The organism is Amycolatopsis taiwanensis DSM 45107 (assembly GCF_000519205.1).
Taxonomy (GTDB): domain Bacteria; phylum Actinomycetota; class Actinomycetes; order Mycobacteriales; family Pseudonocardiaceae; genus Amycolatopsis_E; species Amycolatopsis_E taiwanensis.
This window is the reverse complement of sequence record NZ_JAFB01000044.1, coordinates 1-57087: the sequence shown is the minus strand read 5'-3', so window position 1 is coordinate 57087 and position 57087 is coordinate 1. Positions and strand designations below refer to the sequence as shown.

The following is a 57087-nucleotide window of genomic DNA, read 5'->3' as shown; positions in this document are numbered from 1 at the left end:
GATCAAGGCGTGCTGGAACTGGACCAGGACATCGATGCCTACCTCGTGTCATGGCATCTGCCGGACTCCGGCGGCTGGCGGGCGGTGGTCACGCTACGACAGTTGTTGGCGCACACGGCCGGCCTTTCCTACAACTGGTTCCGCGGATTCGGCCAGGGCAAGGCGGTACCAACCATTACCGAAGTGCTGCGTGGAGAACCACCTGCCACGAGCCCGCCGGTTCGGGCGACCATGCTGCCAGGTAGCGGGTTTCGCTATTCGGGTAGCCATTACGCCGTACTCCAGCAGTTAATGGAGGACGTGACCGGGACAGGGTTCGCCGAGCTGATGCAGTCGCTTCTACTGGAACCACTCGGCATGGCCGACAGTAGCTACGACCAGGACTTCCCGCGCCACCACGGCCAGGTCGCTCACGGTCACCACATGGACGGCGCACCGCTTGACGGTGGCTGGCGTGTACAACCCGAGTTGGCCGGTGCCGGCCTGTGGACCACACCTTCAGACCTGTGCCGGGTGGGCGTCGAGGTCACGCACGCCGTGGCCGGTCGTTCCGCGTTGCTGTCGCCCGGTCTGGCGGCGGAGATGATCGCACCTCAGGTGCCCGGCGGCTACGGACTGGGCACCGACGTGCAAGACCACAACGGCCGCCTGCAGTTCGGCCACACCGGTGGCAACGCCGGATACGGTTGTTGGCTGTTCAGTTGGCCCGCGACCGGCACGAGCATGGCGGTGATGGTCAACAACGAACTGGCGGAGGAGGTCCTGCGGGCCGTGCTGGTCGCCGCTGAGCACCACTACGGTCGAGCCGGCGCGGTAGGGCACCCCACGCCGGCCGAACTGGTTGGCACTTATCGCGTACGGGACGGCTACACGGTCAGAATCACCAATGATGGTGACAACCTCGCCCTCCACGCTCCAGGACAGCCCCCGCTTGGGTTGACTCCCCTGTCCGACGGACGTTTCCGCGCCGCCGCCCTCGACTGCGAACTCACCTTTGAGGACGGGGACGGCGACATCGTCCTGCGGTTGCGCCAGCAGGACACGACGTTGACCGCGACCCGTCAGGTCAATTGAGGTTTGCCGTTTTGGGGGTACTGGGGCCATTCCGCGTTAGGACGGTAGGGATGGAAGGTCAACAGTGTCGCGCGGCGTGCCGGGCCACTCTGGCGCGGTTGCCGCACGATTACTGTAGTTTGCACCATTGCTGTTTGCCGTGCGTCTGGAGGCGGCGGCCATGGCGTCGGTGAGGACCCGCGCGGCCACGCTGGGCGCCATGAGTTGCGCGGCGTCGGTGCGACGAAGGTCAACGCCAACTCCCCGTCCGCCCCGCTAGGGTCGCGACATGAGTGTCACCCTGCTGCACTTGAGCGACCCCCACCTGACCGAGGACCCTGCCTCGGCCCTGCGGCTGCGGCAAGTGCTCGACCTGCCACCGTCGCGCCGGCCGGACGCGATCGTGGTCACCGGGGACGTCGCGGATCACGGTCAACCGCGGGAGTACCAGGCGTTCACCGCGGCAATGACCGCTGGGATTCCCTGGATCGCCGTTCCCGGCAACCACGACAACCCAGAAATTCTGCGGAGGGAGCTTCGGCAGGATCGGTGCCCGGTCATCGAGGTGGGCCCGCTGCGCGTGATCGGGCTGGACGTCACCGTGCCGGGCGAAGACCACGGCTTCCTCGACGAGGACACCGCGCGACTGGTCGCGGCGCGAGCACGAGGCGCGCATCAGGTAGCGCTGGCACTGCACCAACCGCCGGTCAGGACCGGGCACGCCGTCGCCGACGCCATGCTGCTCACCAACCCCGAGGCCCTGATCGACCTTGTTCGGCGGATACCGCCAGTGGTGGCCATCCTCTGTGGACACGTGCACACAGCCCTGGCGTCGTCGCTGGCCGGTACACCCGTGCTGGGCGCACCCGGGATCGCGTCCACGTTGACCCTCGACCCCGACCGCCGCCCGATAACCATGCCTGACTGCCCGCCCGGGCTGGCCCTGCACCACATCGACGACGACGGATCCATAACCACGACCTTCCATCACCGCGCCTGACACGCCCTATTGCCGCCCTGGCCTCGTCCGGCGAGAGAATCGGTCTGCAAGCGCGCCGCCGAAATCGGAGAGAGTGTCGCCAATCCACCAGCCGGTGTAATCCCGATTTCGAAAAAGCAGGCCAGTGCGCTGTTCCGGCTCAGGCGGGACTGTCGTGGCTGCGGCTTCCAGCGAATTTCCCCTTGCCTCGGCGGCCGTTTTCTGGCCGCCGCGACCCTACAATGCAAACTTCGCCAAACCGAAATGACGTCCCGCCCGATGCCTTGCCGACCTCGAGCGGGATTAGATGGTCAGAAGGCGTACGGGCCGAAGCGGCCCCAGGCGATGACGGCGGCCAGCGCGAGCAGCACCGCGTTGACGGCGACGGCTGGCGGCTCTTTGCGGCGGACGTGGGTGACGGCGGCACCGAGCATGGTGATCGCCAGCCCGAGGGCAGCCAGCGGCGTGAGGATCGGGGCGATGCCGGTGGCGGCGGGCAGGAACAGGCCGAGGGCACCGAGAATTTCGACCAGGCCGATCAGCCGGACCTGGGTGGGACTGAAATCATCCACCCAGGGCAGCATGGGGCGCAGTTTCTCCCTGGGCAGGGCGGCATGCATGACCCCGGCCAGGCCGAAGACGGCGGCCAGAACGGCCTGCAGTACCCATAAGAACACGCTCACGTCAGTTGCTCTCCTTCGTTCAGGTTCTTGGTCTAGTAGCGGCCGAGGGTGCCGCGGCGTCGGGCGAGGTGTTCGAGCCGGTTGAACAGGATCACCCCGGCGATGGTGATGAGCAGCGGCTGGGCCAGCAGCCAGCCGAGCCCCCAGCCGGTCGGGAGTGCGGCCAGGGAATGGCCGCCGAGCAGGATGTCGCGCATCGCCTCGATGCCGGGCGCGATGGGAACCAGGACCCGGCTGAGGAAAGCGACCGGGTCGGGCAGGGCGGCCAGCGGGACCAGAGTGCCGCCGACGATGGCGTAGACGGCTACGGACAACTGGGTGATGATCTCGATGCGTTTGAACACCAGGGTCAGCCCACACAGGATGAGAGCCAGGCCGCAGGTGCCAAGCGCGATGGCGGCCAGCGGCACGATCACCTGTGCGTCGAAGGGCAGTTGCCCGCCCTGGACGGCGATGGCGACCGCGCCGGTGGCCAGGACGGCCAGCGCGGTGGGTACGGCCGCGATCACGGCGGCGACCTGCCGGCCGAGGATGCTCGCGGCCGAGGGCAGCGGAGTCAGGTAGGTCTGTTCCAGCACGCCGGACTGGATGTCGCCCAGGTAGCTCCAGAACACCCGGTTGACCTGCTCATGGATGAAGGTCAGCGCCACCATGCCGAGCAGCACCGGCAGCAGCAGGTCCGCGCGCAGCTGCCCGCGTCCCATGAACAGCACGATGAGCAGGTAGAACAGCGGAAACGTGATCATCTCCAGCAGGACCTCTCGCCATCCGGCGAGCAGGTTGAGCAGGCCCTTGCGGACTTCGGCGGCAAATCCGCGGATGAAGGTCATGACGACTCCAGGGCTCGGCGGTGGTTGCGGACGAACAGCAGGCCGGCGACCGCGGTGAGGGCGAGGGTGTGCGCGAGCAGCCAGGGCAGGGTGCCGCCGCTCCAGAGCTGGCTCAGGGTTCGGCCCTCGAACAGCGTCTTGGCGAGCGCCTCGATGCCAAGCGTGGTGGGCAGGACTCTGGCCGCCGCGGCCAGCCAATCCGGATACAGGTTCAGCGGCAGGAACGAGCCGTTGAGCAGCAGCACCAGCGAGGTGAACAGCGACTGCAGGGCGCCGATCATCGGAGAGACCAGGGCGAGGCTGGCCAGCAGGAAAGTGAAGGCCAGCGCGTTGATCCCCAGGAGCGCGGCGGGGAGAAGCGCTGCCCAGCGGAAGGGGATGGTGATCCCGGCCACCAGCATCGGGACGAGAGCAGCGACGGCGGCCACGGCCAGCCCGAAGATCGAGGCGGTGATCAACCGGCCGAGCATCGGCAGCCACGACGGCACCGTGCTCAGCTGAGACTGGGCGAAAGTCCCCGCCCGCTTCTCCTCGATGAGATCGGCGACCATCACCAAGCCGGCGTACTGCAGGAACCAGTAGCCGCCGATCGCGACCAGGGTCTGCGGCAGCAGGTCCTGGCGCAGTTCGCCCTGGCCAAGGACGAACTGCAGGCCGAGGTACATCATGGTGCTGATCAGCAGCGTGATGACGTGGCCGATCGGGTGGGACAGCTGAACGCGCAGCCCCTTGCCGACCTCCGCGCGAAGGACGTTAAGCAGCATGGGGCGCCTCGTTCACCAGGGCAAGGAACACATCCTCCAGGTCGGGCTGTACCTGGGTCAGCGACTCCAGGACGGCCCCCTGCGCGCGTAGGCGCTCGATCACGTCGTACACCTCGCGCGGGCCGTCGCTCACCCGCACGCTGATCGTGGTGACGCCGTCGCGTGTGACGGCGTCGTCGAATCCGGGTGGCGCCGTTCCTTCGACGCGGATCTCGTACCGGTCCCGTTCGCGGAAGTCGGCCAGCAGTTCTTGCGTGGGCAGGTCGGCGACGAGCCGCCCTTTGCGCATGACGGCCACTCGGTCGCATAGTTCCTGGGCCACGTCGAGTTGGTGTGTGGTGATCAGGATGGTGGTGCCCAGTTCGCGGGCCTGCTCGGTGATCCAGTTCTTGACGGTCCGGGTGGCCTCGACGTCGAGGCCGAGGGTCGGCTCGTCGAGCAGCACGATCGGCGGGCCGGCGATGAGAGCGACGGCGATCGCGACCTTCTGCTGCATGCCGCGCGAGAAGCCGCCCACCTTGTCGTCGCGGCGGTCCCACAGCTCCAGATCGGTCAGCAGAACCTTGGCGCGCTCCGAGACCTGGGCCTTGCGCATGCCCTTGAGCCGGCCGAAGTACATCAGGTTCTGCCAGGCCGACAGGCTCCAATAGACATTGCGGGAACCCTCCAGCACGGCCCCGAACTGCGTCATCGCGGCTGAGCGCTGCCGGACCACGTCGAAGCCGCCCAGCCGGACCTGACCGGAGGTGGGGGTCAGCAGCCCGGCCAGCATCTTGATGGTGGTGGTCTTGCCGGCCCCGTTGGGGCCCAGGAAGCCGAAGACCGATCCGGCGGGGACGGTCAGCGACACCTCGTCGACCGCCCGGACCTGCGCCGAGCCGTACACCTTGGTCAACGCGTCAATTTCGATCATGTCATTTCCTTGACTGGGGAGAGGGGTCCCGGCCCCGGGTTCCGGGGCCGGGACAAGCGGTCAGATCTCGGCCAGGACCTCGATGTCCTCCGCCGTGACGTCGCGGGCCACCTCGAACGCCGCGACCGCCGCGGGAGTGCCGGGCGCGGACTGGCGTGCCGCCTGGAGGCTGGCGGCCGAATCCCAGCGCCAGACACCGACCCACGTCTCGTCGTTCAACCGGCCGAGGCGTGCCTCGGTGAGGCCGGGCAGGGTGGCTCTGATCGCGGTGACCAGGGCGGCGTGCCGGGCCTGAACCTGCTCGGCGTCGGCGGGATCGGCCTGGAAGCGAGTGACGCTGATTACCGACATCGACTAGACCTCATTTCTAGAGTTGACTTCTAGTTAACGACTCTAGAGATATACTCTGGCCATGAGCGATGTCAAGAGGACGAGCAAACGAGCGCAGAAGGCCAAGGAGACGCGTCAGCGCATCCTCGCGGCGGCACTGGAGCAGTTCGTCCGGGACGGCTACGGTGCGACAAACCTGCAGGATGTCGCCGACAAGGCCGGCGTAGCGGTGCAGACGATCTACTTCGTCTTCGGCAACAAACGCACCCTGCTCAAGGAACTGGTCGACGTCACGATCGCGGGTGATGACGAGCCGGTGGCCACGATGGAGCGGCCGTGGTACACCGCCGCGTTGGCCGCCGACACCGCCCAGGACATGCTGCGCGCCTACGTCGCCGGCACGACTTCGGTCCTGGAACGCGTCGCACCGATCGGCCGGGTCTTGGAGGCGGCGGCCGCGAGCGACCCCGAGGTCGCTGCGCTGTGGCCGCATGACGTCGATCCCCGATACGTCGTCCAGCAGGGCGCGGCCAAGGCACTTGCCGCCAAGCCCGGGGCGCGGGCCGAGGTGTCCGTGGAAGAGGCCAGCGACCTGCTCTACGGCCTGCTCAGCCCCGATTTGTACCTGTTGTTCGTCCGCGAGCGCGGGTGGACGCGCGAGCGCTGGGAGCAATGGGTCGGCGACACCCTCTGTGCCCAGCTCTGCTCCATGCGAGGTGACTCATGACGGACGGCATCATCCTGAGCCCCGTCGCCCGCGTCCTGGGCGGGCGGCCGGAGATGTACGAGGACAACTGGTACGACACCAAGGCCGTCATCCGGCTGGCGGACCGCTTCGAACCGTCGGCCCTGCAAGGTTTATCGGAGTTCTCCCACCTGGAGATCGTCTTCCAGTTCGACCGGATCGGCGACGAGGACGTGCAAAGCCGGCCGCGTCCTCCACGCAAGAATCCCGATGGCCCGCTCGTGGGCGTCTTCGCGCACCGCGGGCCGTACCGGCCCAACCGGCTCGGTGTCTCGGTGTGCCGGCTGCTGGCCGTCGATGGACGCGACCTGCAGGTGGCCGACCTGGACGCGTTGGACGGCACCCCCGTGCTGGACATCAAGCCGTACTTGGTCGAATTCGCGCCCACCGATCCGGTCCGGCAACCGGAATGGGCGACCCGTCTCATGCGCGAGTACTACCGTGAATCCGATCAGGTGGCCGACTGAGGCCCGGGCAGAGGCTGCGGGCGTGTGCTTGGGAATGCACACCAGGCAGATGCCGCCATCGAGCACTGGGCCATGTCCACTGTGGAATGTTCGGCGGCGATTGCGTCCCGCGCGAACGGTCTCAGCGTCTCTTCGCGGCGTCGGTAGCGCGTCGTCCCGGTCGCCTGACAGTTGTCGCTACTACTGGAACGTAGTAGGTTGGCGGTGTGAGTGCGGTGCTCATGTGCGACAGGGATGGAGTCTGTTATGGCGGCCAACGCGAACCTCGAGCGGCTGCGGCGTTATTGGGATCGGCACTCCGGCGGATATGACCGCCAGATGGGGTTCATAGATCGGAAATTCTTCGGTGACACCAGGAAGTGGTTGTGCGGGCAAGCCGAAGGCGACGTCCTCGAAGTTGCCATCGGTACCGGGCTGAACCTCGGCTTGTACTCCGATGACGTACGACTCACCGGGGTGGACCTGAGTCCAGGCATGCTGGACCATGCACGCCGTCGCGCGGAAGAGACGGGTCGCGAGGTGGCGCTGAGCATTGGCGATGCCCAGCGGCTCGAGTTCCCGGATGCCTCGTTCGACACGGTGGTCTGCACGTTCTCCCTGTGTGCGATTCCAGACGACCGGGTGGCCGTCGGGGAGATGAAGCGGGTTCTGCGACCGGGCGGGCGGTTGCTCTTGGCCGACCACGTGGTGAGCACGTCGTGGGCGGCTCGGGTTGTGCAGCGGCTGCTGGAAGTCGTCACGATCCGGGTGGGTGGGGAGAACTTCCGTCGTCGTCCCATCAAGCACGTGCAGGCCGTCGGGTTCAGCATCGAGCAGCACGATCGTTTCAAGCTGGGGATCGTCGAGAGGCTCGTCGCCCGCAAACCAGCGGCCTGATCGGCACGATCCGGCTCACATCGCGGGACAGTTGGTCAGCATGAGCAGCCATGTGCCGGCCACGGCAGCGGTGAACGCCAGTGCTCCCGCAGCGGTCAACGCCGATCGCAGCCGCGGTACCGGGGTGGGACGAGGCGGCCGCCCCGACTCGAGTTGCGTGATGCGCGCGTCGAGGAGGTCGGCGCCCGCGAACGGCGCTGCGGCCCCATGAGCCGGCGTTGGCTGAGTGATCACGCGGAGCAGGGCTCCTGCCAGGGCCTGGCGTCCGCAGCGCGTAGCGGCATGACGGTCGGCTGCCAGTTCGTGTTCGCGTGCGGCGCGCGATCGCAGGTCCCGGGCCACCGGTAGGAACCACAGATGGGCGGCGAGGACGCTGCCCAGCAGTACAAGCAGTGGGTCTCTGCGGCGTGCATGGGAATGTTCGTGGGCGAGAACCGCGCGAAGCTCCGCGCGGCTCAGCGTTTCGACCAGGCCGACGCTGAGCACAACCGTCGGCCGCAGAAGCCCGGTGGTCACGACCACCTGCTCTTGCGTGTTCACAAGCCGGATTCGGTAGCGCGGGCCGAACTCGTGCCACAGCTCGGCGAGAGGGGCGGGCAGAGGCGCCTCCCTGGCGGCGACCCAGGCGTGGAAACGTCGGGTCTGCCGGAGGCCGGACACGGCCGTGCGGATCGCGTTGACGATGGCCGACGCCCCGATCACGACCAACCCGATCGATGCCAGGACGCCCGGGTGCCCGGCGACGCCGGAAGCCCACGCATCCGGATCGAAGGTGAGCAGCATGGCCACACACCAGCCGAGCCCGAGCGCCGGATACGTCGCGACCGCCGCCACTACCAGAGCCACCAGCGGGCGGTTCATCGCCCATCCACCAAGCGACGCAGCCTCGCCTGCAGTTGTTCGTCGTCGCTGACGTGGTCCACGAACGAGACCAGCGCCGCGTCGCCGTAGTCCGCCAGCAGTCGCCGGACCGCGATCTCGGCGGGACTGCCTGCCGCGGGCCGGTACGCATACCCGCGACCGGCCCGTTCCCGCAGCGCGACATCGCGTTCGGCCAGCCGCGACAGCACCGTCATCACGGTGGTGTAGGCGAGCGGCGAATCCCGTTGCCGGTTCAGCTCGGTCAGCACCTCGCGCACCGACATGGCCGAACTCGCCTGCCAGAGCACGTTCATGACCTCGGACTCCAGCGGGCCGAGGACAGCTCCACGCTCCGATCGCCCCATGCCCGAACACTACTACGGCATTGTCGTAGCCGGCCATGCCTGGTCCGTTGAGACCAAGCAGCGGCGCCCTACGCCGCAAGTCTCGGTTCAACTGAGCCCGATCTGGCAGCGACGCAATGCGTAAGTGCCGAAGTCGTCGCCGAGCCGCTCTGCACCGCCACGGGCTTCCGCACCCGGATCCCACGCAACGACCGGGCACTCGCCATCCTCGTTCCGCTCCGAACTGTCCAGTACCACCCGCTCGTGCGTCATCGAGTCCCGCTCGTGGCTGGTCACGGCGCGGTCGTGGAGGGTGCCGAAGTCGACCGTGTGGCCTCGCGGGAGGGCAGGCCACCCAGCAGAGCCACCGCGAGCAGGAACTGCGCGACGACATAGGTGGGCATGACGATCCACGATTGGTGCGGGAACAGCTGCACGTTCGCCAGACTCAGGGCTATGAAACCGTCCGAGATCACGAACAGCGCGCCGCCGATTGCGCCGGGCCGGGGCAGGCCGGAGGCGACGACCGCCATGGTGACCAGCAGCAGGCTGTAGGCGATCACCGGGACCAACAGGTCGCCGAGCCCCGACCAGGTCAGCACCAGCAGCACGACCCAGACGACCGCGTAGCCGGCGACCGTGGCACGCCGGACGCCCCGGTGCGCGCCGCGCTGACGCATCGCGGCCAGGTAGCACAGGTGCCCGATGGCGAAGCAGCCCATGCCGACGATGAACCAGATCCCCTCCCCCATCAGGGCGGTATCGCCGGCGCCGCCGAACAGGATGCCCGCCAGGGGCAGACGCAGGGCCGGACGTTCCACGGCAGCGCGGCCGACCAGCCAGGTGAACACCGCCAGGACCGGCATCAGCATGGGCTTGGTGATCCACCCCGCGACCTGGACGCCACCGTCGGACAACGCGATGTGCGCCAGGCAAAGCAACGCGTAGGCAGCGGCCACGCAACGGGCCACCGGAGGCAGCGTCTTGATCGTCATGGACAGCGATCGTACCGACGGGTAACCGCCGGGCGAAGCGATCGCGGGGGCCTGCCCCGGGCGCCATCGTGCGGATCGCCGAGTGTCGCGCGTCAGTGGTTGAGGTCGGGTTCGGCAGCGGCTTGCCGCCAGGGGGCTCCTGATCCGGTGGTTTCTTCGAAGATGAGCCAAGTGCGGCTGGCGCGGACGCCCTCGACTGCTTGGATGCTTTCGAGAACGACATCACGCAACGTGGCGTTGTCGGGGGTGCGGACCAGAAGCAGCACGTCGAAGTCGCCGCCGACGAGCGCGATGTGCTCGATGTAGGGGATCTTCCGCAGAGCAGCGTTGAGCGCGCGCCAAGCGGTCTGCTCGACGGTGAGCGTCACGTAGGCACTGGTGCCGAGTCCGGCGCGCTGGGGGGCGACCTGAGCGCTGAAGCCGGTGATGACGCCGTCCCGGGTGAGCCGATCCAGTCGTGCGTAGGCGTTGGCGCGGGAAATGTTGAGCCGGTCGGCCAGTGCGCGGATGGAGATCCGGGCGTCGTCGGTGAGCAGGGCCAGCATCGCGTGATCGACCCGGTCGAGAGCGGTTGCCGTTTGTCCAGTCGCGGAGTCCGGGTACGAGGCGGCTTTGGACATAGTGCCGATCAGATCCCCTCAGTTTGGCCATTTGTCGCACATTTTCGTCGATTCTTGCACACAGGATCGTCACCAGTCAGCATTTTCACACCAACTGGATGTGGAAAGGCGATTCCTGATGGCTGCTCAGCGAGGTGCGCCCGCCGAACTGCTCCCCTCCCCCGAGCCGATCCGGTTCGTCGCCGAGGACGGCAGCGCGGGTTCGCCGCCGGCGGGTTACGCCGAACCCGCAGCGGATCGGCTGCGAGACGCCTACCGACGGATGGTGCTGGGCCGGCGGTTCGACACCCAGGCGACCGCGCTGACCAAGCAGGGCCGGCTGGCGGTATACCCGTCGGCGGTGGGGCAAGAGGCGTGCCAGATCGGTGCGGTCCTTGCGCTGCGCGAAGACGACTGGCTGTTCCCGACCTACCGGGACTCGATGGCGCTGGTGGCGCGGGGCCTGGATCCGGTGGAGTTGATGGCGTTGCTACGCGGCACGTGGCACTGCGGATACGACCCGCAGGCCACCCGCACCGCGCCGCAGTGCACGCCGCTGGCCACGCAGACACTGCACGCGGCGGGGCTCGCGGACGCGTTCCGGCGGCGCCGTGAGGACCGGGTGGTGCTGGCACTCGTCGGGGACGGTGGCACCAGTGAGGGCGATTTCCACGAGGCACTCAATTTCGCCGCCGTGTTCCGCGCGCCGGCGGTGTTCTTCGTGCAGAACAACAGGTTCGCGATCTCGGTGCCGCTGGAGAAGCAGACCGCAGCGCCCGCGCTGGCGTACAAGGGCGTCGGCTATGGCATCCCCTCGGAGCAGGTCGACGGCAACGATCTCGTCGCCGTGCTGTCGGTGCTCGACCACGCGGTGGCGCACGCGCGCGGCGGCGCCGGTCCGTTTTTGGTCGAGGCCCATACCTATCGGATGGACGCGCATACCAACGCCGACGACGCGACCCGCTACCGCGACGCGGCCGAAGTGGAGCAGTGGAGCAAGGCCGACCCACTGTCCCGTTTGGAGCGTTACCTGCGCGACCGTGGGGTGCTGACCGACGCCGACGTAGCCGCCGACGTAGCCGCCGCGGAGGAGTTCTCGGCTGGGTTCCGCTCTCGCATGAACGACGAGCCCGTCGTGGACCCGCTCGAACTCTTCGAACACGTCTACGCGGAACCGTCCCGACACCTGACCGCACAGCGAGAGCAACTGCGGGCCGAACTCGCCGAGCAGGAGGCCTGACGTGGAGCCGATCACGATGGCGCAGGCGCTCAACGCGGCCCTGCGCGACGCACTCAAAGAGGACGACAACGTCCTGGTGTTCGGCGAGGACGTCGGCACACTCGGCGGGGTGTTCCGGGTGACCGACGGACTCACCCGGGACTTCGGCGAGGAGCGGTGCTTCGACACGCCGCTGGCGGAGTCCGGCATCGTCGGGCACGCGATCGGGCTGGCCATGGGCGGGTTCCGGCCGGTGGTGGAGATGCAGTTCGACGCGTTCGCCTACCCGGCGTTCGAGCAGATCACCTCGCACGTGGCGAAGCTGCGCAACCGCACCCGCGGCCGGATCGAACTGCCGATCGTGCTCCGGATCCCGTACGCCGGCGGTGTCGGCGGGGTGGAGCACCACTGCGACTCCAGCGAGGTCTACTACACCCACACCGCCGGCCTGAAGGTCGTAACCCCCGGCACCGCACAGGATGCCTACGATCTGCTGCGGGACGCCATCGAGTCCCCGGACCCGGTCGTGTTCCTCGAACCGAAATGCCGGTACTGGGCCAAGGAACCGGTGTCGTTCAGCCGGCGCGAGACCCCGTTCGACCGTGCGGCGATCCGGCGAACGGGTAGCGACGTCACGCTCATCGCGTACGGGCCGATGGTGGCCACGGCGCTGGAGAGCGCCGAGGCCGCGGCCGGCGAGGGCCGGGACGTCGAGGTGATCGACCTGCGCACGCTGGCCCCGGTCGACGACGAAACGATCGCCGAGTCCGTACGCCGCACCGGCCGGGCCGTGGTGGTGCACGAAGCCGCCGGGTTCTGCGGCTATGGCGCGGAGATCGCCGCCCGGGTGAGCGAGCAGTGCTTCCACTACCTGCAGGCGCCCGTGCTGCGCGTGACCGGACTCGACATCCCTTACCCGGCACCCAAACTCGAGGCGCACCAACTGCCCACAGTGGACCGGATACTCGACGCGATCGACCGGCTGCAGTGGGACGACCAGGCCGTCGTCGCGGGGAGTGTGCACAATGCCTGACTTTCTGCTGCCCGACCTCGGCGAGGGACTCACCGAGGCGGAGATCGTGCGCTGGCTGGTCGAGGTGGGCGACGGGATTGAAGTCGACCAGCCCGTCGTCGAAGTCGAGACCGCCAAAGCCGCGGTCGAGGTGCCGGCTCCCTTCGCCGGGACCGTGATCACCCGGCATGGCGAACCCGGCCAGACCCTTGCCGTGGGCACACCGCTGATCACGGTCCAACCACCCGGTGGTTTCACCGAACCCGGCGTGGTCACGGCCGGGAAAGGCAGCGGCAATGTGCTGATCGGCTACGGCACCCCCGGCATGCCTGCGCGACGGCGACGGCGAGGAACCACGGCTGTGGCCGACCGCCCGGCGCCACCCCGTAACGCCCGTCCCGCCGTGATCTCCCCGCTGGTGCGCAAGATCGCCCGGGACAACGGCGTGAACCTGGCCGGGATCACCGGCACCGGCCCGGGCGGCATCATCCGGCGGGCGGACGTCGAGGCGGTGCTGATCGCACGAACGGAGACCGTCACCGGCGATCGTGATCGGCGGATCCCGTTGCGGGGCCTGCGGAAGGCGGTCGCGGACAAGCTCAGCACCTCACGCCGGGAGATCCCCGAAGCCACCGTCTGGGTGGACGCCGACGCCACCGAACTGCTCGCCGCTCGCGCGGCCCTCAACGCGAAATGCCCCGAACGGCCGGTGAGCCTGCTGTCTCTGCTGGCCCGGTTCACCATCGCCGGGCTCCGCCGTTACCCGGAGCTCAACTCGCGCGTCGAGGGCGACGCGATCGTGGTCCTCGGCGCGGTGCACCTGGGCTTCGCGGCGCAGACCAGCCGTGGACTCGTCGTACCCGTCGTGTCCGACGCCGACCGGCTGAGCACCCGCGAACTCGCCGAGGCCATCGGCGCACGTACCGCCGCCGCCCGCGAGGGCACGCTGGCGCCCAGCCGGCTCACCGGCGGCACGTTCACCGTGAACAACTACGGCGTGTTCGGCGTGGACGGCTCGGCCGCGATCATCAATCACCCCGAAGCCGCGATCCTCGGCATCGGCCGGATCACCGAACGCCCCTGGGTCACCGGCGGCCAGGTCGTGGCCCGCAAGATCTGCCAACTAACGCTCGCCTTCGACCACCGCGTTTGCGACGGCGGCACAGCCGGCGGATTTCTGCGGTTCATCGCCGACTGCGTCGAATCGCCTCTGATCGCGTTGGGTGACCTGTGACGGCTTCCCTTGGGGCATCTCCGGAATTGCCGTACATCGCGACCTGGTAGAGAGCCGCAAGCGCGTCGTCGATGGGATGAGGCTTCGGTTTGCCCGATGAGTCGAGACTGTTCCACCGCTGCAGGTTCACCGCGATGGACAGCTGCCGCTTGCCGTCGGCCCGGGTCATGGCCAGCGCTCCGGCGCCCCACGCCGAGCCGCCATGGCCCCAGAAGGTGCCGTGGCCGGGTGCCTGCATCGGGTGCAGGCCGAGGCCATAGTCGATGATCTTGCCCTCTTGGGAGATGACCGGGACGGTGCGTTGCATCTGCGCCAGCGATGACCGGCTGACGATCTCGCCGGCCAGCAGCATGCCGAAGAAGCGGTTGAGGTCCGCGACGGTCGATATCAGCGAGGCGGCCGGCCCCACCCATGACATGTCAAAAACGCTGTAGTCGCGCGGCGGGTCGATCATGCCGAACCACGCCTCGTACATCTGCGAGTGTGGCCCGTCGACGTACGGTTCGGTGGGGAGTTCGGTGTCTCGGAGTCCAGCGCGCTCAATGACGTTCTGGGTGATGTACTTGTCCGCCTTCGTGCCGGTCACCTGTTCCAGCAGTTCACCGAGGAGCAGGTAGTTGGTGTTGGAGTACACCCCCGGAGTGCCGCCCGGGGTGCCGACAGCAGGTGCGGTGACCCCCATCTCGATCAGTTCGCCTGCGTCGAATCGCGTGAACCGGTTGTCGTCCAGGCTCTGGGGCCCGGTGTTCGCCAGGGCGGGGAAAGCCTTGAGGGAAGGGTAGGCATAAGGAAGGTATTCAGCGAGCCCGCTGGTGTGGTTGATCAACATTCGGACCGTGATCGCGTCACCGCGTTCTCCAGGAATCAGCCGCGGCAGGTAGCGGCTGATCGGTGTGTCGAGACCGATCTCACCGCTCTCGACCTGCTGCAGCACCGCGGCGGCGGTGAAGGTCTTGGTGATGCTGCCGACGCGGTGCCGCATGTCGGCGGTGACGGGACGACCGGTGGCGACATCGGCGACCCCGGCGGCACCGCGCCAGACCTGGTCACCGTCGCGCACCTCGGCGAACAAGCCCGGTATCCCGGCGCGGTGGACATTTTCCATGGCGGCATTCAGCTCGGCGGGATCCAGTGGGTTCTCCACGACGGGTGTCCTTTCGTTTTCCATCCGGCCCCAGCGGCCGCTTCGCAGCGGTGTCCTCATTATGCACGCAGTGCGTGCAACAGCAAGTGCATAGGACACCGACTCTGGCCGAGAGGGACGAGACGACAGGCGCTCGGGACCGATTCCTCCAGTCTCTACGGCACTTCCGCAGCAAGAGACCGTGGCGCTTCTACGCTGGCCGGGTGCGGCTTCGGCGAGGACACCGCGTCGCTTCCATCGAGCGCATCATCGTGTGAGGCGAACCGGGGTTACCGCGCATAGTGACCGCACATGCCTGATACGCTGATCGCAATGGTTACCTACGTGAACAGATCGGGGGTTCCGTCCGCAAAAGGTGAGTGCTGATGCGCTCCTGGACCGTGGACGAGGATTCCCGCCTTCTTTTCTGGTCGCGCGTGCGCGAGTTCGCCGTGCCGCCGTCGATGATCGAGTTTGCGACTGCCCGCCGTGCCGTGGGCGACTGGGCTGGGGCATGTGCTGCCGCGCGGGTCGACGTAGATCTGAACCTGCGGGCCGTGGTCCGAACCCATGGCCGGCGGTTCGCGGCACAGGTCCGCGCCGATCTACGTCATCTGGCTCCGGACCTGCTCCGCTGGCATTTTCCGAGGATTGGTCCAGACGGCCTGTTACGGCCCGGCCTGACCGTCTCTCTCGCTCAGTACCTTCCGGCGGGGGCTGACAGCGGCGGCGCGATACACCTCGTGGCGCGTACGCCGCCGGCCTGGGCGGATGCCGGTCAGCGGATCAGCCTCGCACTGTGGGACCCGTCCTGCCCCCGAGCCGGAGCGGGCATACATCCGCACCCCCGTCCCGACCGGCGGTTCCGCCTCGACCTGCACCGCCACTTGTGGGACGCCCGAAGGACCGGTGAGCTGTCGGAACGGTCCGGGGCCGCGCGGTGGCACGCGGGCAGCGATCTCGCAGTGGAGCAGATTCCTGCTGAGGTAATGACGGAGGGAAGCGGCTGTGCCGTGGACCGATGGGTGGCTGAGGCGGCCCTGCTGCTGCGCGCGGAGGGGCGTGCGGACGGCGCCGTCACCGTGCGGCTCAGTACCCGGCACTGGTTGGTACTGGACCCGGGCACGCAGGGCGAGGCGGCCGGGCCGTCGACACCAAGGATCACGGCGCTCCCCACGACGGGCCGCGCCCCGGTGTGGCCGGTCCTACCGGACGCGGCGACCTGGGTACTACCTGACCTCGAATTGCTCCGCAGAGGGTTGATCGACGCCGATCGGCTGCACCCGCTTGTCGCATCGGCACTCGTACCGGACCATCGGCCGGCCGGTGCGTCGCGGAATCCGGACGGCTCAGGGAATTCGCACCTCGTCGATTGCCGTGGCGCCAAGCACCGGATCGGCGTGGTGAACGGGGTGCTCGTCCCGCTGGACCACGATTCCGACGAGATTCGCCGCGAGGAACTGCTGGTCGCGTTGGGCGGTACCGCATTGCCATGCCTGCGGGCGATCGACGAGGCACACCGGTTCCCGGAATGTCTCGCGGACGTTCGCGCCCGTCTGGACCACGGCGACGCCGCCGGTGCGCTGGCTGCCGTCGAAGGCCTGCTTGGACCGGATGTACTCCTTCGCGGCGGCGCATTGCGCGACGAGATGGAGACGGCGGTGCGTCGCCGGCTCACTCATGGGCTCTATCGGGCCGGACTCGTCGGGCTCGGACCGCCTCCGTCCACTTGGGACACTCGCCACCGCCGTGATATCCGGTCCCACCCGCGCCACGCGACCTCTCGCTGACCCTGGAGAACCTCGCTTCCTCCTTCATCCCAGACCCCGCGGCCGGTGCACGGCCCCGACTCGACCAAAAGGTGATCGAATGCTGGTATCTGTTCCGTCCGCTGCCACGGATATTCCTTCCGAGGGGGCTCATCCCCGGCCGCTCGACGTCGCGGCCGATCTGCTTGCCCTGCTGCGGGACACGGCCACCGAGCCGCGTCCCGACACTCAGTTGGAAGCCCTGAGCCTGGCCGTGTGCGCCGACTTGCCGGTGCTGCTGTGGGGAGAGCCGGGGATCGGCAAGACCGCGGCCCTGAACGACCTCGCCAACGCTCTCGAACTGCCGCTGACCACGGTGATCGCCAGCGTGCACGAGCCATCCGACTTCTCCGGCCTGCCGGTGGTCGGTGATGACCCCGCGGTGCAGGGTGTTCCGATGGCGCCACCGGACTGGGCCGTGCGTCTGGTCCAGACCGGTCGAGGACTTCTGTTCCTGGACGAGCTGTCCACCGCACCACCAGCCGTCCAGGCCGCGCTGTTGCGCCTCGTGCTCGAGCGCCGGGTCGGCGCCCTGCGGCTTCCGCCTGAGGTCCGGATCGTGGCCGCCGCCAATCCACGGTCCTCCGCGGCCGACGGCTGGGAGTTGAGCCCGCCGCTGGCCAACCGGTTCGTCCATCTACAGTGGACTTACGACCACGAGGTCGTGGTGCGCGGGCTGGGCGGGACGTGGCCGCGGGCAGCGCTGCCACGACTGGACTCGGGGCGGCTGCACGACGCTGTGACGTTCGCCCGCCGGGCAGTGTGCGAACTCCTCGCCGCCCGGCCCGGACTTGCGCATCAACTGCCGAAGAACGAAGCACGCCGGGGCGGTCCGTGGCCCTCACCGCGCAGTTGGGAGATGGCACTGCGTCTGATCGCTTTCGCCACCGCGGCGGGCACCTCTCGGGAGGTGCTGTCCATGTTGGTGCGGGGCACCGTGGGAGATGGTCCGGGGCTGGAGTTGCTGGCGAGCCTGGACCGAATGGATCTGCCGGACCCCGAGGTGCTGCTGGCGGACCCGGCGGCGGCCGTTCTGCCTGAGCGCGGCGACCTGCGCCAGACGGTGCTCGACGGCGTGGTGGAGGCGGTGCGCCGGCGACCGGAGCAATCCCGCTGGGACGCGGCGTGGACCCTGCTGGTCCTGGCCTTGGAAACCGGCGCCCCGGATCTGGTGGTCGTACCGGCGGCCACGCTCGCCGCGCTGCGCCGCGACGACTGGCAGGTACCGGCGGCGATCGAGCGGCTGGCTGGGGCGGTGTCGCTGTCGCGGCGGGCAGACCGGGCCGGAGCACAAACTGCGGCCGGCGCAGGTACCAGCCGATGACGCCGGGGAGCCTGGACGAGGAAAAGCTTTTCGCCGCCCGGTTGCACGCGGCCCGGAGCCGGCCATATCTGGCGACGGCACTATTCGCATTGCATACCGTGGAATCGCGGCAAGTGCCGACCATGGCCGTGGACCGGCACTGGCGCTGCTACGTCTCGCCGGCGTTCGTGGATCGAACCCCGTTGGAGGAACTGGCCGGGGTGTGGGTGCACGAGGTCTCGCACCTGCTGCGCGATCATCACGGGCGCAGCGACCGGTTCGCGGTGCAGCACGGATTGACCGGGCCGGGCGAGCGATTGCGGATGAACATCGCCGCGGACTGCGAGATCAACGATGACGTGTTCGGAGCTGGCTTGGCACAGCCCGAGGGCGCCGTCCGACCAGCGCTGCTCAGGTTGCCCGAGGGACAACTGATGGAGGACTACCTGCGCCGGTTCCGGCTCGGGCCGTACACCGACGGGCTGGCGTGGCTGGACTGCGGCAGCGGTGCCGACGGGCTGGAACGGGAATGGGATCTGGGAGCCGACGGCGCGCACGGGCTCAGCGCGCAGGAACGAGACGCCGTCCGGTTCCGGGTGGCACAGGGCATCACCGCCCGCCCGGGCAGTGTCCCGAAGGGCTGGCAACGGTGGGCGCAGGAGGCGTTCCATCCGCCGCAGCCGTGGCGGGAACTGCTGGGAGCGGCGCTCCGTTCGGCGATCTCCGGCTCCGGTGCGGGTGAGGACTACACCTATGGCCGGCCCTCGCGCAGGTCCGCCAGCCTGCCCGGAGTCGTCATGCCGAGCCTGCGGCGCCGGCCGCCTCGTGTCTTCGTGATCGTGGACACCTCCGGGTCGGTAAGCGACGCCGAGTTGGGCAGCGCGATCGTCGAAATCACCGCGATCGTCCGGGCCCTGGGTGGCCGACGTGATCTTGTCACGGTGCTGTCCTGCGACGCCGCCGCCCACATCACATTTCCGTTATGCCGTGCCGAGGGAATTCCACTGGTGGGCGGCGGCGGCACGGATCTGCGCACCGGGTTCGCCAAGGCCCTGCGCACCAGCCCCCAACCAGACGTCATCGTGGCCCTGACCGACGGACAGACCCCCTGGCCCGACGCACGGCCACCATGCCGGACGGTGGTGGGACTGTTTCCTCGACAAGGCCCGGCCCGGCCGTGGCGCGAGAATGATCCCGACTACGTGCCGGACACACCACCCGCGTGGGCGCGAGTGGTCACCGTGGGCTGATCTCTTACCACCGCGTTCCCCCGAGTCCTGCGCCAGTACCGGTAGACAGAAAACTGGACAATTCTTGACTATCCATGGTTCCTCACCGTTCACTCGTGATCACGACGATGAGGAGATCCCATGTCCTACCTCCGCAAGATGGCGCTGGTAGCCGGTCTGGCGCTCTTATTCGGTAGCCCCGCCCCGATCGCGGCTTCGGCGGATCCTCCGCCGGGCAACTGGGTCGGCACGTGGGGAGCGTCCGCGACCGGCACAGTGCCCAATCTGGCCACCGGTTACGCGGACCGGACGGTTCGCAACGTGGTGCACACCAGCGTCGGCGGCGCCGCTGTGCGGGTCGGGTTGACCAACGTCCTCGGGACCGCGCCGGCGTTGCTGGGCGCGGTGACCGTCGCGGTGGCCGCCGGGCCGAGCACGCCGGACGCGGTGCCCGGCACGGTGCGGCCGCTGACATTCGGCGGCGCCTCATCGCTCACGATCCCGCCGGGCGGCGAGGTCCAGAGTGACCCGGTTTCTCTTGCTGTGCCCGAGGGTGGCAACCTGCTGGTGAGCGTCTACACGCCACAGGCGGGCGGACCCGTGACCTACCACCAGGTGGCCAACCAGACTTCGTACGTCAGCGCCGCGGGCGACCACGCGACCGAGGAGGCCGGCGGCGCGTACCTCGAGAAGATCACGTTCTGGCCGTACGTGAGCCGTGTGGACGTCCTGAGTCGGGCGTCCGGCACCGTGGTCACGCTCGGCGACTCGATCACCGACGGCAACAACTCGACGCGCGACGCCAACCACCGGTGGCCGGACTATCTGGCAGACCGGCTGATCGCGCAGCCGGGGCCGACGCGGCTCGGCGTGGTGAACGCGGGCATCAGCTCGAACCGGTTGCTGAACAACACATGGAACCCGAACGCACTGTCCAGGTTGGACCGTGACGTGCTCACGGTGACCGGTGCGAAGTCGGTGATCGTGTTGCTCGGCATCAACGACATCGGCGGCGCGCCGCAACACCACGGGCCTTCGGAGATCGTCGCCGCGCTGCGACAGATCTCCGCGCAGGTGCGGGCGAAGGGCCTGCGGATCCTCGGTGGCACGCTCACACCGTTCGGGGGTTCCAGCAACTACACCGAGGAACTCGAGGGCGTGCGGGCCGCGGTCAACGACTTCGTCCGCACCAGCGACGCGTTCGACGGCGTGGTCGACTTCGACGCCGCCGTAAGAGATCCCGCCGACCCGAAGCGGCTCCGCCCGGAGTTCGACTCCGGCGACCACCTGCACCCGAAGGACGCCGGCTACCAGGCGATGGCGGCGGCCGTACGGCTCGACCAGCTGGACGGCACCTCTTCCCACGACCACTGGGTCGGCACCTGGCAGACCGCGATGGCCCAGCCCGCGCCCGGCACCGAGCAGGGTCTGGCCAACAACTCGATCCGCAACGTGGTGCACACGAGCGTGGGCGGCAACGCGGCGCGCGTTCGTCTATCCAATGTGTACGGTACGGCGCCGACGCTGATGGGCCGGGTCACGCTGGCGGTGGCCGCGAAGCCGGACGCCCCCGACGCGGTCGCGGGCACGATGCGCGAGGTGACGTTCGGCGGCTCGCCAACGATCACGATCCCGGTCGGCGCCGAGGTCCTCAGCGACCCGGTGTCCCTGGACGTGCCGGCGGACGGCGACCTGCTGGTCACGGTGTTCACGCCGCAGCCGTCCGGCATGGTGACGTCTCATCCCCGCTCGTACCAAACGTCGTTCCTGACGCCGACCGGCGACCACGCCGCGGAGGAGCCGGGCACGGCGTTCACCCAGACGACGGGCGCCTGGTACTACGTGACGGGCGTCGAGGTGACGAACCCGTTTGTCCGCGGCGCGGTGATCGCCTTCGGCGACTCGATCACCGACGGCGACCACTCGACGGTGAGCGCTGACCTGCGGTGGCCGGACGTGTTGGCGGATCGCCTTGCGGCACAACCGGGTCCGACCAGGTTGAGCGTGCTCAACAGCGGGATCAGCGGCAACCGGATCCTCGACAGCTCGGCGCTGACGGGCATCGGCGGCGCGAACGTCTTCGCCCGCCTTGACCGGGACATGCTGACCTCGACCGGCGCCACGACGGTGATCTTCCTGGAGGGCATCAACGACATCGGCAACCTGGCGCACCCGGACCCGGTGGCGATCACGGACGCGATGCGCCAGATCGTGGCACGCGCCCACGCACAGGGCCTACGCGTCGTCGGCGGGACGATCACCCCGTGGGAGGGGTGGCGCGCGTACAACACCGAACGAGAAAACGTGCGCCAAATCGTCAACACCACCATCCGTGGCGGCGCCATCTTCGACGCGGTGATCGACTTCGACAAGGCCGTCCGCGACCCGGCCAACCCCCGCCGGCTGAACCCGATTTACGACTCGGGCGACCACCTACACCCCTCCGACGCCGGCTACCACGCAATGGCCGACGCCATCGACCTGAGTCTGCTGAAGTAACGCGCGGCCTGAAGACCCCTTCGAGACGGCCTCGAAGGGGTCTTTCGTTCGGCGGCGGCCGGTGACCTCTCGTGACGGGTGGAGGACCGACTGTGGCAAGCTGTCCGAACGCTAGGCGCTCCGGAGGGAGTTGTGGTGAGGCCACTGGGGGAATCCGACCCGACAGAGGTCGGGCAGTACCGGGTGCTGGCGGAGTTGGGCCGGGGCGGCATGGGCCGGGTGCTGCTGGGCAACGGGCCGGACGGCCGGCTGGTCGCGGTCAAGCTGGTCCGCGAGATCTTCGCCGAGGACGACGGGTTCCGCGAGCGGTTCCGGCGCGAGGTGACCCACTCCCGCAGAGTGTCGGGTGCCTATACCGCGCCGGTGATCGACGCTGACCCCGACGCACCCACACCGTGGCTGGCCTCGGCGTTCGTGATCGGTCCGTCGTTGCAGCAGGCCGTCGAGACGGGTGGGGTGCTGCCCGAGGAGCCGGCGCTGCGCCTGGCCGCCGGGCTGGCCGCCGCGCTGGCCGAGGTACACCGAGCCGGGCTGGTGCACCGCGATCTCAAGCCGGCCAACGTGTTGCTGGCCGAGGACGGTCCGCGGGTGATCGACTTCGGCATCGCACGGGCCACCGACACCGACACGGGCGAAAGCCAGCTGACGCACACCGGCTGGCTCGTCGGTTCCCCGCCGTACATGTCGCCGGAACACGTCGATGGGCGGGAACTCACCCCGGCCAGCGACGTGTTCTCGCTCGGCTCGGTGCTCGTTATGGGCTGCACCGGCACGAGCCCGTTCGCCGGATCCTCGCCGCCCCAGACCCTCTACCGCGTGGTGCACGCCGACCCGGACCTCTCCGCGCTGCCGGCCAGGGTGCGCCGGATCGCGGCCGCGTGCCTTGCCAAGGACCCGGGCGAGCGGCCGGACCTGGACCGGCTGCGCGAGATGATCGGCGATATCGCTGCCTCCGCCCGGCCATGGCCCGCGCGGGTGCACAAGCTGATCGCGGACCAGCGCGCCGAGATCGCCCGCGTGCTCGACCCGACCGGCGCCCAGACCGTCGACTCCTCGGCCGGCGCGCCGACCATGGCCGCCACCCGGCCGCAGCCGGTCCCACCGTCCTCTTCCGATGACCAGCCACCGGCCGAGCCCGCCACCAAGGCCGCCGTGCCGGCCCTGCGACGCTACCGAACTTTCGCGATCATCGGCACGCTGTCGATGCTCGTCGCGGTTGTTGCCGTGATCTGGGCGGTGGTGCAATCGTCCCGGTCGCCCAGCCACACCAGCGCCGCCGACGACACCACCACGCCAACGACGAGCAGCGGCCAACAGACCACGCCAACGACGAGCAGCGGCCAACAGACCACGCGTCCGATCGGCCCGGAGTCCTGGAACAACAGCAGTACGGACCAGACACCATTCACCCAAGACGCCCTGCTGCCCCAGCGTTTCACCAACGACAAGGGCATCGAGTTCGCCCGGGTGGCCGGCGGCGTCCAGCCCTGCGACGAGGCCGCTTCCGGCGACGGCCCCCAAGCCGGTAGCGACGTGGTCACGGAACTCACCAGCCGCGGCTGCGCACAGGTGATGGCCGGGGTCTACCTGGAACAACCCGGCCCCTATGCCACCCCCGACAATCCCGTCCTGGTGGCGGTATCGGTCTTCGCATTCGCAGACAAGGCAACGGCCGACAACGTGTACACCTATTTAACCGGCACCACCAACGCGCGCTGGAATCTCAGTACCTGGTGCACCCAGACCGGGCCCGGCCGCAATCCCTGCCTCCCCGGCATCAGCCATGGCCTTCGCTACCAGCACACTCGCGTCTCCGGCCGCTACGTGATCGCCGCCGTGTCCAACCGCACCGACCTCTCCAACGACAGCACAATCGGACCCTGGCTTTCCTCAGCCGCCGCGAAGGCCGCGAACTCCAGCGGCCCGCAGAACCACGACGGCAACTGATCCCCCGACCGGGACGACAGGAAGGGCAGGCCCCACTCCAGGCCGGCCCACCCGCCTGGTCACCACCCGGCCGCAGCGGACCCCGGCCGAGGAACGGCCACGGTGCGCGCCGACCAACCCCCATGGACGCACCGTCTCGGCATGGCGAGTGAGTCCATGACGGACTTCGTCGATCACGGCCGGGGAAAATACTCGCCAATCACAACGAGGTTCATTATCAGTCGGGTTTTTCCGTTTCCCAAGGCAAAGCTCGAAGCCATGAGAGAGAAGTCGACGCCCTGATGACCAGGGCACATGTGGCGTGATGTTCCCGGGCTCGGTCGTTGGCGGATAGTTGAGGCGGTGTTTTCCCGGCCGGGTGGTCGCTCAAGCGATTAGGGTCGGCGCTGTGGATGTTCTGGACAGGTTTCGATTGGATTTTCCGGTCGCGCTGGCGGGTATGCCCGGCATCGCGGGCGGGCGCTTGGCCGGTGCGGTCGCGGGCGCGGGCGGACTCGGGACGATCGGTTTGCTGCCGCCGGGCGAGTTGCAGGCGGCGATCGGTCGGGTGCGGGACGAGGCTCCGGGGCGGTGTGTGGCGGTCAATCTGTTGATGCAGTTCGCGCGGCGCCGTCATGTCCAGGCCTGCGTCGACGCGGGTGTCGATGTGGTGGTGCTCGCCTTCGGCGGGGATGCCGCGCTGGTGCGGGAGCTTCGCGACGCGGGCGTGTTCGTGCTGGTAATGGTCGGAACCGAGCACCAGGCTCGTGCAGCGGTGGCCTGGGGTGCGGACGGTCTCATCGCTCAGGGCCGCGAAGCCGGTGGGCATTTGGTGGGAACTGTGGCGGCCCTGGAGTTCCTGCCGCAGGCACTGGCGGTGGCGCAGGAGCGTCCGGTTTTTCTGGCCGGTGGCGTGGCCACGGCCGGTGACACTGCTGCCGCGCTGGCTGCGGGCGCGGCGGGAGTGGTTGCCGGGACTCGTTTCGTTCTCACCGAGGAATCCGGTGCTCACCGCGAATACCAGCGTCGTATCCTCGCCGCGGGCGCAACGGTGGAGACGACATTGTTCGGGTTGGGCTGGCCCTTGCGGCATCGGGTGGTGCCCAACACCGCCACCGATCGCTGGTGCCGCGCGGACGGCACCGCGCGGCGGATTCCGGCACTGGTCAACTCGCTCAGTGCCCCGCTGGCCCGGTGGGCGCCGGAGAACAGCGAACGCTCGGTGATACGGATGCAGCGGCCCGCGATTCCCCTGTTCAGTCCGGCAGCGCCACTGGAGGGAATGCCCGAGCAGTGGGTCGACCGGGCCGCACTGTATGCCGGTGAATCGGTCCTGCGGATCAACGGGGTGGTCCCGGCGAAACAAGCAGTCGCCGAGCTGGCCGGTTGATCACAGGGACCCTGCGCTCACGCCGGAATGTCGGCGACGGGGCGGTCGGCGGAGTGTGGACGAGGTCGGCCCGTTTTCCAGCCAGCGGCGCAGGGCAACGTAAGGTTCGTGATTCTCCTGTCCGATGGACACGGGAGAGGTCGTCGTTCGTGAGTTCGACGTCACCGTCGCCGATCCGCAACGGGCTTCATTCCTTCTCCCAGGTCGCCTTCCCTCTGCCCCAGAGGACAACTTCCCCTTTCAACGGGCTCCTGGGGAAATCGCCCCGCAACGTCCGGATGAGGAACTCGACCATCCCACAGTCGTGCCGGCTGAATATGCTGTCGCCGCGGTCGAACAAGACCACCGGCCAGCCGGCCGGGTCCTCCGCGGTGGCGTCCCAGCAGAACACGTCGGCCTCGCAGGAGACCCCCCAGGTGATCAGGTAGGGAGAAGTCCCTTCCAGTTCGGGGGACTTGCGCGTGGTTTCCCACGTGCCCTCCGCGGTGCCCGTTTCATGGACCATGCCGTTCCAGCCGGCGTCCTCGAACGGCACCTTCGGCTGCGGCGCGAGAACCACCAAGAAGTCCTCGATGATCCCGGCACCGTACACCTCGATGAACCGCTGGTAGTCGGGCGGGAACGACCGATCCCACGACCGGGCGATCTGCTCCCAAACAACCGGCGCCCCGCCCTCCCGTGGCGGCGGTATCAGCCCCATCAGGACGTCCACATCGGCTGCCGAACTCATCCTTGCTCCTTCGTCCCGGTCATGGTGTGCGCACCCTCGAAGTCGTCCGACCGTTCTCCGTCGGTGTACCCAGATTGTCTACGACCGGGGACGAGAAGAAGGGCTGGTCACCGCTCAACCAGGAGATGCACTTTTACGACCTGCGTCACATTGAGGCATGGTTGATCGAGGATCATGTGCCGCATCGGTTGCCTGGCGGCCGGCTGGTACTGGGGCACCCCGGATGGACGGCAGGGGAACATGTCACCGTTGCAGGCAGAGCACAGGAATAAGGAAGGTAAACAGCATGGGCGATGAGCTTCGCCAGATTTTCGACTTCATCGCCTTTTCCGCCCGACTCCGGGAGATCGAGCGGCACAACAACGCCACGCAGCAGCGGAAGGAGAGCGTGGCCGAGCACTCGTGGCACCTGGCGCTGGTCTGCTGGGTTCTGCACCGCGAGTTCGAGCGCGAGTGCGGACACGCGCTGGACCTGGAGAAGATGCTCAAGATGTGCCTCATGCACGACCTTGTGGAGATCGAGGCGGGCGACCCCTCGGCCTGGCGCACCCAGGACAGCGCCCGGCGCCGGGAGGAGAAGGCCCGCATCGAGGAGGAGGTCGCCCGGCGCCGGTACGGGGCGCTCCCAGGCGAACTGGGCGCCGAGTTCCTGGAGGTGTGGCGCGAGCACGAGGAGGGCGTCACGCCCGAGGCCCGGCTCGTGCGGGGTGTGGACCGGCTGAATCCCGCGCTGATGCGCTGTCTCACCGGGCAGGGGTGGGAGGACGTCGGCGCGGACGCCGGGGCGCTGGACCGGCTGCAGCTGCCCCGGCTCGAGGTGAGCGAGAGCCTCACCGCCCTGTACCAGGAGGTCAGGGCCGCCGCGATCGCCCAGGGCCTGCTCGCACCCGCCTCCTGAGGGCGGGGGCCGTGCGGCGGCCTGGCATGCCGTGCCACGCCGGCCGCGATCACCGTGTGGCGCACCGCGCACGGCCATCGCCACGGCGTTTTGTCGGTGACAACACTTAGGATTCCCGGCGTGATCAGCCGTAGGGCGCTCAACCGCGCCACCCTGGCCCGCCAGTTGTTGTTGCGCAGGCACAAGATGCCGGCACTGGAGGCGGTCGAGCACCTGGTCGGGTTGCAGGCCCAGGCGCCGTTCCCGCCGTACTTCGGGTTGTGGTGCCGCTTGTCGGGCTTCCAGCCCCAGGAGCTGGCCGAGTTGCTGACCGAGCGGCAGGTGGTGCGGATCGTGCTCATGCGCGGCACCGTGCACCTGGTCAGCGCCGCCGACTGCCTGTGGTTGCGGCCGCTGGCGCAGCCGATGCTCACCCGTACCTTCCAGAACGCCTACGCCACCCGCATCGCGGGCATCGACCAGGACGCGGTGGTCAAGACGGGACGGGAGCTGCTGCGCGAGGGGCCGATGACGGCGGCCGCGCTCCGTACGGCGCTGGCCGATGCCTTTCCCGGCACGGCAGCCGACCTGTCGCAGATCATGCGCAGCCTGGTCGCGCTGGTACAGGTACCGCCGCGGGCGGTGTGGGGCAAGGCGGGCCAGACCACCTACGCCACGGCCGAGGACTGGCTGGAGCGGGACCTGCACGCCTCGCCGTCCCCTGAGGAGCTCGTCCTGCGTTACCTGCGGGCTTTTGGCCCGGCCACGGTGGCCGACGTACAAGCCTGGTCGGGCCTGACCGGGCTGCGTGAGGTGGTGGACCGGCTGCGACCCCAGCTGGTGATGCTGAGCGATACGGTGTTCGACCTGCCGGACGCGCCCCGCCCGGACGAGGACACCCCCGCACCCGTCCGGCTCCTGGCGCCGTTCGACAACCTGCTGCTCAGCCACGCCGACCGCACCCGCATCATCACCGACGAGCACCGCAAACGCGTCATCACGATCAACGGCCAGGTACACGGCACCGTCCTGGTAGACGGTTTCGTGCACGGCATCTGGAAACGGGACAAGACGGTGGTGACCATCGAACCGTTCGCGCCGTTCACCGACACCCAGGCCGAACAGGTGCACGCGGAGGCGGCGGAACTGCTGGAGTTCGCCGAGCCGGGCAAGGCGCACCAGATCAGAGGGGTGTAGTGACATGCGCGAGTCATCACAGTGTGTCGATGGCCCGGTCCAGTCGGATGCCCAGCAGGGCGACCACCAGTAGCAGGCCTCCGGCCACGAGCTGGGTTACGCGGACGCCACTGGCGAGACCAAGATGCGTCAATACCGGGCTGAACACCGAGACCCCCAGGGCACTGCCGATCTGCCGGCTGGTGTTGAGCAGTCCGGAAGCGGCACCGACCCGGTCGGTCGGTGCCGCGGCGAGCATCAACGTGATCATTGATGGCACCACCAGGCCGCAGCCCGTGCCGACTATCAGCAGGAGCAGCACAAGTACCGGACGGGCCGGGGAGCCGGTTATTGCGAGGGCGAACAGCCCGAGGGCGGAGCAAATTCCGCCAATGGCAAGCAGTCGTCTGCCGCCGACGACCCCGATCACTCTGCCGACCACGAGGTTGCTCAAGAACAGTGTGATAGTCATCGGCAGGAGTGCCAAACCGACTTGGAGCGGCTCGTATCCGCCGTTCTTCGTGAAGTACAGGGACAGCACGAAAACTTCACCGTAATAGGCGAAGTTCAGCAGCAGTCCCACCATCGAGACAGCGCCCACACTTCTCGTTCGGAACAGTGCGACGAGTTGCAGTGGTCTCTTTGTGTGTCGACGGACGGCGAGTACCACCGCGAGAACGGCTACCGCAGCGCAACCCAACAGGACCGCGCCGGCTATGGTGCCGGCTGGCAGCAGCACCACCGCGGTGAATGTCGCCAGGAGCGCGGCGGCCACCAGAGCTTCCCCGATCAGGTCGGTGCCGACGGCGCCGGCCGGGTGTACCTCGCCGACACGCGTGGCGGCCATCAACAGCAGCACCACTGCGAACACCACATCGACCAGGAAAACCGCCCGCCAGCCGAGCCCCGTAATGAGCGCTCCGCCGACGATGGGGCCGACCGCTACCGCGACCGCTCCGGTCGCTGCCCATGCGGACAGGGCGCGTGTCCGCGTTACCGCGTCGCGGCAAACGTCTTTGATCAACGCCATCGACGATGGAACCAGCGCGGCGGCGCCCACACCGATCACGGCTTGTGCCGCGACGAGCGCGCTCATCGACGGGACGACGAAACATGCGGCAGCACCGAGCAGGAACATGCCGCATCCACATAGGAAGATTCGTTTCGCGCCGAAGCGGTCGCCCAGTGTCCCCACGGCAAGCAGCGCGCCACCGAAGCTCAACGCGTACGCGTTGACCACCCAGCTCACGTCCACGGTCGAGCCGGCGAATTCTTGTGCGATGCGCACCAGGGCGACGTTAGGCGCGCTCGACTGGTTCAACACGAGGAAAAAGGCGAGGTTGGCGGCCGCGAGGGTCCAACGACCCCCGACGGCCATCGACGGTGTGCTTTCCTTCACCAACTGGGACATCCAGTCACAACGAACGGCCGGTGGCCGGATCGATGGATCCGAGTGCGGTATCGCCGGGCCCGGTGAGCAGGTCGACGGCCGTGGTCGTCCGGTCGACGATCTCCCCCGCGACTGCCTCGTTCACCACGCCCTCCTGGTATGCCAGTTGCAGTACGAGTCCGCCTGACCAATGTTCCTGCCCGTAGAGGACACACGGCGTCTTGGTGTAGCCGTGGTCGAGGACCGTGTAGCCGAACTCGACCCCCTTCACCTCCACTCGGCGCGCGGGATACGTGAGCAAATTCAGCACGACGTCGAACTCCGTGTCGGAATCGCACATCCATGCCGTCGGGCAGTCAGCCACGGCGTATGCGTTCGCGACGACTTCTTTGAGCCGCAACAGGAAGGTCTGCACCGTATCGTCAGGCTTCACGGCTATCCGGAGCGCCAGGAAGTTGAGCAGGAAAGCCAGGACATTACTCTGCTCGGGTGCGTCACGGTTGGCGATGGGGGCGAGCACGGTGATCTCGTCGCGGTTCCGGGCCGTGCACAACGCCAGGGTGTACGCCCCGAGCAGCACCATGAACGGGGTGAGTCCGTACGCGCCGCACGTCATACGCACGGCGTCCATCCGCTCGGCGCTGATCAGATGTTCGAGGACGGAAGAACGGAAGGTCGGCTGATCGTCCGGCGTGCCTCGGTCGAACAGAGTCGGGGCGGTTTGCCCTGCCGTGGTTTGCCGCCAGCGGGCCCACGCCTCGCTCCGGTCCTTGTCCTGAAGCGATGCCTCCTGCCACGCCAGATAATCGTCGTACCGGTGCGCCCTGTCCTCGTCGCGGCCGCCGGCCGTTGCCTCGCCGTAGAGTTCGGCAAGGCGGTCTACGAGCAGAGTGACGCCCCACCCATCCAGAACGATCTCGTGCATCGTCAGCAGGAGCCGGTGTTCGCCATCTCCGAACCGGAAAAGCTGGACCCGCAGCGGCGGTGCCCCTGCCAGGTCGAAGGGCTCGGTAGCCGCGGCGAGAGCGGCATTCCGGTATAGCTGGTCGCGCTCCTGCTCGTTCAGCGCTGACAGGTCGATCGGGCTGGGCAGCGGGACGTCCCAGGCCGGGAACTCGTGCACCAGGAACGTACCCTCGGTGAACCACCGCGCGGTCAGCACGGGGTTCTCGGTGAGCAGCGCTTCCCAGGCGCGCGTGAGTCGTTCGAGATCGACCGGGCCGGTCATCCGCAGGCTTCCCTGGTAGCTGAAGGCTGGGTTTTCCTTGGCCTGGAGCCAGGAATCGTACAGATACGCCTGGTATGGGGTGGCCATTCGGCGACGAACACCGCTCGGCGCGTGTCCGTCTCGTCGCACCGGCCCCTCCGCCGAGATCCGCGTGGTTCGCGCGGCCACAGCACGCGGTGTCTGAGCAGTCAGGATGTCTCGCAGCGTCACCTGGTACCCACGCGCTCGGAGAGTGCTCGCGACCCGCATACCGCGCAGCGAGTCGCCGCCGAGCCGCGCGAACGAATCGTCACGGCCGATCCGGGTTTCCAGGACCGATCCCATCGCCTCAGCGACTGCGAACTCGACCTCCCCCACCGGGGAGACATATTCCATGCGGGTGACAGCACTGCCGAGTCGCGCCGGCGCCGGGAGAGCGTCGTAGTCGACCTTTCCGTTGTGGCTAAGTGGAATAGCCGGAACCACTTCGAACGTTTTCGGGACCATCGTCAGGGGCAAACGCTCGGCGCAGTACGTGTTCAGTGCATCTGGGTCCAGTCCAGCGGGGTCCCCGGTGACGTACGCAACGACCCGAGCGGGTGGGTCCGCCTCCGCAAAGGAGGTTTCGCGAGCGAGGAGCCCGGCCCCGGCCGTCGGCCGCCAGATGCGGACGGCACATGCGGATACCGCTGGGTGGGTGTGCAGCACCGCCTCGATCTCGCCCAATTCCATCCGCACACCTGCAACCTTCACTTGGCGGTCGACCCGGCCGAAGTACTCGAGGGTGCCCTCCGGGGTGCGCCGGACCAGATCACCCGTGCGATACAGGCGTCCACCGGGCGTGAAGGGATCTTTGAAGAAGGTGCCTGCGGTGCGCTCAGGATCGTTGAGATATCCACGTCCGACGCCCACGCCGCCGACGAACAGTTCGCCAGTCTCGTTCACGTCGCAGGAACGCCAGCGTCCTTCCGATTCGGTGAGCACATAGAGAGAGGTGTTTGCGATCGGCGAGCCGATGGACAGACGGCTCGCCTCCGTGTGGGCCAAGGTCACGACGTGGTGTGTCACATCGTCAGAGCACTCGGTGGGGCCGTAGGCGTTCATCAAGCGACAGTGCGGGACGGTTCGCAACCACCCGCGGGCGACCGCAGGGTAGAGCTCCTCACCGGTGGCCAGCATCCACCGCAGGTTAGCCAACGGCACTGGTCTGTGCCGAAGTTCTTCAGTGATCAACTGCAGCAGGGTCGGCACCGTCTCGGTGACGGTAATCTCCCGTTGCTGCAGTTCGGCGACCAAGCGCGCCGGGTCGCGGGCGATGTCGTCGTCGATGATCTCGACCTGAGCCCCCACCACCAGCGGCGCCAACATCTGCCACAACGAGATGTCGAAACCCAGTGGAGCCGTCTGCGTGACTCGGTCAGCCCGCGTCAATGCCAAGTCTTCGATCTTGGCCAGCAAATGATTAAGCATCCCACGGTGCTCAACCAGTGCCCCCTTGGGTAAGCCCGTCGACCCGGACGTGTACACGACATAGCGTAACTGGTCGAGGCTACTCAGCAGCGCGTCGCCGGACCATGGCTCGACTGGTTCGGCGTCGTAGAGAACGACAACGCAGTCAAGCCCGGACGCGGCGCGGCGTCCGACGGCATCGGTGTCGAGTCCTGTCGACGGGACCAGCACGATTGCCGCGCCGCTGCGCCGGAGCACGTCGCGTTGCCGTCGCTCCGGCCACTCCACGTCCAAAGGTAGATATACGGCGCCCGCGAGTTCGATTGCGAGGAACGCAGCGACCACATTAGCGGAGCGCGTCCCGGTGACCGCGACGATCCGCCCGGCCGCGTCGGCGTCGCGGAGCACGCCCGCAAGGCGCCGCGCACGGCGCAGCAGTTCGGCGTAGGAGATCTCCTCACGCGAGTCGCGCACGGCGATGTCTTCGGGGTGGTCGGCCGCATGGTCGGCCACATAGGCCACCACCGGGCGGGTCAAGTCATGGTTTGTATGCCGATGCAGCGCGCGCGCTGCTGCCGTCGCACCTTGCGTCGCGTCGATCTCCAAGTCCAGCAGATTCATGTCATTTCTCCTCGGGACGGGGAGAAGCCCCCCAGCGAACGGTCGAGCCGAAGAAATTCGGGATCGGTATTGTCCTGTTCTGCGCTGACGCCGTGCGGAGCACGAAGTCACCGACCGCGATGTCCAGCACGCCCAGACCGAAGGGCGAGAAGACGACCGGCCGACCCGCGTCCGGCCGCACCTTTCCCAGCAGGACCTGGCCGATCGTGCCGGTGATGAAATCTCGCCCGCCGGACAATTGCTCGGCCAGATGCGGGGACGTGTCTGCCTTGAGACAGTGGTCGATGTCGTCGACAATGTTGGCCGCCCGCAGCAAGGTCGCCGGGTGCAGGTCCCGCAGGGAGACGTTGAGGACCAATTGACCCGGCCGGAACTCCAGGTGGTCTGGCAGATATGGTTTGCCGGCGGTCGTCGCCAATACCACGACATCGCCGGCCAGTACCTCGGCCAAATCCTTCGATTCCCTGGCTGGCACGTTGTCCCCGCGTTTTGCATACGCTACAAAATGCTCAGCGCTCGCACCGTCGAGGTCGAGCACCGTGATCGCCTCCGGGGAAACAACGGAGGGCACCAGGTAGTCGAGTATGGTGCGGGCTATTACCCCCGCTCCGACGAACGAGATGCTGGGCCTTTCCGTGGTGTTGATCAGCGGCAGGAGAGCTCCGGCCGCAGTCGCCGCGGACGCGGCGGTGCGCGCGGCACTGATCCCTGCACTTTCGAGGCAAGCCACCGGGTACCCGTTTTCAAAATCGTTCAGGATGAGCACGGCCGAGGCCCTGGGAATTCCGCGCTCAACATTGTCGGGAAAGCTTGCTATCCACTTGATCCCAGCTTTTTCGACAGGCCCGCCCAGCTTTGCGGGTAGGGCTATGATGCGAGCGTTTGGTTTCTCGGGAAACCGCAGAAAATAGCTGTCTGGGTTGATGGTTTCGCCCCGCTCGTGCAGGAGATAAGTTTCCCTCACTATCTCGACGACGGACTTCCGATGCGCGAAGAGTATCTCGTCCACGGCCGCTCCGGGCACGACAGTGAAATCGAACAAGCTAAGCCCCCGAGGGTATAGGCGTGATGGTTTTGTCGAAATTGGTCGACACCCATGAATCGGAGTAGATGGTGTCCACGTACTTGTCGCCAAGATCGGGCGAAATGATCACCATACGGCTTCCGGCGGGTAGAGACTTCGCCACATGAGCGGCCGCGACGAGTGCCGTTCCCGTGGAACCACCGACCAGAAGGCCATATTCCCGGGCAATCCTGCGACACATGCGAATGGCGTCGATTTCGCTGACGACCAGCTTGTCGAACGTTCCTGAGTCCTTGAACAGTTCCGGCTTCCTGCTGGTGCCCAGGCCGGGCAGCCTGCGCTGGGCCGGCGGCGTCCCGAACGTCACGGAACCGTACGAATCGACGGCCACGATGCGAGTGGAGGGACTGTGGACCCCGAAGTACTCCACGCACCCCATCAACGTTCCGGACGTCCCGACGCCGATGACCAGCAGGTCCGGCGAACCGATCTCCTTGTGCAGGTTCTCCGCGGTGCGTTGTCGGTGCGCCAGACTGTTCGAAGGGTTGGCATACTGGTTCAACCACACCAGATCCGGGTCCCGCTCGAGTTCCTGCGTGATGAACTTGATCCGTGATCCCAGATATCCGCCGGAGGAGTCTCGTTCGGTGATCTGTTTTACGGTTACCCCAAGGGCTTCCATGATGTGTACGGCCTGACTGCTCACGTTCGGGTCCGTGACGATCGTGAGTGGATACCGCTTCTCCGCACACACGATACCGAGCGCGATCCCGAGGTTTCCCGAACTCGATTCGATGAGTTTACTCTGAGTGGTTATAACACCTGCTCTCTCCAGGCCGTCGACAAGTTCGACGGCCGGCTTGATCTTTATCGACCCCGCTGGATTCAGGCCTTCGATCTTGAGAAGTGACTGAATTCCTGACGCAAACCCGGATAGCTCGAGAAAGATGTCATCGAGTATTATGTCGTGGACATTCGAGTAGATCACGTCGAGAGCTCCAATGCAAGCTCGTGTCCCACATTGTTCTGAATTTTCAGAAGACGAGAGGAGGTAGATTTATGAAAGGAAGGGACGATGGCGTGATTGACGGCGGCACGGATGGCGCGGTGCTTCCGCCGCCCATCGCCAGGCGGCTCCGTGGTCCGGGTAGGGTCTACCCGGTTTTAGTAGCAATTCCCCAGCGGTATATCGATGAGTTTACTAATGTGACAAGGTTGCCACTGACTGTGATTGCGCATGGTGTTCCGGCTACCACGAAGAACCCCCAGGAATGGCGAGGCTTGCCGCGTCACATGCCGTCCATCGGCGTGATTTTGCCAGCGGATGCTTGCTGAGGCAGGTACTGACGATGTCTTACTCGAACGGAACTCGACGAACGGAATGCACGTCTTCGAGTACCGCCCTTCCGGGCGGGTGGCCGGCGCCGAGATTGCTCCGGAATCTTCCGGACACGGGAAGCCTCACAGGCGACCTCCCATGAGGCCACAAGACCGGTATCGTGGTCGACGGCCTGCTCCAGCACCCAGGACACCCTGGCGTGGCCACCATGGCGTTCACACTGGTCGATCATTCGTTATGACCTTCCTGTTTTCGGTGGCCCAGTCGATCACGATATAGATCGTTGAACAATCCCGCAATACTCTCGTTGGAGTAAAGACCCCTGGACAGGTAACTCCGAACTGGAGCAGTCTGCGGGTCGTGGAGGCACAGGCGCTAGGTCCGGTTGTCGGCGGGTTCGCGTCGCGACTGTTCGGCGTCGGCCGGTCGACCTGATCGCGGACTCATCAGTGCTGCGGTGGCCGATCCTGCCCGGTGATCTTGTTGATGGCCACGTCGGCGGCCTTGCCAAGGGCGTCCGGGATGACGTGTCCGGGGCTGGCGTCGAAACTGGACTCGTCGAGCATGTCCTTGACCATTTGCAGGGCGATCCGGTTGCGGTTGGGCGTGCCCTGCTTGAGCGCGGCGGCCAGTTCCCGGTGATCGCGAGGATCGGGGCCTGCTCCACCTTGGCGTCCAGCAGCCCGTTCATCAGGTATGCAGCATCCCGTAGTCGAACAACGGTCGCCCGCAACATAGGTTGGCCCTCGGGATCCGCACCGAGAAGCCGGCCGCTTCCAGGACCTCGACGGCCGCGACGGCGACGTCGGGCTGGAAGTAGTTGGTGAAGGTGTCCGGCCAGAGCAGCACCGGCCGGAGCGTCGCGCTGCCTAGGTGGGGTTCGAACCACGACCGGAACGTCTCCCTGGCAAAGCGTGGCGCATCGCGGGCCGGTGCGACGCCCGCCGCGGCCTTGGCCAGCGCGGCGAGACCCGGCGTGTGCATTACCGAGCTGACGAGCCTGGGCGCGTGGCTGGCGGCTCTGGCCCACAACGGAATCAGCCCGAGTGTGTAGGCCGTGCGAGGCCGCAGGCGGTGGGCGTAGTAGTGCGACAAGAACTCGGCCTTGTAGCTGGCCATGTCCACGTTCACCGGGCAGTCGCCCTTGCAGCCCTTGCAGGACAGGCAGAGGTCGAGTGCCTGCTTGACGTGCGGGTCCCGCAAGCCCGGGCCGCCGGCGAGATGGCCTCCCATCATCTCGAACAGCAGCCGGGCCCGGCCCCGGGTGGAGTGCTGCTCCTCGCGGGTCACCATGAAGCTGGGGCACATCGTGCCGCCGGTGGTGTGCCGGCACTTTCCGATGCCGAAACACCGGTTCACCGCGTCGGCGAAACCCATCTGGTCGTCGGGAAACGCGAAGTGGACGCGTCGTTCGCGTACAGTGCCCGGCTGCCTTCGGCGAACCGGACCTCGCCGGCCACGGCACGAGACAGCTCGAGGGCAAGGCGGCCACGATCGGTGTGACTGGGCATGTGTCTCCCCGTTCCCACAGCGGAAGCACGCCCGGCCGAACGGGCGGCTCGACTTGGTCACGCCGGGAACTGCTACGGAGCGTGCGGGACAGCGTGCATCAGGTCCCGGACCCTCGTCCGATGACCCCACTTCGTCGGCCGCGAGGCCAGACGCGTGCCGCCACACATGGCAGAGCGATACCCGCGAGACAGGCAGCTACACCCGGTCCTCGGAGAGCGTGCGCGTACTGCAGCGCTCGTTGCGGAACACGATGACCGAACACGGCGGTGTGCTACGGGACGAGACAGGTATGCGCGCGGGACTGTCCGAACTGGACAAACTGGAGAACCACTCGGCGATCAGCGCCCGACTGCGGCCTGAGAACAGGGCGTTGCTCGCAGCGCTCCTGGTGCCGCTGTCCGTGCGACGTCCGCTCGCGGTGACCCGCCCGACACGGCGGAGGAGCCTCCTCTCCGCCGGACGCGGAGGGAAGGCTCCTCGAGACGTTCGTCAGCGCTGGCCGGGGTACTGCTGCGGCGCGCCCGGGGCGGGCGGCACCGGCGGCTGGCCGGGGACCGGGCCGGCGGGCATCTGGCCGCCCGGGAACGGCTGACCGGCGGCTGGCTGGCCGTACGGCTGACCGGCCGCTGGCTGGCCGTACGGCTGGCCCGGGACCTGGCCGGGCATCTGGCCCGGGCCGTACTGCGGCGGCTGCTGCGCGAACGGCGGCTGCTGCGCGAACGGCGGCGCCTGCGGCGTCTTCTGCCGGCTCCGCAGCACGAACGGCAGCGCGACGAGCAAGACGCCGACGATGCCGAGAACGATGCCGAACCCGGGTTGCATCGGGTCGGCCCAGGAGATCAGGCGGAAGTCCATGTCGAACTGGGCCAGAATCAGCGACCCGAAGCCCAGGACCATGAACAGGATGCCGATCCGCAGCGGGATCGAGCCGGACTTGTTCATCGAAAACTCCTCATTGACCAGCGGGGAACCAGGGCCGCCCCGACCGGTCCGTTGGTAGAGGCCCGAACAATAACCAGCGAAGCGCCGTTTGTCCCGGGGATTCCCGATTCGTTACCTAGACCCGCTGGAACTCGTCCGGGCCCAGCTCGGCGATGCTCAGGTGACCGGACAGCCCCATGCGGTCGACGGATGCGTCCTGGCACATCGCTGACATCCCCCACGACCGCCAGCCGGGGTTTCTGGCACGTGTCGTACACCTCACCTTTTCAGATAGTCGACGACGAAGCTAGTCAACATAGTGTCTGTGCACCGCGCCGCACAGACTCCTCGCATCGTTCACCATGACGGGAGTCGCCGATGGCACGCACCGAAGCGGCGGTCCGAGACCGCGTGATCGCTCACCTGCAGACGCAGCGGGCGCAGACGATCGAGTTCCTCGCGGAGTCGGTCCGCCGCCCAACATCAGCGGGGAGGGAACACTCGGCCACCGCCTTCTACCGGGCCCGGTGCCTGGAGCGCGGCTGGCGGGTCGACGAACTGACGCTCGCCGCGTCGAGCCTGCGCGAGACTGGCGAACTCGACGCGGAGCCCGCGCTCGATGAACGCCGCGTCCTCGTGGCGAGGCCGCCGCTGCGGTCGCGGTCGAGCCGGACCGTCGTGGTCAACGGGCACGTCGACGTCCCCCGCCGGGGGATGCAGAGCGCTGGTCGGTACCGCCTTTCGGCGAGGTCTACCGTAACGGCCGCGTCCACGGCCGCGGAGCCGTGGACACCAAAGGCGGCATCGCTGCTGCGCTTGGTGCGGTGCAGACGCTGGTGGCGGCCGGGGCCGAGCCCGCATGCGACATCGCCATCGCGTTGGTGGACGGCGAAGAACACTTCTGGGGGCGGCACCGGTCGTCTGACGCCCGTACCGATGGCGCTACTCTCGGCTACCGCACCAACGGCGACGATCCAGCGCTGCTGATCGCTTACGGCGCGGCCGTCGGAACGCCGGGCCGTAAGCTACTGGAAGGCGGGGATTAGGTGCTCGACCGCGCGGACCACGCCGACGGGTTTGCCGTGTCCGAGGACTGGCACCTGGGCCAGTTCGTCGAGTTCGGCGTTGGTGATGCCGAGCGTCCGGAGCAGGGCCACGGCGAGCACGGGATTGGGCCGGTGCGAGCCGTCGGCGATCTTGATCGCAATGGCAGGGCCGTCCGGAACCGCAAGGGCGAGAACGCCTTCGGCGCCACCTTTCCCGATGCTGCCCGGCAGCGCGCGAAGCAGCCTGGTGTTGGGGTGCGTCGTGCTCGCGACCCACTCCGGATGCTCGCTGACCGCCGTCGACACCCGCTGCGTCGCCGTGGTTTTCGCCTTCCTGATCGTGCCGAAGGCGGTGGCGAGGCCGTGCAGGCTCAGGCCGAACAACGGGGCGCCACAACCATCGACCGCGGTGGTGGCGATCGCTTCATCGGCCAGTTCGGACACGGTGGCCGCGATCCGCTGCTGCAACGGGTGGTCCGGCATCCGGTAGGTGACCGTCGGCCAGTCGTTCGCGACGCAGGTGGCCAGCATCGCGGCGTGCTTGCCGGAGCAGTCGCCCGCCAGTGAACTCGGCACCGTGCCGTAGGCGGCTTGGGCGGCTTCATCCAGTGGGAAGCCGGGAGTGTTCTGCAGATCCGCCTCGGCGAGGCCGGCCTGGTCGAGAATGCGGCGAACACCTTCGAGGTGAAACCGCTCACCACCGTGCGAAGCGCACGCCAGGGCCAGCAGCTCTGCGTCCAGATCGAGTCCGGCATCGAGCATGCCCACGCTCTGCAAGGGTTTCATCGCCGAGCGCGGGAACATCGGCGTACGGGTGGCCCCGACCTCGAACAACACGGTCCCGTCGGGGTCGACGGCGATCGCGGATCCAAAATGGACCGATTCCACCAGCTCGCCCCGCACTACTTCGGCGACCGGGACGGGGCTTGTCGCGTGCGGAGTGCTGGTTCGCGGGCTGGCAGTCATGCAGGACCTTTCTGGCGATTACCTGTTCGGGGCGCGAGTAACGGCTGACGGTGGCGACCGGGCTGGTACCGCAACGGCAGTTAGGTGGCCGGGCGGTTCAGGCCGTCGACAAGGACGCCGACAATGCGCTGGTTGTGTCCGGGCCAACGCCCGGGTACGGGCTGGCACAGCGGGGCGATGGCATACAGGAAATCCTAGGCGCTGGACGCCCATCAACTTCATCGACACCACCGATCCCGGCACGAACGCCCAAGAAACCCTCGCGCCCGCACAGATCTGATCCGCAGCGAGGTGCTGGAAGGTTCTCGGACAGTGGCCCCAACGTAGGATTGGCGTTCACTGACCGGAGTTGTTGCGGCACGGAAGAATTCGCGGGCGCATCTCCCGCTGCCTCATGACGAGGCGAGACGCTTTTCGACCGGCCCTGACGCCCGTCAGGGGGTGGTGATCCCGATGAAGGTCACCGGGATCTTCGGCGGGCCGCTGCCGTCGCCTATTCCTTGCGCGGCCGGGTCGACGCCGCCGGCGGCCACCTTGTCGAGGACGGCCAGGCCGGCGTCGTCGATGCTGCCGAACACCGTGTAGGACGGCGGGATCTGTGCCTCGCCGAAGACCAGGAAGAACTGGGAGCCGCCCGAGTCGGGTTCGGCGGTCGTCGCCATCGCGAGCACGCCGCGGCCGTACGTCAGCTCCGGGAACGTCTCGTCCTTGATCGTGTAGCCCGGGCCGCCGGTGCCGTCGCCCACCGGGTCGCCGCACTGCAGCATCCGCAGACCGGTCACCACGGACAGCCGGTGGCACGAGGTTCCGTCGTAGAACCCCTGCTTGGCAAGGCTCAGGAAGTTCACGACCGTGCACGGCGCCAGCGCGCGGTCCAGCGTCAGCCCGATGTCGCCCGCGCTGGTCGCGATCCGCACCGGGACCGTGCCCGCCGACGGCGCCGGGCCGTCCGGCGGCGGCGTGGCCTTCTTCGGCGCGGGCGTGCCGGAGTCGGGCGTGAACGAGCAGGTGACCGGGTTGGCGAGCGGCGTCGTCCGCTTCGGCATCGGCGCCCGGTCACCTGACGGCGGGACCCGGACGGTCGGCGTCTCGGCCGGCGTGGGCGACACGAGCGTCGTCCGGGCGGTCGGCGACGTCGTGAACCATCCGCCGCTGGCGTTTGCGGCCGGCTTCCGCAGGAACCCGGGATAACCCCAGGCCAGGAACGCGAGCACCATCATGACGACCACGACGACCGACCCGGTGACCAGCGCGACAGCGGCCGGCGACGTCTTCTTCGGCGGCATCGACGGCTGCCACTGCGGATACTGCCAATGCGGATACTGCTGCTGGGGATATTGCTGCTGGGGATACGGGTACGACGGCTGTTGCGGCGCCCCGCCGCCCTGGTCGTCCGGTCCGCCCGGCTCGCTCATCGGCGCTCCCCTCATCTAGACCACCATTCTGCCGCGCGGGCCGCCTCCCCGGGCCGGGACACCCGATCAAGGAGAGCCCCAGGGCGTACTCGGCCCGTTCGGGCCACTTCGCGGCCAGCGGGTCGTCCCCGGCGATCCAGCAGCGTCTTGCAGGCCCACGCCGTTGAGCAGCGACATGCCGGTGGTGTCTCATGCCGGCGGCCGGGGACCCGCCCGGCGGTGCGCGTGCGATCAGCCCTTAGACACCAGCGGCGGCGACCTGCGACAGCCGGGACAGCCACCGCTCGCCCGTGGCAGGATCGGCGGCGTAACGCCGCAGCAACGCGGGGTCGGGCGCCGGAGCGCGACGCGGAACCGGTAGCCAACCGTCCACTGCGGACAGTGAATCAGGTACGACGTCCCCGGTCAGCAGGGACGTCGTACCGAGGCCGCAGGCGAACTCCAGCCCGGGCAGTGCGCCGGCGAGCGCCAGGCCGGCGGCCAGCCCGACGCTGGTCTCCACGGCCGAGGAGACCACACAGGGCAACCCGCAAGCCTCGGCGACGCGGAGCGCCCTGTGCACTCCGCCGAGCGGGGCCACCTTGAGCACCGCGACATCGGCCGCCCCGGCCACCGCGACCCGCAGTGGGTCTTCGGCCAGCCGGATCGACTCGTCCGCGGCGACCCGAACGTCGACCTTGCGGCGTACCGCGGCCAATTCCTCGACGCTCGGGCACGGCTGCTCCACGTATTCCAGCCCCTTCGCGGCCCGATTCAGCTCGCCGATCGCCACGACGGCGCCGTCGACGTCCCACGCCCCGTTCGCGTCGACCCGGATCCCGCCGGAGCCGCCTAGCGCGTCGCGTACTGCCGCGACGCGGTCACAGTCCTCCACAATGGAGGATCGGGGATCGGCGACCTTCACCTTCGCGGTGTGGCAACCCGACGTCGTCACGATCTCGTACGCCCGTTCTGGCGAGACGGCGGGAACGGTGCAGTTGACCGGAATTCGCTCGCGAACCGGTTCCGGCCAGTCGGCCATCGCCGATTCGTACGCGCAGGAGAACCACGGCGCGCTCTCGGCGACGGAATAGTTGCCAAACGCGCAGAACTCTCCCCAACCCGTCTTTCCCCGGAGCAGCACCCCCTCACGCACTTCGATGCCGCGGAACCGGTTACGCATCCGGATCGCGTACACGTGCGGCTCGATTTCGTGCATGGTCTTACGTCCTCTCGCAGTCGTCCAAGGTGCGCAGGGCGACGGACAATGCGGGTTCATCGTGCCTCCGTCCGCGGAGCCTGATGTCACCGGCCGGCGCCGGCTCCGCCGACCGTCACCGGTCCACGCGAGTCCGTGCCCGCCGAGTCATCCGAGCCCCAGGCCGCCGCGGCCGGGCCGGCCTCGATCCCCAGCACCTTCTGCATCGTCGACATCTTCGCCCCAGCTTCCCCGAACTCCAGCGGAATCGAGGACTCCTCAACGATTCCCCCGCCGGCGCGCAGATCCACGTGGCCGGCGGCGAGATCGACCTCCATCCCGCGCAACGCCAGGTACAGCTCGCAGTTCGCCCGATCGTCGAACCAGCCCACCAAGCCCGCGTAGTAGCCACGGCGTCCTTCGTGCTCGGCGATGAACTCGTTCGCCGCGCTCCGTGGCACACCGCAGACCGCCGGCGACGGATGCAGGACATCCAGCATCTTCGCCAAGCCGATGTCGGGCGACTTCAGCACGCCTTCGATCGGCGTGCCCAGATGCCAGACATGGGAAGCCGAGACGATTTCCGGATCCGGTGGCACGACCAGCGACTCACAGAACCCAGCCAGGGCCTCCCGCAGGAAGTCGACCAGATAGGCGTGCTCGTCGCGGAACTTCGCAGCGGAAAACAAGTTCTCGGCGCGCCTTCGGTCGTCTTCGGGCGACCTGGATGAATCCTTCGAGAGGGTGCCCGCCAGCGGGTGCAGCGCGATCCGCCGACCTTGCCTGCTCAGGAACAACTCCGGACTTGAACCCAAGTGGTAGCAGCCGTCCCGCTGTATGTTCCGGACGCAGAAATTGTTGCCCGTGGGGTAACTGGTGTTCATGAAATCATAGCAGTCGCCGACCGGGAAATCGCCTTGAAAAATATAACGTTCGACCCGGGACAACACGACCTTTCGCAACTCCGACGACGGGTCCTGTAGGCTGCCCAGCGCGTTTTCCAGAGCAGTCAGGTACCGCTCGGCCTCCACCGTGTTGAACCGGACGTCGTAGTGGAACCGGGTCGGCGGGCGGCTGGTCACCGCGCGTCGCGGACCACTCTCGATCTCGTCTTTCGAAGCACCGAACAACGAGCAGCCGCCATGTTCATAAGGGATCAGACCAGCCACGACGGGGTTCGGCACCGCGGTGTCGTGAAGCCACGACACCGCGTCCTCCAGCGACCCGAAGGTAGTGTCGCCGCCATCAACCCGGAAGCCGGTCTCGGCGTTGTCGAACCTGAACTGCAAGGAGTTTTCCATTTGCCATCCTCACTTCGCGATCAGGTGACGGCTGGCCGGATAGTCGGTATATCCGGCCGCGCCGCCGCCGTAGAACGAGCTTTCCTCGGGGATCGCCAGCGGCCAGTCGTGTTCGAGCCGCTCGACGAGATCCGGGTTCGCGATGAACACACGTCCGACCGAAACCAGGTCGGCGCCCCGGTTCAGGGCGGCCAGCAATTTGTCCGGACGGCCTGCGCGCTTACTGTCGGATTGATGCCCACATTGTGTATCCAGGTCCCCCGCCAGTTGTCCGCGATCCAGCCCAGCATCGCCGCGTCGCTGAACGCCGAAGTGTGGCAGTAGGCCAAACCCGCCATGTCCGGATGGCGCAACAGGTGCGTGTAGGTTTCCAGCGCGTCGATCTCCTCGACCTGGTTCACTGAGAACCCCGGCGAGATCTTGAACCCGACGCGTTCCGCCCCGATCGTACCGGACAGCGCCCGCACGAGGTCCAGCACGAAGCGGCACCGGTTCCGCGGCGAACCGCCGAACTCGTCGGTGCGGCGATTGCTCCCGGAGGCAAGGAACTGCTGGGGCAGAAACCCGTTACCCACATGGAGTTCGACACCGTCAAACCCGGCATCGATCGCCAGCGCCGCGCTCGCGGTGTACTCGGCGATCACCCGTCGTATGTCCTCGACGGCCATCTCGCGCGGTACCGGGTATTCCACGACTTCACCATCCACTTTGGTCGTTTCCCGTGGCCGGACCGGCGATGGCGCGAGGGGTTGCCGTCCGCCGTTCACCGAGTGATGGCCGGCGCTCCCCGAGTGCATCAGTTGAACGAAGACGGTACCGCCCGCGTCGTGTACCGCGGAAACCACCTTGGCCCAGGACCGCTTGTCGGCCTCGGAGAACAAGTGCGGGCTACCGGGCTGCCCCTTACCGTGCAGCGCCGGGTGCGTGCTTTCGGTGATGACGAGCCCGGCCGAGGCTCGCTGACCGTAGTATTCGGCCATCAATTCGCTCGGTGTACCACTCTCGTGCGCCCGACGGCGGCCCATGGGCGACATGACGAGGCGGTTCCGCAGCTTCGTCCTCCCCATTTCGTATGGCGAGAACAGATCCGGCTCGATATTCATTGTCAGCACCGCTCCTTTCGACGGACGAAGAACTCGTGGATCCGCATTCGGTCCAACTTGCCGTTGGGCAGGCGAGGCGGATCATCCGACACCAGCACCGACCGCGGTGCCGAATACCGGTCCAGTCTTTCCCGGACCACTCCGCGCAGGCGCTCCGCGTCCAGCGCGCTGCCCGGACGGGCACACACGTAGCTGACGACCGCCTCGCCCCATTCGTCGTCGGGAATACCGAAGGTGAGCGATTCCTCGACACCGGAACAGCTCTCGATACATTCGTCGACGGCCCGAGGCGGCACCTTGACGCCGCCCGTATTGATCACATCGTCGAGCCGGCCCTCGATCTCCAGCCGGCCGTTTTCGAACCTGCCCCGATCGGCGGTCCGGTACCACCGCCCCGACGAGTCTTCGTAGAAGGCCGCCGCGGTCAGTCGATCGTCGTCCAGGTACCCGTCCGCGAGGACGGGACCGCCGAGGTGGACCTCACCGCCCACGATCCTCATCCGCACTCCGTCCAGCGCGATACCGTCGTAGACGCATCCGCCGCAGGTCTCGGTCATCCCATATGTCGTGCGGATCGTGGCCACGGGCCGCGCCTGATCGGCCGTGGCGGGATCCAACCGCGCACCGCCCACCAGCACGGCGTCGAATCTCGACAGTTCATCGCGTGCGGCCGGGTCCGCCACCATGCGCCTCAGTTGCGTCGGAACCACGGACACATACCGTCGGCTCGCATGCAGCTTCCGGCTCGCGTCGACGAATTCGCCGGTGGTGAACCCCGCCGATCCGTCCAGGCACACCACCGGCGAATCGAACAGGACGGATCGGGCCACCACCTGAAAACCCGCGACATAGCTGGGCGGTAACGTCAGCAGCCAACCCCCGGGGCCGCCCAGCGCGCGCCGCACTCCCGCGGCAGACGCCCTCAGGGAGTTCCGGCTGAGCATCGTCTTCTTCGGCCGTCCGGTCGACCCCGACGTGGTGATCACTACGGCGATGTCGTCGGACACGGAATCCGGGAGGCTTACGTCGGCGTTGGCGCCGGAAACCGGAGCGATCGCGACGCCTCCCGACAACGCGGCGTCAATGCCGTACCGCAATTCCTCCAGCGCCGTGCCTCGGTCGTCGGACAGCACGATTTTCTTCAGCGGGATGTGCATGATTTCTTCTTCCAGAGTTATTCAGCACGTGTACGTCTTTGTGAAGGGAAACCACGGGGCCCATCGCGCGTTTTTGATAACGCTCTCCGATCAGTAATAACGGGGAAAAGCCGACCAGTCGGGTCCGCGCTTTTCCAGGAACGCTGTCTGTCCTTCCACCGCCTCCGCGGTCATGTAGGCCAGCCGCGTCGCTTCACCGGCGAACAACTGCTGGCCGAACATGCCGTCGTCCGGCAGGTTGAAAGCGAACTTGAGCATACGAATCGCCTGAGGCGACTGACCGGCGATGTCCACGGCCATCTTCAGTGCCGCGTCCTCGATCTCGCCGTGATCGGCGACCTGGTTGACCGCGCCCAGCGCGGACATCTCCTCCGCCGAGTACGGCCGCGCCAGGAAGAAGATCTCCCGAGCCCGCTTCTGGCCCACCTGTTTGGCCAGCAAGGCCGAACCGTAGCCGCCGTCGAACGAGCCGACGGTGGCGTCCGTCTGCTTGAAGGTCCCGTGCTGCCGGGACGCGATGGTGAGGTCGCACACGACATGCAGCGAATGGCCCCCACCCGCCGCCCATCCGTTGACGACGGCGATGACCACCTTGGGCATGGCCCGGATCAGCCGTTGCACCTCGAGGATATGGAGTCGCCCGTGCCCGGCTGGATTCGTGCCGTTCTCCTCATACCGGTAACCGTCGCTACCCCGAACGCGCTCGTCGCCTCCGGAGCAGAACGCCCAGCCACCGTCCTTTGGCGACGGACCGTTTCCGGTCACGATGACGGTGCCGACATCGGACGTGCGGCGGGCGTCGTCGAGGGCGGTGTAAAGCTCGTCCACCGTCCGTGGCCGGAAGGCGTTCCGGACCTCCGGCCGGTTGAAGGCGATGCGCACCGCCCCGATGTCGTTCCCGCCCGAACTCCGCTCGGTCCCGGTGTAGCGGTGATAAGTGATGTCCTGGAATTCGAACCCGCCGACCGGTTTCCAGTCGGATTCCCGGAACGGCTGGCCATTCGTCTTCGCTTCGGCCACTTTTTGTCCACCCTTCCTAAGCAGTCGCGGCCTGGCTACCCGCCCCCGTACATCGTTGCGCTCCATCACCAGGTGCCGATCTCGCGTGTTGAATGCCGTTCACCGTGGTCATGGCGCGGTTCATTCGTTCGCGCACTTCGGCGTGAATGTCGCGCAATGAGGACCGCCGCGTGCTGATCTCGATGACTTCCATACCGTGCCGCGCGCCCAGGCCGGCCATCCACCGACCGTCGTCCCCGTTCCGGTACCGAACGCCGTATGCCTGGCAGATCGCCTTGATGTCGGTCTGTTGCGGCGTTCCGTAGATTCGTTCGAAGGCGCCCCCGAACTCGGCACCCTGGTACTTCCGGTCGCCCTGTTCCAGGGTCTCGAAAATGCCGCCACCGTTGTCGTTCGAGACCACGATCGTCAGATTGTCCGGTCGCCTTTCCAGCGTTCCGAACTGGAGGGAGGAGGCGTCGTGCTCGAAGGTCAGGTCACCGACGAACGCGATCACCGCCTGGGTGGGCCGGTTCAGGGCCAGCCCGATAGCCGACGCGATCGTTCCGTCGATGCCCGCCACTCCCCGGTTGGAATAAACCCGGACACCGGCGGGAAGGTCGGCGACCAGGCCCACGTCGCGGATCGGGTTCGAGGCCCCGACCCACAACAGGTGCGCGGGACGAACCGCAGCCAGGAGCCGGCGCGCCACGTGCAGCCCGGTCGGCGTGTCGGCGGTCTGGTCCAGGCATTCTTCCCAGCACTCCCGCACGATCCGGTCGGCGTCCCAGACCTGCTTCGTCCATTCCGGTGGACTCTTCCCGTCGAATCGGTAGTGATCGCTTATGCGGTTCGCGTGCGTACCCGCGAAGATCCCTTCCAGGACCGCACCGGATTGCACGAACAATTCGACGTCGTCGCGTTCGAGCAGCGCGGACACCGCACGATGCAAGGTGGGCCTCCCGAGTACGACGACCTGTCGTGGCGACAGGTAGTCGAGAGCCCACGGGTGGATACGAACACGCCCCTCCACCTCGACGGTCGGCTCGGCGACCAGCGGTATGTCGGCCGGCACCTCGTGCACGTCGGCGCCGTCACCGGCGACCACGACGGTCGGCCGGGCCAGATCGATGTCCGTCCGTGATCCACTGGCAGTTCGCGGCGGCACGGCCACCCAGGGCAGGCCCCGGTCACGTCCGCAGGGTCCCTCGACGTCCGGGATCGACGGTGGTTTGCCGGAGACCAGCGGCAGGTCCACCTGCACCGGCCCGTGCGCTCGCCCGAACCCGCCGAAGCAGGCCAGCACCGCGGTCGAAACCTGGCTCCGAGCGTACCGGCTCACCACCTCGTCACCTTGCTGAGCGCTTCCTACCTGGACCTTGTACCGCACCTGCCCGTCGAAGAAGCCGAACTGTTCGACGGTCTGGCTGGCCCCGGTGCCGAGCGCCTCCGGAGGCCGGTTCGCGCTGAGCACGAGCAGCGGCACCTGTCCTTGGTCGGCCTCGCAAACCGCGGGCAGCAGATTCGCGACCGCGGTCCCGGAGGTGGTGACGACCGCCGCCGGCTTTCCGCCGCCCCGGGCCAGACCCAGGGCGACGAACGCGGCGGAGCGTTCGTCCAGACGGACATGCAGGTCGACATCGCCCCGCTCGGCGCGGTTGACCAACGCGAAGCCGACCGGGCCGTTCCGGGATCCCGGGCAATACACGAATTTCGTGACGCCGTTCCTGATGAGTTCGTCGACGACCACGGCCGCCAACACATTCGGCTCGATAGCCACTTCGATACCTCGATGGAGAAGCCGTTACCCGGAGTGCCCGCTCGCCTGCCGGCACGCGGTCCCGATGTCCGCGGCCAGCGTCGGGCGATCCCGGCACCATCGCTCCGGCCAGAAGGCCGGCACGGTTCCGTCCGGACGCACTACGTAGATCCCGTTCGGTGCCGGCTCCGGCCTGCCGATGAGGTGCAGTTTCGCTACTTCGTAAACGTGCGGCGCGACCGTCGAACCCGTGATCGCCGGGAGCTCGAGACCGCCGACGACCAGCACCGAGGGCCGGCCCAGAGCGTCCGGCTCGATGCCGATGTCCCGCCAGCACACCTCCGTGCCGACGACCGCGCCGCCACCGTGGCCGGTGGCCGGAATACCGGCGGCCCGCAAGGCGGCGCGACGCTCGGCAGGCAGTCCGGGGAGCCGCGCCTCCTCGGTAGAAGCTTCGTCGTCAGCCGAGGAACTCGACACCCACCGGTCCGTCCTCCGCTGGATCAATCCGAGCTCGGCCTCGACGAACCTTCGTCGCTCGCTCGCATAGTCCGACAAGGCATGTGCGTAATCCGGATCAGGCCGTGTCGTGGCCGAGATAATGTGCAGTGCCACGGACATCGCGTCCTCGATCGCGTTGTTCATTCCCCGGCCGCCGGCCGGCGACTGCACGTGCGCCGCGTCACCGATCAGTGCGACGCCGCCATCGCTGAACCGCTCGGCGATCTTCACCGAGACGTAGAACACCGACCGCCAGCTGAGGTCGCCGAATTCGCCCTTGAACCCGTACCGTTCGATTCTTTCCCGGATCACCTGCAGGCTTTCGGCGTCGCGATCGCCCAGCGGCGCGACCAGCCGGATCACCTTGCCAGGCAGTGGCACGACCACCAGCGTTCCCGGTTCGCCCGTATACGTTTCGACTGTGTCGCGGGCATACTCTCCCGCTTCGTCCACGAAATCGACGAGTCCGAACCGGGAGCCGTACTCGTGTCCAGCGAAATCGATGTCCAGCGACTTCCGGACCGCGGAGTGCGCCCCATCGGCCGCGATCACGACATCGGCGTCGACAAGCTCGTCTACACCGTTTCGCCGCACGCACAGGGAAATGTTGCCGGGTGTCGAGCCGGTGAGGCTGCCGACCTCCGTGTCCCGGGAAATCGTGACACCCAGCTCGCGGGCGCGGTTTTCCAGGATTTCCTCCAACTGGTACTGCGGCAGCGTCCAGCAGGCCAGGTCTTTTAGGGGAACCCGCGTGCGATTACCGTCGTCGACGAACGTCAGGTTGTCCACCCGGTGCGCCACATCACGGACCCGCCGGCCGCAGCGGATCAGGTCCATGACGTTCATCGCCCGCGGCCACAAGGTGGGCGCGCGGGTGCCCTCGCGCCGGGCACGAAGCCGTTCGAGCAGCCGGACCCGCAAGCCCGCACCGCTCAGCAGGCTTGCGGCGACAAGCCCACTGGGGCCCGCTCCCACCACCACGACCGAGGGCAGCGGAGCCGTTGCGCCCTCTGTCATGAGTTGGCCGTCCCGGAGCCCAGGACCGCCTCGAGCTGACGGCGCTGTACTTTCGCCGTTGCCGTGCGGGGAAGCTCCTCGTATCGCATGATGATCGGCCGGTTGAAGCGCGGCATGTCGGACACGCACTTCCACCACTCTCCCCAGTCGAACTCCTTGCCATCGACCACCGACACCACCGGTTGCGGTCCCCCGTCGGTTCCCCGGACTATCACGACCTCGTTGAGGAACGGAAGCTGGTCGAGGAGCACGTCTTCGAGTTCCAGATTGCTCTCGATGCCGTCGTTCACGTCGACTTGCCGGTCATGCAGCCACAGCGACCCGAACCGGTCGATCTTGCCGACATCCCCGCTGTTCCACCAGTCGCCGTGCAGGTTGCTCTGGAACCGCTCGTCCTCGTTGTAGTAGGTGATCGCCCGGCCGCGGGAGAACATCTCGATTGCGCCCTGCTCGCCGCGGCGCCGCTTGCGACCGTTCTGGTCGACCACGCGCACCTTCGTCAGCGACGGCATGCCGACCCCCATGGACCGCATGTTCGTGAAACGCAGGCTCTGCCGCGTGTGCGCGCGCAGGACCATGGGCCCGCATTCACTCTGGCCGTATACCTGCAGGAACACCGGCATCCGGTACTTCGAGGCCCGGAGGAACGCGAACATGGTGGATTTGTTGATCGCGTCGAACGTCGAATGCAGGTACTTCACGCTGGAGAAGATGTCCGGGTCCTTGTCGACCAACGAGGCCCACCGCATGAAATCGTTGGGATGCGTCTCCAACGTCAGCGGCCGGTAACACCTCATCAGCTGCTCGACGTTGTCCTCCGAGGGGTCCGCGATGACCAGCATCGGAAACTCGAAGGACATGAGCGACGCTATCCCGATGTTGAACCGGGAATGCACGGGCGACACGTGGAACGCCGCGATTCCGCGGTTGTCGACCAACGACAGGATTCGGCGCTGCCAGGTAACCCGCCATCCCATCGAAGTCGGCGAATGCGCGATGAGCTTCGGTATTCCCGTGGTGCCCGAAGTGTGCGTCATGTAGGCGATGTCGTGCATGGGCCGTCGCCCGGCGGGCGGCGCCACCGCGGCGACGCTCCCGCGCTGGAGCTCGATCAAGTCGATCTTCTTCTCCGGCTTGACGGTCTCCACCGCCTTGATCTTGCTTTCCGTGGTGTAGTCGTAGATCAGCCACGGATCCGACAACCGGCCGGCCATCGCGGAAAGCGTGTCCGCCGTCAGATGCGGCGAGATCATGACCGGCACCGCACCGGCGTAGGAGAGCGCGACCGCGGTCAAGTAGCTGTCGAACGAAGCCGACTTGAACACGCCAACGTGCTCGCCCGGCGCGATGCCGGCTTCGATGATCCGCGTGGCCAGCTCGGCCACCGACTGCGCCGACTCCGCGTAGGTGGTGTGCGTCCCGAGCTCGGGAAAGGCGTTGAGCGGTTTGTCGAAGTGAATCGGAGTCGCCGGTGCGGACCGGGCGGCGGCCAGGAAATTCTCGTGCAGGTACAGCGGGTGCGATTTCGGCCACAACAGGTTCTTCAGCAGAAAATTCATTGCCGGTCTCCAGGTTGTTTCTCGTGGGTTGCGTCGATACCGGTATGCGTCGATGAGGAACTCCGGCGCGAGCGCACGGCTTGGGCAAGAGACTCGAGCACGTCGACCGTGGTGTCCCAGCCCATGCAGGCGTCGGTGATGCTTTGTCCGAATACGCCCCGTCGACGATCGCAGTTCTGCCTGCCCGCGACAAGGAAGCTTTCCAGCATGACGCCGCGAATATCGCTCGATCTGCCCGCGATCTGCGCGGCGATCTCGCGAGCCACCACGGGCTGACGCTCGTGATCCTTGCCGCTGTTGCCGTGGCTGGCGTCCACGACGAGCCCGGTCGGCAGCTTCTCCGCCGCCAGCTGCCGGCCGGTCTCCCGGACGTCTTCGGCGTGGTAGTTGGGCCGGCCGGCCGATCCCCGCAGCACCACATGGCAGTCCGGATTTCCGCTGCTGTGCGTGCGGACGACTGTCCCGTTGGCGTCGATGCCGAGATAGGAGTGCGGAGCGGCCGCGGACCGGATGGCCGCGATCGCCGGAGCCACCGAACCCGACGTGCCGTTCTTCATTCCGATCGGCATCGGCAGCCCGCTCGCCAGTTGCCGGTGCACCTGGCTCTCGACCGTCCGCGCGCCGATCGCGCCCCAGGACACCAGGTCCGCCAGGTACGGGGGTGCGGCCGGGCTCAACCATTCCGTCGCGACCAGCACGCCGAGTTCGGCCGCCTCGAGCATCAGGTTTCGCGCCGCGCGCAGCCCACTCGTCAGATCTCCGCTTCCGTCCAGCTGTGGATCGGTAAGCAGTCCCGGCCAACCCACAGTCGTCCGGGGTTTCTCGAAATACATGCGCATCCCGATAAGCAGGTCGTCGGCGAGTTCGTCGGCCAGCACACGAAGCGATTTCGCATACTCCAGGCCGGCATCCACGTCATGGATCGAGCAGGGACCCACGAGCACGAGGAGCCGGTCGTCGTCGCCACCCAGCACCTCACGGACGGCTCGCCGTCCCGCCCGGACATGGTGGCCGGCCGCATCACTGACCGGCAGTTCCTGGAGCAGTTCTCGAGGGGTGACCACGTCCCCTGTCCGCAGCCGGCCACCAACGTCGTGTCGATCGGCGGTCAGGCCTTCGATAGATTGCATCCGGGCCCCCAACGGCCTTTCAGAAACAATTATTAATATTCGGGTGAACCGGTCCACGATAACCGGCGCGAGAAATTCTCGCGTACTCCGAAATCCCGACGGAACACAGTCGACCATATGCCGCGCGCTGACGTCAACCGATTCCACGGCCAACGAAGATCATCGTTTCGGGGACACGAAGTTCCGGCCACCGTCCGATGCAATGATCTTTACCCGGGATTATCAGCGGAGATTATTACGGGTAGGCCCGAACGTTCAACCGGACAGATTCCCCACTCGAACATGACAAAGGCCTGCGGAATCCGCGACGGGATTCCGCAGGCCGATGTGCGGCAATAGGTCTACTTCAGGGCGGCGAGCCAGGTGTCGACATCCGGACCCACGACCCGCGCCTGTTGCGGGGCGACCAGAGCGCCCTCGCCCAACACGGCGAGAGGCGGCTGTACCGTGCGCACGGGCCTGGCGTCTCCGAGCGCCTCCAGCCTCCGCCTGACCAGTTCGGGGAGGCGAACCTTGTTGGGCCCGGTAATAAGCACGGGGCTTTCACGGGGCGGCTGCAGCGCCTCCCGGACGAGCACGTCGGCCACGGTGTCGACCGCGACGGGCTGGATGAGCCAGTCCTGCACCTCGACCTCGTCCTCGCGGAACGTCACGGCCGCCGGGTTGGTCGCGAACTCATACCACTGCGTGGTTTTGAGAATCGTCGCGCCGAGCCCGCTGTTCTTGACGATCTTCTCCTGCTCACGCTTGGCGACATAATAGGGGAAATTGTCGAAGGCAGGGTTTTCCACGCCGCTGATCGACAGGAACACCAGCCGATTCACGCCGCGCTCCGAGCACGTTTCCACCACGTTCCGGGTCGCGGTCGTCAGCGCCTGCGACCACTCCATCGATTCGTTCGGGGGAAACGCGTTCGAGGCGTCGATAACCGCGTCGGCCCCGGCCACCGCGGCCGCCAGTCCGTCGCCACTCACCAGGTCGACGCCCTGCGATCGGGATGCCTCGACGACGTCGACGTCTTTGGCCTTGAGCGACCGCACGACTCTCGACCCCGCCGTGCCGGTGGCACCCATGACAGCAATTTTCATTGGTTTCCTCCCTTATCTGCACTCGTGGAACGCTTGGCGACTCTCCTGATCAGACCTCGCCTGGCGGCGGACCCAGGATCTCCACGCCGTACTCACGCGCCGCGGCGGTAAGCCGTTCCATGTCCGGCGGCACCCGCGGAGGAAGGGCCCTGCCCTCGGCCGCGACCCCCGCGGCGCGCAGGAAGCTCTCGTGCCGGGGGGTGGTGATGTCGATGACCCGCGCGATCTCGGAGTCCACCTGTAAGGCGTGCTTGGTCGTGCCGGAGATGTGGACGAACGAGCCGGTCGTCGCCGAGATCGGGCTCTGGCCGTCGAGGAAGAAGGTCAGATCTCCCTCCAGGACGTAGAACGTCTCGTCATCGTGCGGATGGATGTGGAGCGGAGTCGCCGCCCCCTTGGCGGCGGTCTGCTCGAGAAGTGAGAACCGACCCCCGGTCTGCTCACCCGATGCCTTGACTGTGATCAGAAAGTCCCCGAACCAGAACGCCTCGCCTTCCTCGGCGGCGAGTGCGTACGGAGATGTCTGGGAAGCCAAAATTCTCTCCTTTCTACTGATTGCTCACGGCGAGACCGTCCCGCGGCCCTTGATCGCCGATCAAGTCAGGGAGGAGGTACTCAGCGAACAAGCCGAGTTGTCGCGCATCCTGCGTGGCTCCCGACGGCAGGACACCCGCCTCCGCCCCGCACAACCTGGATGTTACATATCCAGGATAGGTCGTGCCAGTTGCGTTCGCGAGATGAGGAGAAAACCCCTTGTATACCGCTGAATCAGTGTTTCATCGGGCGAGCGCGGCGCGAATGTGGCCCGGTGCGTCGGGGTTTTGCCGAGTGACGTCGGCAGCCACATCGGCCAGCGTGCGCGCGGCGAGTTCACGCCGCCAGGCCAGTTCGGCCCGCCGCATACTCTGGGAGACCGCGCACGCGCTCCGGTAGTCGACATCCGGCCGGCCACCCGGGCCGTGTCGGATGATCTGCGTGCAGCGGAAGGCGCTGTCCGGTCCCTCCACCGCCACCACGACGTCGAGCAGCGAAACGTGCTCCAGGTTACGCGCGAGTCGGAACCCGCCGTGCGGCCCCGGCACGGAGGTCAGGATCCCGGCCCGGACCAGCGCCTGGAGTTGCTTGTTCAAATAGGCGGCGGGCAGCCCGTAGAGCCTGGCGAGCCGGGCCGTGGACACGGGATGGTCGACCCAGCCCAGATTCAGACATGAATGCAAGGTCCATTCAACTGCCTGACCCATTCGCATACTCGACATTTTACATGTCTCGGCTGTCGAGTATGGACAACCAGGTCGACATCGGTCAGAACTCGACCTCTTCGGCGGTGGTCGGTGGCGAATCGCGGTCCACCACACCGCTACGCGGCACGTCTATGCAATTTCTTACACAGGTCTTCCCATGCCCTTGCGTACTCATTGGCGAGCTTGAAGACGACTGCGACGCGGTGCGGGGGCACCGCCTCGGCCAACTCGTTCCAGTGGTTCTGGCTCTTCGCGTGTACCGCCAGCAATCTGAGTAGTTCGCGCCCGCATTCAGTGAGTCTGAGTGACGGATCGGTCAACAGACTCCGCGTGATAGACGACATGTCCTGTTCGTCAGGCATTGTGCCGGTGGCCGGCGTGTCCCCGCAGAGTAGCTGAGGTAACGGCGAGTGGCCGGGGTCGTGCTTGTGGTGTGGCTCGGGAACCGGATCGTCACCACGGTTCAGCTGTTCGCGCACCTTTTGCGCGGTGCCGACCGAGACGCCGGCCTTTCGCGCCACTTCCCGCAACGAGGCTTTCGGGCTGGCGACGATGGCGTCCCGCACCGCACGACGGCCGCCCACCGGATCGACCGGGCGCGCCCGGCCATCTCGCCCCACCCGCACCGTCGACTGGGTAACTTCCCCACTCGAACGCCGGACAGCGGCGACCGTTTTGTGCGAGAGCCCCGTCACCTTGGCGATGGCTCGGTCGGACCACCCGGGATGCGAGCGCGCGATCCGAGTGGCGGCGGCCTTCCGGTCGCGCAAGGACAATGGCAGCCCGTGCCCGATATTCGCTCGCACGGCTTGTACGAAAGCATCCGCTTCGGTACCGTCGAAATATTCGGCGGCAATTGTTTCCGCACCTCGTCGCAGCGCAGCCCGCAAGCGGTGCATGCCGTCAATCACCCGCATGGACTGCCGGTGCACGAGAATCGGTGGAAGTTCCTGATCGTTTTCCGCGAGTATCGCGATGTGCTCCTCGTCCTCACCGTCGAGCCGCGGCGAGTCCGCCTCCACCAGCATGGCGACGGGAATTCGCGTGCCCGAGTGCTGATCTCCAGAGGAACATGGCGTCGAGGAAGATTGCATTCTGGTAGCTTCTCCAAGGATTCTCCGGCATGTTTCGCGCGGCTGGTGAATCGGCAGATGTACTACCCTGATCGATCAGCGGTTTGCCCGGGCCCGGCGCTCACTCCCTCACGGAACCCGCCTGAAGTAGGCTCCCGGTGCTGGCGCCCGAGGTCCGCGCAAGGCGGTCGCCACCAGGACACCGCCGCTTCGTGCGCCCTTGCTCGCTCGCACTACCTGGACTCTACATATCCAAGATATGACTGTCCACCGATCCCTGCGTCCATCGCGTTGCGTCTTCACCGCGGCAACGCCATGAACTGGCCGGGGACCGGTATTGTGAACGTGGCCACACGGTCCGGCTTGGTCTGTACCGCAATGCATAGACGCCGCGGCGAGAGGGTGCGACCACCTGACCCCGCCTTCGGTGCCGAGCGTTGAAGTCGGACCGACCACCGGTGTACCAGCGTAAACCGGCCGGGTCGGTGTTCGACGCAGCATCTCCCACCCGACATGGATGGTCCCGACCCGTCGCCGCCACACCATCCTGGTCGAAGAACCCCCCGCAACCACCGTCTGACACCCCACCACCGCACGGGCGTGCCCGATACGACCCGTGCGGCGTGGGAGCTTTCACTGTCTCAACCTCTTTATCCACATTGGCTGGATCCATCCATCGAGCAAAAGGAACGACCATCAGGATTCTGATCACCGAAGCCACGGCGGCGTGGGACGTCAGGTGATGAATCTGCTTCTGTACGGGGACACTGCCGTCGCCGCGGTCACTCGCGGCCTCGGCAAGCCCCGGCTTCCCGGCAACGCGAAAGTTGTCAGTGGTGACCTTTTTCGTCCCCAGTGAGGTGATCTCAACGATTTTTAGGTGAGTCGGCCGTGTTCGTAGTGGGTGAGGACGAGGGCGGCTTTGACGATGTTGCCGATCTTGCTGGGGTGGGCGGTGGTGTGGTGGAGGGCGCGCCAGCGGCCGGTGAGGACGGCGAAGCCGCGTTCGCCCAGGCAGCGCAGTCCGCGGAGGAGGGCGTTGTAGGTCCGGTTGTCCACGTCGAGTACCTGGTTGCCGGCGGGTTGTTTGATCGGGGTGCGCACGCCGATCCCCGCGCCTTCGTAGC

Annotated in this window: 53 protein-coding genes and 1 pseudogene (1 of these 54 only partly in view); 17 read left to right on the top strand and 37 right to left on the bottom strand. The window is 67.2% G+C overall.

Annotation, left to right across the window (positions count from 1 at the left end):
• Positions 1 to 1074 carry the 3' portion of a serine hydrolase domain-containing protein gene (locus A3CU_RS47415; protein WP_169739712.1) on the top strand. 180 nt of this gene lie to the left of the window's left edge, so the window shows 1074 of its 1254 coding nt (coding positions 181-1254); the start codon falls outside the window, past its left edge; the stop codon is at positions 1072 to 1074.
• Positions 1075 to 1342: 268 nt separating this feature from the next.
• Positions 1343 to 2053 carry a metallophosphoesterase family protein gene (locus tag A3CU_RS0130095; RefSeq protein WP_027945398.1) on the top strand — a complete coding sequence of 237 codons (711 nt, stop codon included), beginning with the start codon at positions 1343 to 1345 and terminating at the stop codon, positions 2051 to 2053.
• 290 nt (positions 2054 to 2343) lie between these two features.
• On the opposite strand, the gene A3CU_RS0130090 is transcribed toward A3CU_RS0130095, so the two are convergent.
• From A3CU_RS0130090 to A3CU_RS0130070, 5 genes are read right to left on the bottom strand one after another with little or no spacing between them, the layout of a single operon-like run.
• Entirely contained in the window at positions 2344 to 2715 is a 372-nt protein-coding gene (locus A3CU_RS0130090; RefSeq protein ID WP_027945397.1) for a DoxX family protein, read from the bottom strand.
• Positions 2716 to 2747: 32 nt separating this feature from the next.
• Positions 2748 to 3545, bottom strand: coding sequence for an ABC transporter permease (locus A3CU_RS0130085; RefSeq protein WP_027945396.1), 798 nt, complete (start codon positions 3543 to 3545; stop codon positions 2748 to 2750).
• On the bottom strand, positions 3542 to 4309 hold the full coding sequence (locus A3CU_RS0130080) for an ABC transporter permease (protein ID WP_027945395.1): 768 nt from the start codon (positions 4307 to 4309) through the stop codon (positions 3542 to 3544). Before A3CU_RS0130080 ends, A3CU_RS0130085 begins: the two co-directional genes overlap by 4 nt.
• The gene (locus A3CU_RS0130075) at positions 4299 to 5222 is read right to left on the bottom strand and encodes an ABC transporter ATP-binding protein (protein ID WP_027945394.1); all 924 of its coding nucleotides are present in this window, start codon (positions 5220 to 5222) and stop codon (positions 4299 to 4301) included. The genes A3CU_RS0130080 and A3CU_RS0130075 overlap by 11 nt, the downstream gene beginning before the upstream one ends.
• A 60-nt stretch (positions 5223 to 5282) precedes the next feature.
• Complete coding sequence (locus A3CU_RS0130070) at positions 5283 to 5573, bottom strand: antibiotic biosynthesis monooxygenase (RefSeq protein ID WP_027945393.1); 291 nt, start codon at positions 5571 to 5573, stop codon at positions 5283 to 5285.
• Between the two features lie 61 nt (positions 5574 to 5634).
• Between A3CU_RS0130070 and A3CU_RS0130065 the strand changes: the two genes are divergently transcribed.
• From A3CU_RS0130065 to A3CU_RS0130055, 3 genes are all read left to right on the top strand, one after another.
• The gene (locus A3CU_RS0130065; RefSeq protein ID WP_027945392.1) at positions 5635 to 6279 is read left to right on the top strand and encodes a TetR/AcrR family transcriptional regulator; all 645 of its coding nucleotides are present in this window, start codon (positions 5635 to 5637) and stop codon (positions 6277 to 6279) included.
• A complete protein-coding gene (tsaA, locus tag A3CU_RS0130060; RefSeq protein WP_027945391.1) occupies positions 6276 to 6764 on the top strand; it encodes a tRNA (N6-threonylcarbamoyladenosine(37)-N6)-methyltransferase TrmO in 489 nt (162 codons plus the stop codon). The genes A3CU_RS0130065 and tsaA overlap by 4 nt, the downstream gene beginning before the upstream one ends.
• A gap of 246 nt (positions 6765 to 7010) precedes the next feature.
• Complete coding sequence (locus A3CU_RS0130055; protein WP_027945390.1) at positions 7011 to 7640, top strand: class I SAM-dependent methyltransferase; 630 nt, start codon at positions 7011 to 7013, stop codon at positions 7638 to 7640.
• A 15-nt stretch (positions 7641 to 7655) separates the two neighbouring features.
• Here A3CU_RS0130055 and A3CU_RS0130050 read toward each other — a convergent pair whose 3' ends face one another.
• From A3CU_RS0130050 to A3CU_RS0130030, 5 genes are all read right to left on the bottom strand, one after another.
• Entirely contained in the window at positions 7656 to 8501 is an 846-nt protein-coding gene (locus A3CU_RS0130050) for a M56 family metallopeptidase (protein ID WP_027945389.1), read from the bottom strand.
• A complete protein-coding gene (locus tag A3CU_RS0130045; protein ID WP_027945388.1) occupies positions 8498 to 8866 on the bottom strand; it encodes a BlaI/MecI/CopY family transcriptional regulator in 369 nt (122 codons plus the stop codon). Before A3CU_RS0130045 ends, A3CU_RS0130050 begins: the two co-directional genes overlap by 4 nt.
• An 87-nt stretch (positions 8867 to 8953) precedes the next feature.
• Positions 8954 to 9142 (bottom strand): hypothetical protein, encoded by a 189-nt coding sequence (locus tag A3CU_RS0130040; RefSeq protein ID WP_027945387.1) that lies wholly within the window; start codon positions 9140 to 9142, stop codon positions 8954 to 8956.
• Positions 9139 to 9840 carry a lysoplasmalogenase gene (locus tag A3CU_RS47410; protein ID WP_043843051.1) on the bottom strand — a complete coding sequence of 234 codons (702 nt, stop codon included), beginning with the start codon at positions 9838 to 9840 and terminating at the stop codon, positions 9139 to 9141. Before A3CU_RS47410 ends, A3CU_RS0130040 begins: the two co-directional genes overlap by 4 nt.
• 92 nt (positions 9841 to 9932) lie before the next feature.
• Complete coding sequence (locus tag A3CU_RS0130030) at positions 9933 to 10460, bottom strand: Lrp/AsnC family transcriptional regulator (RefSeq protein WP_027945386.1); 528 nt, start codon at positions 10458 to 10460, stop codon at positions 9933 to 9935.
• 118 nt (positions 10461 to 10578) lie between these two features.
• Here A3CU_RS0130030 and pdhA point away from each other — a divergent pair, with 118 nt between their 5' ends.
• Genes pdhA through A3CU_RS0130015 form a run of 3 tightly spaced genes read left to right on the top strand, consistent with a single transcriptional unit; the run spans position 10579 to position 13904 of the window.
• Positions 10579 to 11679 (top strand): pyruvate dehydrogenase (acetyl-transferring) E1 component subunit alpha, encoded by a 1101-nt coding sequence (pdhA, locus tag A3CU_RS0130025; RefSeq protein WP_027945385.1) that lies wholly within the window; start codon positions 10579 to 10581, stop codon positions 11677 to 11679.
• 16 nt (positions 11680 to 11695) lie between these two features.
• Positions 11696 to 12691: an alpha-ketoacid dehydrogenase subunit beta gene (locus A3CU_RS0130020; RefSeq protein ID WP_043843088.1), complete on the top strand. Its 996-nt coding sequence runs from the start codon at positions 11696 to 11698 to the stop codon at positions 12689 to 12691.
• Positions 12684 to 13904 (top strand): dihydrolipoamide acetyltransferase family protein, encoded by a 1221-nt coding sequence (locus A3CU_RS0130015; protein ID WP_027945383.1) that lies wholly within the window; start codon positions 12684 to 12686, stop codon positions 13902 to 13904. The genes A3CU_RS0130020 and A3CU_RS0130015 overlap by 8 nt, the downstream gene beginning before the upstream one ends.
• Here the strand turns inward: A3CU_RS0130015 and A3CU_RS47405 are convergent.
• Positions 13855 to 15048 carry a serine hydrolase domain-containing protein gene (locus A3CU_RS47405; protein WP_245617412.1) on the bottom strand — a complete coding sequence of 398 codons (1194 nt, stop codon included), beginning with the start codon at positions 15046 to 15048 and terminating at the stop codon, positions 13855 to 13857. The genes A3CU_RS0130015 and A3CU_RS47405 overlap by 50 nt on opposite strands.
• Positions 15049 to 15413: 365 nt before the next feature.
• On the opposite strand from A3CU_RS47405, the gene A3CU_RS0130005 reads away from it, so the two are divergent.
• From A3CU_RS0130005 to A3CU_RS0129975, 6 genes are all read left to right on the top strand, one after another.
• Complete coding sequence (locus A3CU_RS0130005; protein WP_027945382.1) at positions 15414 to 16817, top strand: hypothetical protein; 1404 nt, start codon at positions 15414 to 15416, stop codon at positions 16815 to 16817.
• A gap of 79 nt (positions 16818 to 16896) precedes the next feature.
• Positions 16897 to 18159: an AAA family ATPase gene (locus A3CU_RS0130000; protein ID WP_052372413.1), complete on the top strand. Its 1263-nt coding sequence runs from the start codon at positions 16897 to 16899 to the stop codon at positions 18157 to 18159.
• A complete protein-coding gene (locus tag A3CU_RS0129995) occupies positions 18156 to 19388 on the top strand; it encodes a vWA domain-containing protein (RefSeq protein ID WP_027945380.1) in 1233 nt (410 codons plus the stop codon). The genes A3CU_RS0130000 and A3CU_RS0129995 overlap by 4 nt, the downstream gene beginning before the upstream one ends.
• A gap of 120 nt (positions 19389 to 19508) precedes the next feature.
• Positions 19509 to 21866: an SGNH/GDSL hydrolase family protein gene (locus A3CU_RS50655; protein WP_063628919.1), complete on the top strand. Its 2358-nt coding sequence runs from the start codon at positions 19509 to 19511 to the stop codon at positions 21864 to 21866.
• A 135-nt stretch (positions 21867 to 22001) separates the two neighbouring features.
• Positions 22002 to 23813: a serine/threonine-protein kinase gene (locus A3CU_RS50155; protein ID WP_084143971.1), complete on the top strand. Its 1812-nt coding sequence runs from the start codon at positions 22002 to 22004 to the stop codon at positions 23811 to 23813.
• Between the two features lie 388 nt (positions 23814 to 24201).
• On the top strand, positions 24202 to 25182 hold the full coding sequence (locus A3CU_RS0129975; protein ID WP_027945379.1) for an NAD(P)H-dependent flavin oxidoreductase: 981 nt from the start codon (positions 24202 to 24204) through the stop codon (positions 25180 to 25182).
• A 187-nt stretch (positions 25183 to 25369) separates the two neighbouring features.
• On the opposite strand, the gene A3CU_RS50150 is transcribed toward A3CU_RS0129975, so the two are convergent.
• Complete coding sequence (locus A3CU_RS50150; RefSeq protein ID WP_027945378.1) at positions 25370 to 25912, bottom strand: hypothetical protein; 543 nt, start codon at positions 25910 to 25912, stop codon at positions 25370 to 25372.
• A 286-nt stretch (positions 25913 to 26198) separates the two neighbouring features.
• On the opposite strand from A3CU_RS50150, the gene A3CU_RS0129965 reads away from it, so the two are divergent.
• The gene (locus tag A3CU_RS0129965; RefSeq protein ID WP_052372411.1) at positions 26199 to 26810 is read left to right on the top strand and encodes an HD domain-containing protein; all 612 of its coding nucleotides are present in this window, start codon (positions 26199 to 26201) and stop codon (positions 26808 to 26810) included.
• 120 nt (positions 26811 to 26930) lie between these two features.
• The gene (locus A3CU_RS0129960; RefSeq protein WP_342668942.1) at positions 26931 to 27986 is read left to right on the top strand and encodes a winged helix DNA-binding domain-containing protein; all 1056 of its coding nucleotides are present in this window, start codon (positions 26931 to 26933) and stop codon (positions 27984 to 27986) included.
• A gap of 16 nt (positions 27987 to 28002) precedes the next feature.
• Here the strand turns inward: A3CU_RS0129960 and A3CU_RS47380 are convergent, their stop codons facing one another.
• The 8 genes from A3CU_RS47380 to A3CU_RS53675 all read right to left on the bottom strand — a co-directional run bounded on the left by A3CU_RS47380 (position 28003) and on the right by A3CU_RS53675 (position 37449).
• A complete protein-coding gene (locus A3CU_RS47380; protein ID WP_052372410.1) occupies positions 28003 to 29343 on the bottom strand; it encodes an MFS transporter in 1341 nt (446 codons plus the stop codon).
• A gap of 37 nt (positions 29344 to 29380) precedes the next feature.
• Positions 29381 to 32632, bottom strand: coding sequence for a non-ribosomal peptide synthetase (locus A3CU_RS50145; protein WP_052372409.1), 3252 nt, complete (start codon positions 32630 to 32632; stop codon positions 29381 to 29383).
• Position 32633: 1 nt separating this feature from the next.
• Positions 32634 to 33656 carry a 2,3-diaminopropionate biosynthesis protein SbnB gene (sbnB, locus tag A3CU_RS0129945; RefSeq protein WP_281174163.1) on the bottom strand — a complete coding sequence of 341 codons (1023 nt, stop codon included), beginning with the start codon at positions 33654 to 33656 and terminating at the stop codon, positions 32634 to 32636.
• Positions 33657 to 33675: 19 nt separating this feature from the next.
• Positions 33676 to 34644, bottom strand: coding sequence for a 2,3-diaminopropionate biosynthesis protein SbnA (sbnA, locus tag A3CU_RS0129940; RefSeq protein ID WP_027945374.1), 969 nt, complete (start codon positions 34642 to 34644; stop codon positions 33676 to 33678).
• 797 nt (positions 34645 to 35441) lie between these two features.
• Positions 35442 to 35573 carry a hypothetical protein gene (locus A3CU_RS55240; protein WP_281174162.1) on the bottom strand — a complete coding sequence of 44 codons (132 nt, stop codon included), beginning with the start codon at positions 35571 to 35573 and terminating at the stop codon, positions 35442 to 35444.
• Between the two features lie 112 nt (positions 35574 to 35685).
• The gene (locus A3CU_RS0129930; protein WP_027945373.1) at positions 35686 to 36372 is read right to left on the bottom strand and encodes a (Fe-S)-binding protein; all 687 of its coding nucleotides are present in this window, start codon (positions 36370 to 36372) and stop codon (positions 35686 to 35688) included.
• Positions 36351 to 36506 carry a hypothetical protein gene (locus tag A3CU_RS52855; RefSeq protein WP_156960628.1) on the bottom strand — a complete coding sequence of 52 codons (156 nt, stop codon included), beginning with the start codon at positions 36504 to 36506 and terminating at the stop codon, positions 36351 to 36353. Before A3CU_RS52855 ends, A3CU_RS0129930 begins: the two co-directional genes overlap by 22 nt.
• Before the next feature lie 490 nt (positions 36507 to 36996).
• Positions 36997 to 37449 (bottom strand): PGF-CTERM sorting domain-containing protein, encoded by a 453-nt coding sequence (locus A3CU_RS53675; RefSeq protein WP_063628918.1) that lies wholly within the window; start codon positions 37447 to 37449, stop codon positions 36997 to 36999.
• 698 nt (positions 37450 to 38147) lie between these two features.
• On the opposite strand from A3CU_RS53675, the pseudogene A3CU_RS0129915 reads away from it, so the two are divergent.
• A pseudogene (locus A3CU_RS0129915) lies at positions 38148 to 38474 on the top strand (M20/M25/M40 family metallo-hydrolase); the annotation flags it as partial.
• On the opposite strand, the gene A3CU_RS47365 reads toward A3CU_RS0129915, so the two are convergent.
• The 17 genes from A3CU_RS47365 to A3CU_RS0129835 form a co-directional block, all read right to left on the bottom strand.
• Positions 38454 to 39440, bottom strand: coding sequence for an asparaginase (locus A3CU_RS47365; protein ID WP_043843050.1), 987 nt, complete (start codon positions 39438 to 39440; stop codon positions 38454 to 38456). The pseudogene A3CU_RS0129915 and the gene A3CU_RS47365 sit on opposite strands and share 21 nt — an antisense overlap.
• Positions 39441 to 39874: 434 nt before the next feature.
• A complete protein-coding gene (locus tag A3CU_RS0129905; RefSeq protein WP_027945371.1) occupies positions 39875 to 40855 on the bottom strand; it encodes a peptidylprolyl isomerase in 981 nt (326 codons plus the stop codon).
• 238 nt (positions 40856 to 41093) lie between these two features.
• On the bottom strand, positions 41094 to 42053 hold the full coding sequence (locus A3CU_RS0129900) for an o-succinylbenzoate synthase (protein WP_027945370.1): 960 nt from the start codon (positions 42051 to 42053) through the stop codon (positions 41094 to 41096).
• A gap of 86 nt (positions 42054 to 42139) precedes the next feature.
• Positions 42140 to 43333, bottom strand: coding sequence for an isochorismate synthase (locus A3CU_RS50140; RefSeq protein ID WP_052372408.1), 1194 nt, complete (start codon positions 43331 to 43333; stop codon positions 42140 to 42142).
• A gap of 9 nt (positions 43334 to 43342) precedes the next feature.
• Positions 43343 to 43483, bottom strand: coding sequence for a hypothetical protein (locus A3CU_RS53670; RefSeq protein WP_211246552.1), 141 nt, complete (start codon positions 43481 to 43483; stop codon positions 43343 to 43345).
• A 32-nt stretch (positions 43484 to 43515) separates the two neighbouring features.
• A complete protein-coding gene (locus A3CU_RS47355) occupies positions 43516 to 44436 on the bottom strand; it encodes an oxidoreductase (protein ID WP_052372406.1) in 921 nt (306 codons plus the stop codon).
• A gap of 2 nt (positions 44437 to 44438) precedes the next feature.
• Positions 44439 to 45593 carry an AMP-binding protein gene (locus tag A3CU_RS0129885; protein ID WP_052372405.1) on the bottom strand — a complete coding sequence of 385 codons (1155 nt, stop codon included), beginning with the start codon at positions 45591 to 45593 and terminating at the stop codon, positions 44439 to 44441.
• A gap of 90 nt (positions 45594 to 45683) precedes the next feature.
• Complete coding sequence (locus A3CU_RS0129880) at positions 45684 to 46613, bottom strand: 1,4-dihydroxy-2-naphthoyl-CoA synthase (RefSeq protein WP_027945368.1); 930 nt, start codon at positions 46611 to 46613, stop codon at positions 45684 to 45686.
• Positions 46614 to 46629: 16 nt separating this feature from the next.
• Complete coding sequence (gene menD / locus A3CU_RS47350; protein ID WP_052372404.1) at positions 46630 to 48372, bottom strand: 2-succinyl-5-enolpyruvyl-6-hydroxy-3-cyclohexene-1-carboxylic-acid synthase; 1743 nt, start codon at positions 48370 to 48372, stop codon at positions 46630 to 46632.
• 24 nt (positions 48373 to 48396) lie between these two features.
• On the bottom strand, positions 48397 to 49869 hold the full coding sequence (locus tag A3CU_RS0129870) for an FAD-dependent oxidoreductase (protein WP_043843047.1): 1473 nt from the start codon (positions 49867 to 49869) through the stop codon (positions 48397 to 48399).
• A complete protein-coding gene (locus A3CU_RS0129865) occupies positions 49866 to 51428 on the bottom strand; it encodes a class I adenylate-forming enzyme family protein (RefSeq protein WP_052372403.1) in 1563 nt (520 codons plus the stop codon). The genes A3CU_RS0129870 and A3CU_RS0129865 overlap by 4 nt, the downstream gene beginning before the upstream one ends.
• On the bottom strand, positions 51425 to 52558 hold the full coding sequence (locus tag A3CU_RS47345; protein ID WP_084143951.1) for a 3-deoxy-7-phosphoheptulonate synthase: 1134 nt from the start codon (positions 52556 to 52558) through the stop codon (positions 51425 to 51427). The genes A3CU_RS0129865 and A3CU_RS47345 overlap by 4 nt, the downstream gene beginning before the upstream one ends.
• 341 nt (positions 52559 to 52899) lie before the next feature.
• The gene (locus A3CU_RS0129855; RefSeq protein WP_027945365.1) at positions 52900 to 53646 is read right to left on the bottom strand and encodes an SDR family oxidoreductase; all 747 of its coding nucleotides are present in this window, start codon (positions 53644 to 53646) and stop codon (positions 52900 to 52902) included.
• A gap of 49 nt (positions 53647 to 53695) precedes the next feature.
• Positions 53696 to 54181: a quercetin 2,3-dioxygenase gene (locus A3CU_RS0129850; RefSeq protein ID WP_043843046.1), complete on the bottom strand. Its 486-nt coding sequence runs from the start codon at positions 54179 to 54181 to the stop codon at positions 53696 to 53698.
• 241 nt (positions 54182 to 54422) lie between these two features.
• A complete protein-coding gene (locus tag A3CU_RS0129845) occupies positions 54423 to 54893 on the bottom strand; it encodes an RrF2 family transcriptional regulator (protein WP_027945363.1) in 471 nt (156 codons plus the stop codon).
• Between the two features lie 110 nt (positions 54894 to 55003).
• Positions 55004 to 55915: a ParB/RepB/Spo0J family partition protein gene (locus A3CU_RS47340; protein ID WP_043843044.1), complete on the bottom strand. Its 912-nt coding sequence runs from the start codon at positions 55913 to 55915 to the stop codon at positions 55004 to 55006.
• Between the two features lie 921 nt (positions 55916 to 56836).
• Positions 56837 to 57087 (bottom strand): transposase family protein (locus tag A3CU_RS0129835; protein ID WP_027945362.1); only part of this gene is annotated, 251 nt, incomplete at its 5' end.

Bases quoted from the DNA above. Each gene is read 5' to 3' on its own strand.
- A3CU_RS0130095 (WP_027945398.1), top strand. From the start codon at position 1,343: ATGAGTGTCACCCTGCTGCACTTGAGCGACCCCCACCTGACCGAGGAC.
- A3CU_RS0130085 (WP_027945396.1), bottom strand. From the start codon at position 3,545: ATGACCTTCATCCGCGGATTTGCCGCCGAAGTCCGCAAGGGCCTGCTC.
- A3CU_RS0130080 (WP_027945395.1), bottom strand. From the start codon at position 4,309: ATGCTGCTTAACGTCCTTCGCGCGGAGGTCGGCAAGGGGCTGCGCGTT.
- A3CU_RS0130075 (WP_027945394.1), bottom strand. From the start codon at position 5,222: ATGATCGAAATTGACGCGTTGACCAAGGTGTACGGCTCGGCGCAGGTC.
- A3CU_RS0130070 (WP_027945393.1), bottom strand. From the start codon at position 5,573: ATGTCGGTAATCAGCGTCACTCGCTTCCAGGCCGATCCCGCCGACGCC.
- A3CU_RS0130065 (WP_027945392.1), top strand. From the start codon at position 5,635: ATGAGCGATGTCAAGAGGACGAGCAAACGAGCGCAGAAGGCCAAGGAG.
- tsaA (WP_027945391.1), top strand. From the start codon at position 6,276: ATGACGGACGGCATCATCCTGAGCCCCGTCGCCCGCGTCCTGGGCGGG.
- A3CU_RS0130055 (WP_027945390.1), top strand. From the start codon at position 7,011: ATGGCGGCCAACGCGAACCTCGAGCGGCTGCGGCGTTATTGGGATCGG.
- A3CU_RS0130050 (WP_027945389.1), bottom strand. From the start codon at position 8,501: ATGAACCGCCCGCTGGTGGCTCTGGTAGTGGCGGCGGTCGCGACGTAT.
- A3CU_RS0130045 (WP_027945388.1), bottom strand. From the start codon at position 8,866: ATGGGGCGATCGGAGCGTGGAGCTGTCCTCGGCCCGCTGGAGTCCGAG.
- A3CU_RS47410 (WP_043843051.1), bottom strand. From the start codon at position 9,840: ATGACGATCAAGACGCTGCCTCCGGTGGCCCGTTGCGTGGCCGCTGCC.
- A3CU_RS0130030 (WP_027945386.1), bottom strand. From the start codon at position 10,460: ATGTCCAAAGCCGCCTCGTACCCGGACTCCGCGACTGGACAAACGGCA.
- pdhA (WP_027945385.1), top strand. From the start codon at position 10,579: ATGGCTGCTCAGCGAGGTGCGCCCGCCGAACTGCTCCCCTCCCCCGAG.
- A3CU_RS0130020 (WP_043843088.1), top strand. From the start codon at position 11,696: ATGGCGCAGGCGCTCAACGCGGCCCTGCGCGACGCACTCAAAGAGGAC.
- A3CU_RS0130015 (WP_027945383.1), top strand. From the start codon at position 12,684: ATGCCTGACTTTCTGCTGCCCGACCTCGGCGAGGGACTCACCGAGGCG.
- A3CU_RS0130005 (WP_027945382.1), top strand. From the start codon at position 15,414: ATGCGCTCCTGGACCGTGGACGAGGATTCCCGCCTTCTTTTCTGGTCG.
- A3CU_RS0130000 (WP_052372413.1), top strand. From the start codon at position 16,897: ATGCTGGTATCTGTTCCGTCCGCTGCCACGGATATTCCTTCCGAGGGG.
- A3CU_RS0129995 (WP_027945380.1), top strand. From the start codon at position 18,156: ATGACGCCGGGGAGCCTGGACGAGGAAAAGCTTTTCGCCGCCCGGTTG.
- A3CU_RS50655 (WP_063628919.1), top strand. From the start codon at position 19,509: ATGTCCTACCTCCGCAAGATGGCGCTGGTAGCCGGTCTGGCGCTCTTA.
- A3CU_RS50150 (WP_027945378.1), bottom strand. From the start codon at position 25,912: ATGAGTTCGGCAGCCGATGTGGACGTCCTGATGGGGCTGATACCGCCG.
- A3CU_RS0129965 (WP_052372411.1), top strand. From the start codon at position 26,199: ATGGGCGATGAGCTTCGCCAGATTTTCGACTTCATCGCCTTTTCCGCC.
- A3CU_RS47380 (WP_052372410.1), bottom strand. From the start codon at position 29,343: ATGGCCGTCGGGGGTCGTTGGACCCTCGCGGCCGCCAACCTCGCCTTT.
- A3CU_RS50145 (WP_052372409.1), bottom strand. From the start codon at position 32,632: ATGAATCTGCTGGACTTGGAGATCGACGCGACGCAAGGTGCGACGGCA.
- A3CU_RS55240 (WP_281174162.1), bottom strand. From the start codon at position 35,573: ATGGTCAAGGACATGCTCGACGAGTCCAGTTTCGACGCCAGCCCCGGA.
- A3CU_RS0129930 (WP_027945373.1), bottom strand. From the start codon at position 36,372: ATGGGTTTCGCCGACGCGGTGAACCGGTGTTTCGGCATCGGAAAGTGC.
- A3CU_RS52855 (WP_156960628.1), bottom strand. From the start codon at position 36,506: ATGCCCAGTCACACCGATCGTGGCCGCCTTGCCCTCGAGCTGTCTCGT.
- A3CU_RS53675 (WP_063628918.1), bottom strand. From the start codon at position 37,449: ATGAACAAGTCCGGCTCGATCCCGCTGCGGATCGGCATCCTGTTCATG.
- A3CU_RS47365 (WP_043843050.1), bottom strand. From the start codon at position 39,440: ATGACTGCCAGCCCGCGAACCAGCACTCCGCACGCGACAAGCCCCGTC.
- A3CU_RS0129905 (WP_027945371.1), bottom strand. From the start codon at position 40,855: ATGAGCGAGCCGGGCGGACCGGACGACCAGGGCGGCGGGGCGCCGCAA.
- A3CU_RS0129900 (WP_027945370.1), bottom strand. From the start codon at position 42,053: ATGCACGAAATCGAGCCGCACGTGTACGCGATCCGGATGCGTAACCGG.
- A3CU_RS50140 (WP_052372408.1), bottom strand. From the start codon at position 43,333: ATGGAAAACTCCTTGCAGTTCAGGTTCGACAACGCCGAGACCGGCTTC.
- A3CU_RS47355 (WP_052372406.1), bottom strand. From the start codon at position 44,436: ATGAATATCGAGCCGGATCTGTTCTCGCCATACGAAATGGGGAGGACG.
- A3CU_RS0129885 (WP_052372405.1), bottom strand. From the start codon at position 45,593: ATGCACATCCCGCTGAAGAAAATCGTGCTGTCCGACGACCGAGGCACG.
- A3CU_RS0129870 (WP_043843047.1), bottom strand. From the start codon at position 49,869: ATGACAGAGGGCGCAACGGCTCCGCTGCCCTCGGTCGTGGTGGTGGGA.
- A3CU_RS0129865 (WP_052372403.1), bottom strand. From the start codon at position 51,428: ATGAATTTTCTGCTGAAGAACCTGTTGTGGCCGAAATCGCACCCGCTG.
- A3CU_RS47345 (WP_084143951.1), bottom strand. From the start codon at position 52,558: ATGCAATCTATCGAAGGCCTGACCGCCGATCGACACGACGTTGGTGGC.
- A3CU_RS0129855 (WP_027945365.1), bottom strand. From the start codon at position 53,646: ATGAAAATTGCTGTCATGGGTGCCACCGGCACGGCGGGGTCGAGAGTC.
- A3CU_RS0129845 (WP_027945363.1), bottom strand. From the start codon at position 54,893: ATGCGAATGGGTCAGGCAGTTGAATGGACCTTGCATTCATGTCTGAAT.
- A3CU_RS47340 (WP_043843044.1), bottom strand. From the start codon at position 55,915: ATGCTGGTGGAGGCGGACTCGCCGCGGCTCGACGGTGAGGACGAGGAG.